Here is a 42,006-nt window from a genome sequence, read left to right as displayed (position 1 = left end):
ACATAAAGTCAAATACGTTTCAAAACTCTCCACCAATACCAGTTGACAAAGAGCCCATTAAACGTAGGCAGTCCAGCCATCTGCATGAACAAATGACTCATTTGTTGTCCGCACTAGGAATCGCCTCTTCTATGTAAAAACTGGCCATGATCATAGAGACCACCGCCAGCTTTGAACCGTCCACAATTAATGACAATCTGTGCACAAAAAAATCACCCCAACAAAAGGTGCACGGCTATGCCGCATTCAAGCTAGACTTGAAACATGTCATCATCATAACGCTTTATACCTTATGTCAGGTGTGATTCTATTGCGACCTCGCAATAGATTGTTCGGTCACGATTACTGATTAAAATGTGTTACTAGTCGACCAACTGTAAAATGACCATTTGAGCGCCATCCCCACGACGAGGCATGGTCTTCAAAATACGGGTGTAACCACCGTTACGGTCAGCATACTTAGGTGCAACTTCGCTGAATAGTTTTTGTAATGCAGTAGAGATTTGGACGTTGTCCCCATCTTCCTTAACATCAGCAACTACATCGCGAAGAAAGGCTGCGGCTTGACGACGGGCGTGCAAGTCGCCGCGCTTACCTAATGTAATCATCTTGTCGGTAGTTGAACGTACTTCTTTGGCCCGCGCTTCAGTAGTCTTGATTTGGCCATGAACCAATAATTCAGTGGTTAAATCGCGAAGCAAAGCACGACGTTGTGAACTAGTTCGTTGCAATTTACGGTAACTCATTAGTAGATACCCTCCTTTTTAAAATTAATCTTCTTTACGAAGTGAAAGTCCAAGATCAGAAAGTTTTGATTTAACTTCTTCCAGTGACTTCCGGCCCAAATTACGAACCTTCATCATATCGGCTTCAGTCTTGTTGGTCAATTCTTGAACCGTGTTGATTCCAGCACGCTTCAAACAGTTGTAAGAACGAACAGAAAGGTCCAGTTCCTCAATTGTCATTTCCAGCATCTTTTCTTTATGAGTCTCTTCCTTTTCAACCATGATCTCAGCGTTCTTAGCTTCGTCAGTTAAGTCAACAAACATAGCTAAATGTTCCGTCAAGATTTTGGCTGCCAAACTGATTGACTCACTTGGCGTAATTGAACTATCAGTCCAAACATCCAAAGTTAGCTTATCATAATCGTCTCTTTGGCCAACTCGCGTGTTTTCAACCTGATAATTAACACGTTCGATTGGGGTATAAATAGAGTCAATAGGCAGGACGCCAATTGGCATGTCTTCCTTGGCTTTGTTCCGATCTGCTGAAACATAGCCGCGACCTTTATTTGCTGTCATTCGCATATGGAAAGTAGCACCTTCTGCGACAGTTGCGATGTAAAGGTCAGGATTCAAAACTGTCACATCACTATCAGCAGTGATGTCACCAGCTGTAACTTGAGCTGGACCCTTAACGTCGATTTCCATCGATTCGATTTCGTCGTCAGGACCTTCAAGTTTTAATGAAATTTTCTTAGTGTTCAAAATGATCTGAGTAACGTCTTCCACAACACCCTCGATAGTTGAGAATTCATGTAAAACGCCATCGATCTGAATACTAGTGACAGCAGCACCAGGTAACGAAGAGAGTAAAATTCGTCGTAATGAATTACCCAACGTTGTTCCATAACCCCGTTCGAGCGGTTCAACGACAAACTTACCATAATCGTCGCTTTCTTCAATTTTGTGAATGTTAGGCTTTTCGAATTCGATCATTCTTATCTTTTACCCCTTTCAAAACGCGTTGTGCCATGATAATAAGTCCCATCATTCAGTCTCGTGTGTCCACTCAACCGAGATGAACTATACACGACGGCGCTTCGGAGGACGAGAACCATTATGAGGAACTGGTGTAACGTCTCGAATAGCTGAGACTTCAAGACCAGTAGCTTGTAAAGCACGGATTGCGGCTTCACGGCCAGAACCTGGGCCTTTAACAGCGACTTCAACAGTCTTCATACCATGTTCCATTGAGGCTTTAGCAGCAGCTTCAGCAGCCATTTGTGCAGCAAATGGTGTGCTCTTACGACTACCTTTAAAACCAAGAGAACCAGCTGATGACCAAGAAATAGCGTTTCCTTGCATGTCAGTAATCATGACTAAAGTGTTATTAAATGTTGAGTGAATGTGAGCAACACCAGACTCAATATTCTTCTTTACGCGGCGTTTGCGCGAAGTTTTTCTAGTTGCCATAAAACGTCATTACCTCCTTTTATAAATTAATTACTTCTTACGTCCGGCGATTGATACGGCTTTACCCTTACGAGTACGGGCGTTGTTCTTCGTGTGTTGGCCACGAACAGGCAAACCACGACGGTGACGCATACCACGGTATGAACCGATTTCTTGAAGGTTCTTGATGTTCATCGTTACTTCACGACGAAGATCCCCTTCAACTTTGTAGTTATCTACGGCTGCACGAATTTTATCTTCGTCGTCTGGTGTTAAATCGCGGACGCGAACGTCTGGAGAAACGCCGGTATCAGCGATGATTTTTTGGGCAGTAGTGTTACCAATTCCGAAAATATAAGTTAAGCCAATGACAATACGCTTGTCACGTGGCAAGTCAACTCCGGCAATACGAGCCATTTAGTTGCACCTCCAATTATTTTAAATTATTTACCTTGACGTTGTTTGTGCTTAGGGTTGGCAGAGCAAATAACCATAACCCGACCCTTACGCTTGATCACTTTACAGTGGTCACACATCTTTTTAACAGATGGTCTTACTTTCATTGCAATTAACCTCCTAAAAAATGACTGTGTACAGAACAAAACACATACCGGTTACTTGAACCGATACGTAATCCGCCCCTTAGTCAAATCATACGGTGACATTTCAACTGTCACACGGTCGCCAGGCAGAATCCGAATGTAATGCATCCGAATTTTACCCGAAACGTGTGCCAAAATTTCATGACCGTTTTCTAGTTCAACGCGAAACATTGCATTAGGTAATGTTTCGGTTACTTTTCCTTCAACTTCGATGACATCTTTTGCCACGAAACTACCTCCCTGAACAGATATTCGACTATGGACATCGTGACCGGATCTCGCCCCAAAAAAACTGAGGCCAACCTGAGTTAGTTTACCATACAGCACCGTTGGAAGCAAGTAAATCCAATCTAAGAGGGTTTTGGGTTATGCCAATGTTGTCAAGATGGCCTGAATGTCTTTGTAAACGGCATCGATATCACGATCACCATCAACTGTGTGGAGCACACCTTTTTGTTGATAGAAGTCAACAAGCGGCGTGTTCATCTTGACGTTCACTTCAAGCCGATTCTTAACTGTTTCGGGTTTGTCGTCTTCGCGTTGGAAGAAGTCATGACCGCCGCACACATCACAAGTCCCAGGAACCTTCGTCGGGTTGTAGATCTTGTGATAAGTTGCGCCGCAGTTTTGACAAATGTAGCGACCAGAAAGTCGTTCAATCAGAACAGCGGGTTCAACGTGAATGTTGATTACGGCATCAACCGCACGATCAAGTTCGGCACCAAATGTGTCCAGTGCTTGAGCTTGATCAATGGTACGTGGAAAGCCATCCAGCATGTACCCTTTAGCAACATCGTCTTGAGCTAAACGATCACGGACAATTCCGTTTGTTACAGAATCCGGAACTAAGTCACCCTTATCGATGTATTTCTTTGCCTCAAGTCCCATCTTGGTTTCATTTTTCATGGCATCACGGAAAATATCGCCAGTTGAGATATGCGGAATCGGAAATTCTTCGACAATTTTTTGTGCTTGTGTTCCCTTACCAGCGCCAGGCAAGCCCATTAAAATTAAATCCATTGACATGTCATTACCTCCTTGCGACCTACCAGCCAATAAAGACATAATGGTGTGCTGATCAAATCACCACACCATTACTTGTCTCATTCAGCTGGACGTGGATCTTGGATGAAGCCGACATAATGTCGTTTCATCATTAATCCTTCAATCTGTTGAATCGTTTGAATTGCGACACCAACCACGATAAGTAAGCTAGTACCACCAAGTCCAATTGATTCATCCAGATTCCAAACGTTTTGGGCAACTAACGGAATCAAAGCAACGAATCCTAAGAATAATGCACCCACTGTACTCAAACGCATGAGTAAGTTAGAAACGTAAACCTGGGTTTCATGTCCAGGCCAAACTCCTGGAATGTAACTACCCTGTTTTTGTAAGTTCTCCGATAACTTTTCAGGATTAACCTGAACAAAGGCATAGAAGAACGTGAACAAAATAATTAAAATCGTGTAGAGGGTGATCCCACCAGTTGTCTGCATACTGAAAATGTTGGACAACACTTGATACCAAGTATCTTCAGAATGGTTATTAGAGAACGCCATCAAAATGGTTTGCGGCGTTGCAATAAATGAACTAGCGAAAATAACTGGGATAACACCAGCAACGTTGACCTTTAATGGTAGATAACTACTATCAGGGTCACCTGAAACTCGGCGTGTGTATTGAATTGGAATCTTTCGATCAGCTTGGTTAACCCATGTCACAAAGACAACAATGACTAACACAAGAATCAAAATGGCAAGCGAGAATAACCCGCTCTTCCACCAACTTGACTTTGAAACATCCACGAAATAAGTCGTGTACATTTGATAAATACCAGTTGGAATTCGAGCAATAATCCCAGCAAAGATGATCATTGAGACCCCGTTACCTAACCCGTGGTCAGTAATCATATCACCCATCCAAGTGGTAAGCATGGTACCGCCGGTTAAAATAATCCCAATCATAATGTAGGTCTTAGGACCCGGATTATTCACCAAGTTCAAACTGCTTAGTGTGTTGAATCCTGCGGTAATCCCAACAGATTGGACAAACGCCAAAATGATGGTCAAATATCGCGTATGTTGGTTCAGCTTTCGCCGACCGACTTCCCCTTGCTTACTCCATTCTACATATCGTGGCACAATGTCCATTTGTAGAAGTTGGATCACGATTTGAGCAGTAATGTATGGCGAAACCCCCATCGCAAAGATGGAGTAGTTTGTTAATCCGCCACCGCTAAACATGTTTAAAATGCTAACTAATCCAGAAGACGCAACGCTTTGTAAGGCTTTTGCATTAACCCCAGGCACCGTAATGTAGGACCCAATACGAAAGACTACCAAAACAAACAGTGTAAAGAAAATCTTATTCCGAATATCTTTAACTTTGAACGCGTTTTTCATGGTAGAAAGCATTAAATCACCTCGGTTTTACCGCCTGCTGCTTCGATAGCTGCCGTTGCGCTAGCAGAAAACTTGTTAGCCTGAACAGTAAGCTTCTTTGAAATTTTGCCGTTACCAAGAATCTTGATACCGTCTTTTTCATTCTTAACGATGCCGGCTTCAACTAAAGTAGCTGGGTTGATCTCAGCACCATCATCGAAACGATCGTTTAGGGTAGATAAATTGACCAGAGCGTATTCCTTACGGTTGATGTTGGTAAAACCGCGTTTAGGAATCCGACGGTACAGTGGCATTTGGCCACCTTCGAAACCAAGACGGGTCTTGCTTCGAGCCTTTTGGCCCTTTTGACCACGACCAGATGTTTTACCGTTACCAGCAGAACGGCCGCGACCTTTACGAGTACGCAAGACACGTGAACCTTCAGCTGCTTGTAATTCGTTCAACTTCATGAAAGAAGGCACCTCCTTATTTTAAATTTTATTATTTAACTTCTTCAACTTTGATCAAGTGTGCAATTTGGAAAAGTGCACCACGAGTAGCGTCGTTGTCAGGATGAACAACAGAGCTATTCACGCGACCCAAGCCCAAAGCCTTAACAATTTTACGTTGCTTAGGCAAACGGTGAGCTGCACTGTGAATCAAAGTGATTTTTAAATCAGCCATGTTGAGATCCTCCTATTCAGCTAAGTGTTGAACTGAGACACCACGTAAGTCAGCTACAGTTTCTGCCTTCTTCAAAGCCTTTAAGCCTTCAAAAGTGGCACGAATTGAGTTGATTGGTGTGTCAGAACCAAGACGCTTACTAGTGACATCGTCAATACCAGCCAATTCCATGACGGCACGAACGGCACCACCGGCAGCAACCCCAGAACCTTCAGTAGCAGGCTTCAGCATGATTTTGCCGCCGCCAAACGTACCAAGAACTTCATGAGGAATTGTTGTACCAACGATAGGAACTTCAATTAAGTTCTTATTTGCGGCTTCAACGGCCTTACGAATAGCTTCTGGGACTTCTTGTGCCTTACCAGTACCAAAACCAACGTGACCGTGATGATCACCGACTACAACAAGTGCTGCAAAACGAAGACGACGGCCACCCTTTACAACTTTGGTGATCCGGTTGATTGCTACAACGTTGTCTTCAAGATCCAGCTTTTCAGGATCGATAAACTTTGCCATTAGTGGTTATTCCTCCTTCTCTTAAAAGTTTAAGCCGTTTTCGCGAGCTGCTTCAGCTAAAGCTTGAACCCGTCCGTGGTATAAGTAACCGCCACGATCAAAAACAACATTGACAATTTTCTTTTCGGAAGCACGTTTAGCAACTAATTCGCCAACTGCTTTAGCTTGGTCGGACTTGTTACCTGCAGCTACTTCACTATCTAATGTCGAGGCACTGACCAGCGTCACACCCGCTACGTCATCAATAATTTGAGCGTAGATGTTCTTGTTGGAACGGAATACATTTAAGCGTGGGCACTCAGCAGTACCAGAGATTTTGTTACGGACACGTAAATGACGCTTTTGGCGTGTCTTGTTCTTATCTGGTTTCGAAATCAAAATAGTCACCTCTTTAATTATTGTTAATGCGCTTAGGCGGCATTACTTACCGGTTTTACCTTCTTTAAGGCTGATGTGTTCATTTTCGTAACGAATACCTTTACCCTTGTATGGTTCAGGTGAACGAACGGCACGGATTTCAGCTGCGAAGTCACCAACTTCTTGCTTGCTGATACCGGAAATGATGATGGTGTTGTTGTCAGGAACTTCAACCTTCAAGCTTGAAGGAACGTCCATTTCAACAGGGTTGGAATAACCAACGCTCAAGATCAACTTACCCTTTAATTGGGCACGATAACCAACACCGACCAGCTTCAAGGTCTTGCCAAAGCCTTTAGTAACACCTTCAACCATGTTGTTGAAGTTAGCTCGAGTAGTACCATGCAAAGCACGGGTCTTGTTGTTGCTATCAGGACGATCAAAGTTAACTTCGCCATCCTTAACATCCATCGTGATGATTGGTGAGAAGGTCCGAGTAATAGTCCCTTTAGGACCCTTTACTGTTACTTCGTTACCGTCGCGTTTAACATCAACGCCATCAGGGATAGTAACTGTCTTATAACCAATACGACTCATTTAATGCGCACCTCCTTACTTACTTAATAATTACCAAACGTAGGCGAGAACTTCGCCACCGATTTTCTTTTCCCGAGCTTCTTTATCGGTAACAACACCGTCAGAAGTTGAGATAATAGCAATACCTAAGCCATTAAGAACCTTAGGAACAGCATCGGCTTTAACGTAACTACGCAAACCTGGCTTTGAAATCCGCTTTAAACCTGAAATGACACGTTGTTTGTCACGGCCATACTTCAGGAATACACGAATAATGCCTTGCTTGTTGTCTTCAATATATTCAACGTCGCGAATGAAACCTTCACGCTTCAAAATTTCAGCGATGTCGCGCTTCATCTTAGATGCAGGTACTTCTAATGATTCGTGATAAACCATGTTGGCGTTACGAATCCGAGTTAGGAAGTCTGCAATTGGGTCAGTCATGGACATTAACGTTTATCCTCCTTTGTAGTGATATATTACCAGCTAGCTTTCTTCATGCCAGGAATTTGGCCCTTGTGAGCAAGTTCCCGTAAGCAAAGACGGCATAAGTGGAATTTCCGATAAACTGAATGTGGACGTCCACAACGTTCGCAACGGGTATAATTTTGCGTCGAGTACTTAGCTGGGCGTTGACTCTTAACAACTAATGATTTTTTAGCCACAATAGTACCTCCTTACTTAGTAAATGGCATGCCAAGTTGTGTTAACAACTCGCGTGATTCTTCATCTGATTCAGCAGTGGTAACGAGAACGATATCCAAACCACGGACACGGTTAACATTATCAAAGTCAATTTCTGGGAAGATCAATTGTTCACGAACACCAAGGGTATAGTTACCACGGCCATCAAAGGCACGGGAGCTGATACCATGGAAATCACGAACACGTGGTAATGAAACATTGATCAACTTGTCCAAGAATTCATACATACGGTCGCCACGAAGTGTGACCTTAGCGCCGATTGCGTTACCTTCACGTAAACGGAAAGCGGCGATTGATTTCTTAGCCTTGGTAATCAATGGTTTTTGACCAGCAATCAACCCTAATTCTTCAACTGCTTCATCCAAGTTTTTAGCGTTTGAAACGGCGTCACCGACACCCATGTTCAAAACGATCTTGTCAAGCTTTGGTGCTTGCATGATTGAAGAGTAGTTAAACTTTTCAATCATTGATGGCACAATTTCTTTAGTATATCTTTCTTTTAAACGATCTGCCATTAGTAAAATTTGCCTCCTTCCGTAGACTATTTGTCGATGGTTTCGCCGCTCTTTTTAGCGAAACGAACCTTCTTGCCATCTTCTTCGCGGAAACCAACACGGGTAGGTTGGTTCGTAGAAGGATCTAGCAGCATAACGTTTGATACTTGAATAGGTGCTTCAATATCAATAATGCCGCCTTGGGGGTTGGTCTGTGAAGCTTTTTGGTGCTTTTTGATCATGTTAACGCCTTCGACGACAACACGGTTCTTAGCACTAAGCGTCTTCTTGACAGTACCTTCCTTGCCCTTATCCTTACCACTGATCACACGAACTTTATCACCAGTTTTAATGAACATCCTGTTTGGCACCTCCTTATTTTCGAACGATTAGAGCACTTCTGGTGCAAGAGAAACAATCTTCATATAATCATTGTCACGCAATTCACGCGCAACAGGTCCGAAAATATGAGTACCTTGTGGACTCTTGTCGTCACGGATCAAGACCGCAGCATTTTCATCAAACTTGATGTATGAACCATCGGCCCGACGAACACGAGAAGTAGTACGAACAACAACTGCTTTAACAACGTCACCTTTTTTGACAACGCCACCTGGTGTTGCTTGTTTAACAGTAGCAACAATAACGTCACCAATACCTGCATAACGACGCTTTGAACCGCCCAGGACTTTAATAGTTAAAATTTCACGGGCACCAGAGTTATCAGCGACTTTTAAACGAGATTCTTGTTGGATCACCGTTAGTGTCCTCCTTTCACTGTAAGTAAAACAGAATACGATAAAATGTCGAAACTAGATAATAACTGCCTTTTCAACCACATTGAGTAAGCGGAAACGAACAGTTTTTGATAATGGACGAGTCTCCATAATTTCTACAACATCACCCTGTTTGGCTTCGTTGTTTTCATCATGTGCCTTGTACTTCTTAGTGTACTTGATCCGCTTACCATAAACCGGATGATTCTTAGTAGTTTCAACCGCTACGGTAATGGTCTTGTCCATCTTGTCTGAAACGACACGACCACGATACGTTTTACGAGCATTACGTGCTTCAGCCATGTATTAAACCTCCTTTATCGTATTCTTACTTGTTTTCTAATTCTTGTTCACGGAGAACTGTTTTGATGCGTGCAATATCCTTGCGAACCTGCTTCAATCGAGCAGTGTTCTCCAGTTGACCAGTAGCCAATTGGAAACGAAGGTTGAACAATTCATCCTTGTAGCCTTTTTCTTTTTCGAGCATTTCAGCAGTGGTTAATGCTTTAATTTCGTTAGCCTTCATTTGATTCGCCACCTACTTCCTCGCGTGCGATGACCTTAGTCCGGATTGGCAGCTTAGTAGATGCCAAACGTAAAGCTTCGTGCGCAACTTCTTCAGAAACGCCACCAACTTCGAACAAGACCTTTTCGCGCTTAACTGGTGCAACCCAACCTGCAGGTGCACCTTTACCATTACCCATACGTACCCCAACACCTTTTTCAGTGTAGGATTTGTGAGGGAAAATTTTAATCCAAACTTTCCCACCACGTTTCATATAACGTGTCATGGCAACACGAGCTGCTTCAATTTGTCGGTTACTGATCCAACTTGAATCCAAAGCTTGGAGACCGTAGTCGCCAAAAGCAACTGACTTACCGCCTTTAGCGGCACCACGTAACTTACCACGGTGCTCACGACGGTGCTTTACCCGCTTAGGTACTAGCATGATTATTTCCCTCCTTTGTTAGTATTTCTGTTAGTGTTAGGCTTGTCTGGCAAAACTTCACCACGATAGATCCAAGTCTTAACACCTAATGAACCGTAAGTTGTGTGTGCTTCAACCCAGGCGTAGTCAATGTCTGCACGCAATGTGTGCAAAGGCACTGTCCCATCTGAGTAGGCTTCAACACGACTCATATCAGCACCGTTCAAACGACCGGCAACTTGGGTTTTGATACCCTTGGCGCCAGAACGCATTGTACGTTGCATTGATTGACGCATAGCACGACGGAATGCAACACGGCCTTCAAGTTGACGGGCAATGTTTTCGCCGACTAATTTTGCGTCTAAGTCAGGCTTTTTGATTTCGATGATGTTGATGTGTACACGCTTGCCAGTAAGGTTGTTTAATTCCTTACGCAAGTTTTCAACTTCAGAACCACCCTTACCAATGACCATACCAGGCTTTGCAGTATGAATTGAAACGTTAACGCGGTTAGCGGCACGTTCAATTTCAACTGTAGATACTGAGGCATCGGCAAGGCGTTTTTCGATATATTTCCGGATTTTAAGGTCTTCACCTAAGTAAGCTGCAAAATCTTTTTCTGCATACCACTTGGCTTCCCAGTCGCGAATGATTCCGACACGTAACCCGGTAGGATTAATCTTTTGACCCACGCTCTATCCCTCCTATTTTTCAGATACGACTACTGTAATGTGACTTGTCCGCTTGTTGATTGGTGAAGCAGAACCTTTGGCACGAGGACGGAACCGCTTAAGGGTTGGTCCTTCGTTGACGAAAGCTTCGCTTACAACCAAATCACTACGATCTAAATCGAAGTTGTTTTCAGCGTTTGCAATAGCAGACATCAATACTTTTTCAACGATTGGTGAAGCACCACGAGGGGTGAACTTCAAGATAGCAATCGCTTCGGCCACGCTTTTGCCTCTGATCAGATCAATGACAAGGCGGACCTTACGTGCGGCAACACGAACTGTTTTCGCAGTTGCCTTTGCTGATGTAACTTGTTCAGCCATTTGTTAATCCTCCTTATGCAGTTCCTGTCTTCTTATCGTCGCCTGAATGACCACGGAAAGTACGAGTTGGTACAAATTCACCTAACTTGTGACCAACCATATCTTCCTGGATAAATACAGGAACGTTCTTACGACCGTCATAAACGGCAATCGTATATCCGATGAAGCTTGGGAAAATTGTTGAACGACGAGACCATGTCTTGATGACAGTCTTCTTATCTTGATCTTTTTGAGCATCGATCTTCTTCAAAAGATGTGCATCTGCGAATGGTCCTTTTTTTAAACTACGACCCATTAGATTACCCTCCTTACGAGTGAGATTACTTATGCGCTAAGTTGATTACTTTCTGCCCTTACGACGAACAATAAACTTGTTTGAACGAGCTTTGGTAGAACGTGTCTTCTTACCAGCAGTCTTCTTACCCCATGGTGATAATGGTGATGGACGACCGATAGGAGCTTTACCTTCACCACCACCATGAGGGTGATCGTTAGGGTTCATAACAGACCCACGAGATTGTGGACGTTTGCCGACCCAACGGTTACGACCAGCTTTACCAACGTTGATCAGTTCGTGTTCTTCGTTACCAACAGTACCGATTGAGGCACGGTTAACAGCCAAGATCATCCGAACTTCACCAGAAGTCAAACGTACTAAGGCGTACTTGCCTTCCTTACCTAACAATTGAGCTGAAGCACCGGCTGAACGGACCAATTGGCCACCCTTACCTGGCTTTAATTCAATGTTATGAATGGTTGTCCCAACTGGGATGTTTTGAAGTGGTAAGGCGTTACCTACCTTGATATCAGCATCTGGGCCAGATTGAACCTTGTCGCCAACCTTTAAACCCTTAGGTGCTAAAATGTAGGTTTTGATACCATCCTCGTATACCAACAATGCAATGTTAGCAGTACGGTTTGGATCATATTCGATAGCTTTAACCGTTGCGGACTTGTCATCCTTGTTACGCTTAAAGTCGATCACGCGATACTTTGTCTTGTTACCACCACCACGGTGACGAACGGTCTTGTGACCGTAATTGTTACGTCCTGCGGTATGGCTTTTAGATTCTAATAATGACTTTTCTGGAGTGGTCTTAGTGATTACTTGACTGTAATCCAAACTAGTCATATTACGCCGACCATTGCTTGTTGGTTTATATACTTTAATCGCCACGTGAATTCCCTCCTATTTAATAGATTGTTATTCTTCGCCGAATAACTTGATTTCTTCTGAATCAGCAGACAGGGTAACGATAGCCTTACGACGCTTCTTAGTGTAACCTTCGTAACGACCCTGACGCTTTAACTTACCCTTAACGTTCATGATGTTAACTTTAACAACCTTCACGCCAAAGATTTCTTCGACAGCTTTTTTAACCTGAGTCTTTGTGGCACGAACATCCACATCAAACGTATAGCGCTTGTCATCCAACAAGGCAGTTGATGCTTCAGTAATGACTGGGCGTAAAATGATATCACGTGCTTCCATTATGCGAGCACCTCCTCGATCTGAGAAAGAGCGGACTTAGTAATAACCAGCTTATCGCTGTTGATGACATCAAGGACGTTGATCCCCTTTGCATCAATAACGGTAACGTTATCTAAGTTACGAGCGGCTAAAGCAGCCTTTTCGTTACCTTCCTCAAGTACCACTAATGTTTTAGTTGAAACGTTCAAACTAGCCAATGCGCTTGCAAAGTCTTTAGTCTTAGGTGCATCGAAGCTCAATGCGTCAACTGCAACCAAGTTGTTATCAAGCACTTTTTGTGAAAGTACGGACTTCAATGCTAAGCGCGTAACTTTCTTTGGTAAGTGATAACTGTATGAACGAGGTGTTGGGCCGAATACGGTACCACCGCCAACCCATTGTGGTGAACGGATAGAACCTTGACGAGCACGGCCAGTACCCTTTTGACGCCATGGCTTCTTACCACCGCCGCGAACTGCACTACGGTTTTTAACCGCATGAGTACCTTGACGGAGTGAAGCGCGTTGCATCAAAACAGTATCAAACACAACGTTGTCGTTTGGTTCGATAGCAAAGATGGCATCGTTTAAAGTAACGTCGCCGTTTTGGCTACCGTCTTGTTTATATAATGTAACACTAGTCATTTACGTTTCCTCCTTCCTTATTTCTTTGGTGCGCGAACGGCACTCTTGATTTCAACGAATGACTTGTTGGCGCCAGGAACGTTCCCTTTGATCAACAAAACATTGTTTTCTGTGTCAGCTTTAACGATTTGCAGGTTCAAAATGGTAACCGTCTTGTTACCCATGCGTCCTGGTAATTTCTTACCTGGGAAGACACGGTTAATGATGGCACCCAATGAACCTGGACGACGGTGATAACGAGACCCATGGGTTTCTGGTCCACGTGATTGGCCATCCTTGTGAACGTTACCTTGGTAACCATGACCCTTTGTCGTACCGGTAACATCAACATAATTACCTGGTTCAAAGATATCTGCCTTAACTTCGTCTGATACCTTGTAATCTCCTAGCTCAACATCTCTGATTTCACGAATGAAGCGCTTAGGAGTCGTATTTGCTTTTGCTGCATGACCTTTAGCTGGTTTGTTGCTTAAAACGTCGCGCTTGTCATCATAACCCAATTGAACAGCGTCGTAACCATCGTTCTCAACGGTCTTAACTTGTAAGACAACGTTAGGAGTGGTTTCAACTACAGTAACTGGAATTAATTCACCGTTTTCAGTGAAAACTTGCGTCATACCGACTTTTTTACCTAAGATTCCTTTTCTGGTCATGAGTACACCTCCGATATAATGTATTAATTTTGCTGTGATTTATGATTATAATTTGATTTCGATGTCCACACCTGAAGGCAAGTCGAGCTTCATTAATGAGTCAACTGTCTTTGGCGTTGGGTTTACGATATCGATTAACCGTTTGTGAGTCCGCATTTCGAATTGTTCACGAGACTTCTTGAACTTATGTGGTGAACGAAGCACCGTGTAAACTGTGCGTTCCGTAGGTAACGGAATAGGACCTGAAATTTCAGCGCCTGTACGCTTTGCAGTTTCAACGATCTTTTCTGCTGATTGATCTAGGATACGGTGCTCGTAAGCCTTCAAACGGATACGAATTTTTTGTTTTGCCATTGGATTCCCTCCTTCGTCTATTTTGAAAATAAGACTAACTCCGTAGAAATTACCGCCACACCCCGTGGCAAAGCGGCCGGGTGTGTCGCAGCCTTCCACATCATTGCTCTTCGGTGCTGAAGCCACAATAAGGCCGCAAAAGCCCCTTGGAATTCAGCACATTGTCTATAATACTAAATAAATGCCGTCATGACAAGGGTTTCTTCAAAATTCATCAAAGAAACTTCCGCCACGGCTGTTGCTTTTTTCAAAACTTACCGATGCATTGTGCCACTATTTTGATACTTAACATTCACAGACCAGTATATGATACATGAAATCGGCCGTGATTGCACCCCTTTTGACAAAATTCTTTGTCATAATTTGTTTTTTTAGAATCCGTAAACGATTTTGACTCTTTTAGCTACCAATCATTATGGGGGTCGTGCCAACATTTCTTCTTTGCAAGTACATTATAATAGTAGAAATATCTCCGAAATGTCACTTCTATAGTCTAAAAAATCCCCTCAGATCAACGTTAGCAGACTTTCTTTATAACGACTTCGCATCAAATGAACCTTGCTTATAAAGCTTACCAGAGCTTCTCACTCACCAAAGTTATGTGTCCTGTAAAAAGTGAAGGCTTGCTCACCTTGGAACGTTGATTCATCTCTCTAGTCAATTTTGAGTCATTTTGAAGTCACACTAAAAACGCTGTATTCTGACCCATTTTGCTTAACCGCGAAGACTTTCGTTTTGTGGCTCAAACACGCTGTTTAATGCAAAAAAATTAGAACAAAAAAACACCGCCCAGATGGACGATGCTTTTAAAACATCAAGCTTATTCAGCAGCAGGAGTGCCGCCGTTCTTCTTAATAATTTCTGCTTGGATAGACTTAGGAACAGCCTCGTAGTGATCAAAGGTCATGGTGAAAGTACCACGTCCTTGTGATGCTGAACGAAGTGTCGTAGCATAACCAAACATTTCTGACAATGGTACGAATGAGTGGATCAATTGTGCATTCCCACGTGCTTCCATACCATCAACACGACCACGACGAGCGGTTACTTGGCCCATGATGTCACCCATGTATTCTTCAGGGACAACAATTTCAACCTTCATGATTGGTTCCAAGATAACAGGTGCGGCAGTCTTAGCAGCGTTACGTAAAGCGATAGAAGCAGCAACCTTGAAGGCAGCTTCACTAGAATCGACTTCATGGTAACTACCATCGTATAACTTGGCTTTTAAGTCGATCAATGGGTAACCGGCAAGAACACCGTTTGCCAATGATTCTTTCAAACCTTGTTCAACTGAAGGGATGTATTCACGAGGAACAACCCCACCAACAATGGCGTCTTCGAATTCAAAGCCCTTACCTTCTTCGTTAGGGGTGAATTCGATCCAAACATCACCATATTGTCCTTTACCACCAGATTGACGAACAAACTTACCTTGAGCAGAAGTTTGCTTGGTGAAGGCTTCACGGTAGGCAACTTGTGGGGCACCAACAGTGGCTTCAACGTGGAATTCACGCTTCATCCGGTCGATGATGATGTCCAAATGCAATTCACCCATCCCAGCAATCAAAGTTTCACCAGTTTCAGGGTTCGTTTCAGCCTTGAAAGTAGGATCTTCTTCAGAAAGCTTTTGTAAAGCAGTGTTCATCTTATCTTGGTCAGCCTTGGTCTTAGGTTCAACGGCAACCTGAATAACTGGGTCAGGGAATTCCATTGATTCCAAGTGAAGTGGGTGATCAACATCGGTCAAAGAGTCACCAGTAGTGGTGTTCTTCAAACCAATAGCAGCGGCAATATCTCCAGAAAAGACTTCTGGGATTTCTTGACGGTGATTTGAATGCATTTGCAGCAAACGACCAACACGTTCACGTTTGCCCTTAGTTGCGTTCAAAACGTATGAACCAGATTCCAGGGTTCCTTGGTATACCCGGATAAATGTCAAACGACCAACGAATGGGTCGGTGGCAATCTTGAAGGCCAAAGCGGCAAAACTTGCGTCATCGTTGGCACGCAATTCAATCTTTTCACCAGTATCAGGGTTCGTAGCGTTGTATGGCTTAACATCAAGTGGTGATGGTAAGTAGTCAACAGTAGCATCCATCAACATTTGAACACCCTTGTTCTTGAAAGCAGAACCGGCAAGAACTGGGAATAATTCAAGGTTCAAAGTAGCTTTACGGATAGCAGCCTTTAATTCAGCGATTGAGATTTCTTCGCCTTCAAGGTACTTTTCCATAATGTCATCATCAACGTCAGCAATTTCTTCAATCATGGCGTCACGACGCTTTTGAGCTTCTTCTTTGTATTCGTCAGGCACGTCAACAGTGTCCCATTCAGAACCTAATTCATCTTCATCGTAGATATCGGCTTTCATTTCAAGCAAGTCGATAACCCCTTGGAAGTTGTCTTCAGCACCAATTGGCATTTGAACTGCAAGTGCGTTTGCTTGGAGACGATCCTTGATAGTCTGAACAGAGTAATCAAAGTCGGCACCGATCTTGTCCATTTTGTTAACGAACACGATACGGGGAACATCGTAGTCTGAAGCTTGACGCCAAACAGTTTCGGTTTGAGGTTCAACCCCTGCTTGGGCATCCAAGACCGCAATGGCACCATCTAACACACGAAGAGAACGTTCAACTTCAACAGTGAAGTCCACGTGTCCTGGGGTATCGATGATGTTGATCCGATGCTTCTTCCATTCCGCAGTAGTAGCGGCAGAAGTAATCGTGATCCCACGTTCTTGTTCTTGTTCCATCCAGTCCATTTGTGAAGCACCATCATGGGTTTCACCAATTTTGTGAATTTTACCAGTGTAATACAGAATCCGCTCAGTCGTAGTCGTCTTACCGGCATCAATATGTGCCATGATCCCGATATTCCGCGTCTTTTCAAGTGGAAAAGCTCGTGTATTAGCCATGTTTAATCTGTAACTCCTCTCAGTTTAATAACTGTATTCTATCTCGACAAAAAATGAGATGGCTAAAAATAAGGTCTATTTTAGCCATCCCATACTTTCACTATCAACTCTTTTGGGTTAATGACCCTCGCAGGTTACGCAACCGTCAAGCAGCTGACAGAGAACTTGTTTGCTTATTACCAGCGGTAGTGAGCAAAAGCACGGTTGGCATCGGCCATTCTGTGCGTGTCTTCACGTTTCTTAACTGATGCACCGGTATTGTTAGCAGCATCCATGATTTCACGTGCTAACCGTTCAGTCATCGTGTGTTCACCACGAGAACGTGAATAGTTAACGATCCAGCGAAGACCTAAAGTAGTCCGACGATCGGGACGAACTTCGATTGGTACTTGGTAGTTAGAACCACCAACACGACGAGCCTTAACTTCCAACACTGGCATAACGTTCTTCATTGCTTCATCAAATACTTCAACAGGATCGTTACCTGTTTCTTCCTTGATCACATCAAAGGCACCATAAAGAATCTGTGATGCAGTGCCTCGCTTACCATCTAACATCAAGTGGTTGATCAAACGTGTAACCATCTTTGAGTTGTAGATTGGATCAGGAAGGACTTCACGCTTTTGTACGTTTCCTTTTCTTGGCATTACTTAATATCCTCCTTGCTCAACTTAAAATTCGTTTTAGTTCTTAGGCTTCTTGGTACCGTACTTTGAACGACCTTGACGACGGTCTTCAACACCGGCAGTATCCAGGGCACCACGGATAATGTGATAACGAACCCCAGGTAAATCCTTTACACGGCCCCCACGGATAAGCACAACACTATGTTCTTGCAGGTTATGGCCAATACCAGGAATGTAAGCTGTAACTTCAATTAAGTTAGACAAACGAACACGCGCGTACTTACGCAAAGCAGAGTTAGGCTTCTTTGGCGTCATGGTACCAACACGAGTTGCAACACCACGTTTTTGAGGTGCTGGGTTGTTAACTTGCTTCTTCTTGTAACTGTTATACCCATAGTTCAAAGCTGGGGCATTTGATTTAGAACTTCTAGATTTACGACCTTTACGAACCAATTGGTTAATTGTAGGCATCTAAGAGTCCTCCCTTCCTTAGTCTTCTTCTTAATTTAAGTCCACACATCCAGGCGGTTCATTTTTGGGTAAAAAGAAAAGCCTGATGCTGACATATTTTCGTGCTATGTTTTCCGTCAGCATGTCTGCCTGAGCAGAAACCGGTCTACAAAAAGCACCTTTAAAAGAATACCACGCATGAAAGGTCAATGTCAACGGGTAACACGCAAACTATTGCCGAGTTTTCCACGTAGTTATCCACAGGAGGACAATATGATGACAAAATATTTGGTGTTATTCACAATTGGGAGCGTGATCGGTTCGTTTTGCCAGGTGATTGCCATTCGCGGACTAAGGGCTGCCACGCTGACAACCGAACCATCCCACTGTGATTATTGCGGCAACCGACTGGCATGGTTTGAGCTCGTGCCGCTGGTATCCTACTTAGTGTTACAAGGAAAATGCCGGCATTGCCGAAACAAAATCCCGCTCGCCGGCCTCTTCGCCGAGGTTGCGGGAGGTTGTGTTGCACTGTATTATCGGGAACCTTCAACTGATTTGCTATTACTTTTGATTGGGTTTCTTCTATTAATAATGAGTTTATGTGACTGGCGGGAATTAGCAGTACCTAATTACCTTCTGGGCGCAACGGCATTCACCATCTCTGCTTTTTTAATGGTCAACAACCTCTTTACCATCTGGCATTTACTCATTTTTATTGTATGGTTATGCTACCAAAGATGGCCGGTGTTCAACAAGTGGCTGGGCGAAGCGGACCTTGATCTCATGCTACTTTATGGTGTTCTAGCCGGTCCAACACTTACTTGCCAAGCTGTGTTAATAGGTAGCGGCCTAGCCATTATGGCATTTAAAGTCTGGCAACGGCGTCAGCTGCCATTTGTGCCCTGCCTAGCAATTGGTTATTATTGGATTTTATGGTGTCTTTTGTGAGACAAAACAAAAAGCACATTCCATTATGTCGAATGTGCTTTCTTATAGGACTAGCTGTTCAATTAGTTATTTTCATGTTTCCGCTTTTTAAGACCAATCAGGCCAATCATTGCGGTTGCTAAACTAATGAGGCCCGCTACCCACACTGTATTTTGCGATTCATTGGTTTGCGGCAACGTCCTTTGTTCCTTTGTTGCCGAATTATTAGATTGAGATTCTTTATTGTTCAGCGTTGAAGATGACGCAAAAGTTTGTATGCCCTCGTTGTGTGACACTTTCGTGAACTCATTTTGACTTTCACTCACTTCAGTAATGCTCTCGGTACCGCCACCAAAAGCATTCGTGTGCGCGCTTGTTTTGGAAGCACTTGTAGAAGGGGTTACTTCATTAAATGTCTTTACCACTTGGCTAGAAGTTTCCGCCTCACTTGTAGTGTTTAAAACATCGGTTGACGTTCCTGCGTGGGTTGGGACTAAATCATTTCCGATTGCTGTTGAGGTATTTGTCATTGCGTTGTCGTAAACACTCATTTCAGTGACGGAGGTTGGGTTATCAACCGTACTTGCAAACTGCGGATTTCCAACTGTTTCAGCACTTTTCGGTGTCGTCACAGTTACCGTGATTGGCTGGCTTGGGTCTTTCGGCTGCTCAATATCCGTCTCTCCAGGCGCGAGGACATATCCAGCCGGCACTGTGGCGGCTATCTTGGCGGTCGGATCATCGCCAATCTTATCGGCCACTGTGGCAGTCCCGATCTCCTTGCCCGTATAGTCCTTGTAAATGACGGTGATCTGTTCAATCCGCGGGGCTTCGACTAACGAATCTACGCCGCCTTCGTATGACTGTGGGTTGCTGCTTGTTTCTGCACCTTTTGGTGTGGTGATTGTAACTGTGTAGACACCATTTGGGACATCCTTCAAATCTATTTGTCCTTCAGTACCGGGTGTCCAGACGTAACCTGCAGGCGCTGTTAAGTCAATGGTGTCACCAGGGGCACCATGCTGTTGTGTAAGAGATTCAATGGTTTGACCATTGTAATTCACAAAATTAACTGTATACGTCACATTGCTTGTCGGCTGTTCCACTTCGACGGTGAATAAATTAACAGTCGTACTCTGATCAGGATTATCTTGAAATTTATCCGTCAGCAAATTCGTGGTCGCGCCATTCACCAACTGATAGTCATAATTGTTTAAGAAGTCCTTCTCCACGAGACTAATCGTATCACTATCGACATTTTTGCCGTACGTTCCCGTAATCTGCGTTGTCCCAATAACATTCCCATCGGCTGTGACGAATTGGACATACCCGACTTCCTCGGTATTAATTTTGTATCTCAGTGTAACCGAATCACTGCCGTCAAGCGCTGTCGCTTTATATGTTGTTTGATTATCATCATCAGCAACATACCCTGGAATATATTCCAAATTTTCGTCAGGGATAGTGACGGATGTATTGTAGGTCCCAGTAAAAGTAGTTGACTTTGCAATCGTATTATTTTCGTCATCTATATAATTCACCGTCACAGTTTCCGGATCTGGGTCATAAAGATAAGATATTTGTGTCGTCTGAGGCACAATATATGGATTTTTGACCAAAAATCCTGAGGTGACTTTCCCAATTAAATCTGGATTTTGAATTAACGTTAATTGAGTCGTACCAAGCGATACCGATGTTGTAGCTGAGTCTGAGGTACTGTTGCCCTCAACAACAGACGACGCCGGCGCAGCTAACTCAGTTGAACTGGCCGCAGCCTTCTCAGCATCACTAACTGAAGCCAACTGTGAATCTGTCGAATCAGTCAGTAATTGTACTTCCAACTCGGCTGCAGCCTTACTGGCTTCGGAGGCAGCAACCCAACTCTCTGGAATGTTCGAAGTAATATTAGACCCATAAGTGTAATAAACAACTGCGGTTCCAGCGGGCAGGTCGGTACCAGTTGTATCAACGAAAATATAATTGATTGTATCCTCAGTAATGCCTTCCTCAGTGTCTGCATCATAATCAGAATTGAAGTAAACAATCTTACTGAATGTACTACCTTCAACAAAAGGTGATAAATCACCCTCCTGATTCAGGGTACTCGTCCCTGAAGTTTTCAACGTATACCCTGTAATATCGGCTGGAGCAGCAGTTGTATATGCCTGTCCTGTTAATCCCGACTGTTCTTGAGAATCCGCCAATATTTGGCCATCAGTAGAAGATGTGTATGAAGTAGTTTGATTAACAACCTGTGGTAAGAACGTAGAGTCATCACTAAATACACCCAGCCCACTCCCAGTCGACCCCGTTTCTCCATTTAAACTACCATTAACATTCGTGACGACGTTAAAGGCTGTATTACTATTGGGAGTCACTAAACTCAAGGTGTCACCAGACTCATAAATAGTCAGACCAGTTGTCGGATCAACCGTCATGGTAGCAGAAAGTAAATACTGAGCGAGAATTTTATCCCTAGTGTTCGGCAACACGGTTACCAATATCGACGTCGGGTCGCTGCGATCTGCAGAAAAGGCCACATAATCACCTCCGACCCATCCGTTTGACGATTCTAGCAAATGCAATTCATAAAAGAGATAGTAATCAGTTTTTCCCTTAAAGTTCGCATTATCTTGAACAACCACAGCCGACTTAGGGTATGTTGGATCCGTCACTCCGAATGTTGTAGAAGTTGTAGCCGTGCTTTCTGTAGTGGGCAACTGAGCCGTCACAAGCTGTGCCACACCAGTCTCAGCGTACTCTTGAGCAGCAATTGCTTTAATTGATTCAATCGTCGTCTCGCTAGTAACACCAAGATCAGTTTCATTAACAGCTGTCGACACATTATCGTTGTTGAGTTCCACAGATGGTTGGTTATCGGAGTGACTGGCAATCGTGTTCACACTATCATGAACGGTCTGAGTTGAGCTAAGATCATGAGAATCAGTTCCAGAATTCACAGCATCACTTTTAACGCCAGTCGTCACATCTCCAACCGTCATCGATTCAGCACTATTCTGACTATCAGAAGACTCTGATATCGCATTAGAACTTGATGAATCCACAACCGCTGTTTTCGTGGTGTCTGTCGTTGTTTTTGAATCGTTATTTAGGGATACATTATCGCTGTCGGTGTTGCTTGTTTCTGATTTGGTTACGTGGCTCGCCCCACTGGTAGTCATTTCACTTGAACTGTCAGACAGCGGTGTAGACGTTGCGTCACTGCTCGACTGATCAGCAGTAGTATCTTCAGAACTGGTGTTATTCGAACCAGTATTGTCCAATACTACTTGAGAATTGTGAATACTTGAAGACGACTCACTACTCTCTGTCGCAGTAGTTGGTGTCGTATCATCAGCGCTCACTTGAACTGGACTGGTCATACTAACTAGTCCAAATGCCAGTGTCGTCATCCCCGCAGCAAGCCACAGACGACCTGCTTTGTATAATTTAATCCGGTACTTTTCCTCCGAAGTCGCTTGAAGCATCTTATGGTACGCTTTTTCAATTGTTGTTTTCATGGCTTTTCCCCCAGAATATAAGCCTAATGACGGATCGTTATAAACGACCCAAGAGTTCCCCACTACCTACGTACTGCTATTAAATTTTCGATCAATGAGTAATTCCCCAATTAGACATTTGTTAAACACTAATTCATTTTCCCACAATAATAATATCACTCATCGCTGTGTTCTCCAAAAACTCAGCAAATTACTGATATTCTCTTACACATGTCTATTGTATTCTTTTATTCATCAAATCACTAGATAAATGACGATTTTTTAAACAAATAGTTTATATTGTTAACAATTATCATTAAAATATCTTATTTTACTGATGTTGTATCCTATTTTTGCAAAAAACAGCAAAAGTTTGCACACGTTAGTCTCTATTTTTGATTACGTGGAAATAGCGGGTACTATTAATTGCTCGATTAGAATAACGAATTGTTGTACTTTAACCAATTTAAGCGTTCACAAGACACTGTTTAAAACACAAAACCGCATTTGACTTAAAATCAAATACATTTTCTCTTCCACCAACACCAGTTGACAATGATCTCACAAAAAAGGCGTTAAGTCTGACGACCCGAATTCGGGATCATCGAACTTAACGCCTTTTACCAGTTTTTAATTGGTTTGATTAAAATTTTACTTAGCGTCTTCTTCCTTCATACGCTTCTCCAATTCATTTATGGAGTACACGCCGTCAGTTGAAGTTGCGCCAACTTCTTTAGGCTTGATCTTACGGTAATCAGGCATCCCAGTACCAGCTGGAATGATCTTACCAATAATAACGTTTTCCTTCAAACCAATCAGTGGATCGTTCTTACCACGGATAGCAGCGTCAGTCAGGACACGAGTAGTTTCCTGGAATGAAGCGGCGGATAAGAAACTGTTGGTTTCAAGGGCAGCCTTGGTGATTCCTAAGATAACTGGACGAGCAGTTGCAGGAATCCCACCAGAGATCAGGGTATCGTAGTTATGATCCTTGAAGTCCTTGATATCCATCAAAGTACCAGGCAAGACATCAGTGTCACCTGGATCCATGATCCGAACTTTCCGGAGCATTTGACGAACCATGATTTCGATATGCTTATCCAAGACAGCCACACCTTGCATCCGGTAAGTCTTTTGAACTTCTGAAAGCAGGTAGTTCTCGGTTGAAAGCACATCACGAACACGGATCAGTTCCTTAGGATCAACAGACCCATCGTTCAAAGCAGCGCCACGGTGGATGAAGTCGCCTTCAGCAACCATGAGCTTAGCTGTGATTGGCAGCGTGTATGAACGGGTATCTGCTTCACCCTTGATAGTGATTTCCTTCGTCCGTTCTGCTGGGTTTTCTTCGATCGACTCAACAGTCCCGGTAACTTCAGTAATCTCAGCTTTACCTTTAGGGTTCCGAGATTCAAAGATTTCTTGAACACGAGGCAACCCTTGGGTAATATCATCGTTCCCAGCAACACCACCGGTATGGAAGTTACGCATTGTTAATTGCGTACCAGGTTCACCGATTGATTGTGCGGCAACGGTCCCAACTGCTTCACCGACTTCCACTTGGTCACCAGTGGCCATGTTACGGCCATAGCAACGTTCGCAGACACCGTGGGCAGTGTTACAAGTAAAGACAGAACGAATAGTGATGGCATCGATGCCAGCGTCAATAATGCGTTGGGCAATCGTTTCATCGATCATCTTGTTAGCACCAACGATAACTTCGCCGGTCTTAGGATTCTTAACCGTCTTCATCGTGTAACGACCCAACATCCGGTCGTACAGTGGTTCGATCATTTCGTTACCATTCTTAATTGCACGAATGGTCAGGCCACGATCAGTGCCACAGTCTTCTTCACGAACGATAACGTCTTGGGCAACATCGACCAAACGACGGGTCAAGTAACCTGAGTTGGCAGTCTTCAAGGCGGTATCGGTCATCCCTTTACGGGCACCATGGGTCGAAATAAACATTTCCAAAACAGAGAGACCTTCACGGAAGTTAGCGGTGATTGGCAGCTCCATAATTTCACCATTAGGCGCAGCCATCAAACCACGCATGCCGGCAAGTTGGGTAAAGTTTGAAATGTTCCCACGGGCACCGGAATCACTCATCATAAAGATTGGGTTTTGACGTTCGAAGTTGTTGGTCAGCTTATCTTGCAGATCATCCTTCGCATCGTTCCAAATCCCAATGACCCGTTCGTAACGTTCGTGGTCGGTAATCAAACCACGACGGAACTGCTTAGTGACCGTAGCCACCTGTTTGTGGGCGTCATCAATGATTTGCGGTTTTTCAGGAACTTCGGTAACGTCGACGATTCCGACAGTCAAACCTGACTGGGTTGATTCGTCGTACCCTAAGTCCTTCATCCGGTCAAGCAGTAATGACGTTTCAGTCACTTTGTACTGCTTGTAAACTTCAGCAATGATATCACTTAAGAAACCCTTCTTGAATGGCAGAACCAATTCAGCGTTCTTCAAGTGTTCATTGATGTCTTCCCCTGGTTCGAGGAAGTAACTATCCGGCACGTAGCCGTTCAAGTTTGTGTTTGTTGGTTCATTCAAGTATGGGAATGACTTTGGCAAAATGTTGTTGAAGATAATCTTCCCAACACTCGTCACCAAAATCTTTGAACGTTGTTCGTCAGTGAAAGGCTTGTCTGGCAGTGAGGTGGTCTGTAAACCAACCCGAGTGTGCCAGTGAACTAATCCGTTCCGGTAAGCCAAAACAGCTTCGTTCATGTCTTTGAAGATCATCCCTTCGCCTTCACGACCGGCTTCTTCCATGGTCAGGTAGTAGTTACCGATAACCATATCTTGAGAAGGCGTCACAACGGGCTTCCCATCCTTAGGTGCCAAAATATGGTGAGCGGCGAGCATCAGCAAACGTGCTTCAGCTTGGGCTTCATCAGATAGCGGCACATGGATGGCCATTTGGTCACCATCGAAATCGGCGTTGTAAGCTTCACAGGCCAGCGGATGCAGACGCATGGCTTTACCAGAAACTAACACGGGTTCGAAGGCTTGGATTCCCAAACGGTGAAGTGTAGGTGCCCGGTTAAGGAGCACTGGGTGTTCCTTGATCACATCGCCTAACACATCGTAAACATCATCGTCTTGACGATCGATCTTACGCTTAGCGTTCTTAATGTTTGAAGCTAATCCGCGGCTAACCAGTTCCTTCATGATAAATGGCTTGAATAATTCCATCGCCATTGGCACTGGCAGACCCATTTGGTTCATCCGCAGAGATGGCCCAACATCGATAACTGAACGACCAGAGTAGTCAACACGCTTACCAAGCAAGTTTTGACGGAAACGTCCTTGCTTACCTTTCAACATGTGTGACAGTGACTTCAGTGGACGGTTACCAGGACCAGCAACCGGACGGCCACGACGACCGTTATCGATCAAAGCATCAACGGCTTCCTGAAGCATCCGCTTTTCGTTTTGAACAATGATACCTGGCGCATGAAGATCTAACAACCGCTTGAGACGGTTGTTACGGTTAATGACCCGACGATACAGATCGTTCAAGTCAGAAGTGGCGAAACGGCCACCTTCCAATTGAACCATCGGCCGTAAGTCAGGTGGAATAACTGGAATGGTATCCATAACCATCCACTCCGGTGCGTTACCAGAAGTAACAAAAGCTTCAAGAATGTCCAAACGACGTACCGCACGGGTCCGCTTTTGGCCGGTAGCTTCCTTGAGTTGTTCCTTTAATTCGGTAACTTCTTTTTGAAGATCAACGTCGCGTAACAACTTCTTGATGGCTTCAGCGCCCATCTCAGCTGTAAAGCCGTTGCCGTATTCCTGTTTCTTATCACGGTATTCACGTTCGGAAAGTAACTGCTTCTTTTCAAGCGGTGTGTTACCTGGTTCGAGCACAACGTAAGAAGCAAAGTAGATAATTTCTTCAAGTGATCGTGGACTCATGTCGAGGACAAGACCCATCCGACTTGGGATACCTTTGAAGTACCAGATGTGGGTTACAGGGGCAGCAAGTTCAATGTGACCCATCCGTTCACGACGAACCTTAGAACGGGTAACTTCAACACCACACCGGTCACAAACAACACCCTTATAACGGATCCGCTTGTATTTCCCGCAGGCACATTCCCAGTCTTTAGTTGGGCCGAAGATTCGTTCATCGAACAACCCATCCTTTTCTGGTTTCAAAGTTCGGTAGTTAATGGTTTCTGGCTTCTTAACTTCACCGTATGACCAGCTCCGAATTTTATCAGGAGATGCGAGACCAATCTGCATACTCTCGAATTTATTAACATCGACCAAAGGACTGACGACCTCCTTTATTAATCTTTAGCGTTTGAGTTAGCTTCATCTGTTGTCTTGGCAGTCTTAGCAGCTGCAGAATCCGCTGACTTAGCCTGTGCTTCTTTTTGTTGTTCTGCGTACTTGCTCAGGGCGTCAACGTTAACGACATCATCGTCTTCATCGTCCATGTCACGCAGTTCAATTTCTTGTTTATCAGAACCAAGAACCTTCATATCAAGACCAAGTGCTTGGAGTTCTTTGACCAGCACACGGAATGATTCAGGTACACCTGGCTTTGGAATTGGTTCACCCTTAACAATGGCTTCGTACGTCTTAACACGACCCACAACGTCATCTGACTTGTAAGTCAAGATTTCTTGCAGAGTGTAAGCAGCACCGTAAGCTTCAAGGGCCCAAACTTCCATTTCACCAAAACGTTGGCCACCAAATTGGGCTTTCCCACCTAATGGTTGTTGTGTCACTAATGAGTATGGTCCGATTGAACGTGCATGAATCTTATCGTCAACCATGTGGGCCAATTTCATATAGTGCATTACACCAACAGCAACCCGCTTGTCAAATGGTTCACCGGTCCGGCCATCGTAGAGCACGGTCTTGGCATCATCAGCCATCCCGGCTTCCTTAACAGCAGCCCAGATATCTTCGTCTTGCGCCCCATCAAAGACAGGTGTTGAAACGTGGATACCGAGTTTACGAGCAGCCATCCCTAAGTGAATTTCGAGCACTTGCCCGATGTTCATCCGGGAAGGCACACCCATTGGACTCAACATAATGTCGATTGGTGTCCCATCTGGCATGTATGGCATATCTTCTTGAGGAATAACAACGGAAACGGTCCCCTTATTCCCATGACGTCCGGCCATCTTATCACCCACTTGGAGCTTACGCTTTTGAGCGATGTAAACCCGAACCATCATGTTAACACCAGGAGATAATTCGTCACCATTTTCACGCGTGAAGATACGAACGTTTTGAATGATTCCGCCGCCGCCATGAGGCACCTTCAGCGAAGTATCCCGAACTTCACGGGCCTTTTCACCAAAAATGGCATGGAGTAGACGTTCCTCGGCTGACAGTTCAGTAACACCCTTAGGCGTCACCTTACCAACCAGAATATTGCCGTCGTGCACTTCTGCACCGATACGGATAATCCCTTCTTCATCCAAGTTCTTCAAAGCGTCTTCACCGACGTTAGGAATTTCACGGGTCATTTCTTCCGGTCCAAGCTTGGTGTCACGAGCTTCTGATTCGTATTCTTCAATATTAATGGAAGTGTAAACATCATCTTTAACCAGTCGTTCGTTGATGGCGATCGCATCTTCGAAGTTGTACCCTTGCCAAGTCATGAAGGCAACTAATGGGTTTTGCCCTAAGGCTAATTCGCCATCTTCCATTGATGGCCCATCGGCTAAAATTTCATCGCTGTCAACGTGGTCGCCCACTTTAACGATTGGCCGTTGGTTGTAGTTCTTACCACCGTTAGAACGTTGGAACTTCATTAACTTGTACGTGTCTAAAGCACCGTCTTCACGACGGACCCGAATTTGGTTAGCGTCAACGTATTCCACAGTCCCCTCGTGCTTGCTGATTAAAGCAACACCAGAGTCATGGGCAGCCTTATATTCGATCCCAGTCCCAACAAGTGGTGAGTGAGGATCCAACAAAGGAACGGCTTGACGCATCATGTTCGCACCCATCAATGCACGGTTAGAATCATCGTTTTCCAAGAAAGGAATGCAGGCCGTAGCGACAGAAACAACTTGCTTAGGCGAAACATCCATGTAATCAATGTTTTCGATCCCAGTTTCAATGTTTTCTGACTTTGCACGCGCCATAACCACGTCGTTCACGAAGGATCCGTCATCAGTCAATGGTGAGTTTGCTTGCGCAACAACGAAGTTATCTTCTTCATCAGCAGTCAGGTAATCGATCTTATCGGTAACCTTGTGTGTATCCCAGCTCACACGACGGTATGGCGTTTCAATAAAGCCGTACTTGTTGATGCGGGCGTAAGAGGACAAACTGTTGATCAACCCAATGTTAGGGCCTTCAGGCGTTTCGATTGGGCACATCCGACCGTAGTGGGTATAGTGCACGTCACGAACTTCATAACCGGCACGGTCACGGGTCAAACCACCAGGTCCAAGGGCAGACAAACGACGCTTATGCGTTAATTCGCCCAGTGGGTTGGTTTGGTCCATGAATTGTGACAGTTGTGATGACCCGAAGAATTCTTTGATGGAAGCGACAACCGGTCGAATGTTGATCAGTTGTTGCGGTGTTACGGTTGCGGCGTCTTGGATCGACATCCGTTCACGAACAACACGTTCCATCCGTGATAATCCGATTCGGAATTGGTTTTGTAGAAGTTCACCAACAGAACGAATCCGACGGTTACCCAAGTGATCAATATCATCAGTGACGCCAACGCCTTCTTGCAAGTTGAAGAAGTAGTTAACGGCAGCTAAGATATCGGCTGGGCGAATATGCTTGTATTTTAAGTCAATGTGGCCGTTACCGATCACTGGTAATTCACGTTCTGGGTCATCCGGTGCTTGGACCTTGATGATCTGTAACGTAACAGGATCAGTCACAACGGCTTCATCAGAAGGTGTGTAAGTGACCGTCTTGAAGTCTTCACGATCCAAATATGGCGTCAAGTTCTTCAAAACATCTTTGTCGATGACGGTACCCTTTGCAGCCAAAACTTCACCGGTGTCAGGATCAGCCAAAGTTTCAGCTAAGGTCAAGCCCAACAGACGGTTCTTCAAAACAAGCTTCTTATTAGTTTTATAACGACCAACAGGGGCCATATCATAGCGTTTTGGATCAAAGAAACGCGCGGTCAACAGACTCCGAGATGAGTCAGCCGTCTTAGGTTCACCAGGACGTAGACGTTCGTAAATATCCTTCAATGATTCTTCAACACGGGAATCATCAGTATTCTTATGAACATCCTTTTCCAAGGTGGCCATCAGACTGTCATTATCACCGTACATCTTAATGATTTCATCATCAGAACCGAAGCCCAATGCCCGAACAAGTTCAGTCATTGGAATCTTACGGGTCCGGTCGATCCGGACATATGAGAGGCCCTTAGCGTCGGTTTCAAACTCTAACCAAGCACCTCGGTTAGGAATGACAGTGGCACCGTAAACGGTCCGACCATTCTTGTCTGTTTCTTCATTATAATAAACACCAGGGGAACGGACTAATTGTGATACAATAACCCGTTCAGCACCATTGATAATAAACGTTCCTTGTTCGGTCATCAGAGGGAAATCGCCAAAGAAAACATCCTGTGACTTAATTTCTCCTGATTCATGGTTCGTTAACCGCAGCGTAACGTGTAGTGGTGCCGAGTAGTTTGCATCATGTTCACGAGCTTCATCAACGGTATATTTGGGTTCAAGTAGTTGGTAATCAACGAACTCTAACGAAAGGTTTCCTTGGAAATCTTCGATTGGCATAATGTCATCGAACATATCACGGAGGCCTTCGTCAAGAAACCACTGGTACGAATTCTTTTGGATTTCGATCAAGTTAGGGAGATCCAAAACTTCTTTGATTCGTGCGTAGCTTCGACGGGTCCGGTGCTTGCCAAATTTAACCAAGTGTCCTGCCAAGTTGTTCACCTCTCCATTTTATTCAGCGAATTGAACCAATTGTTACAGTTTGATTACATTTTTGAAAAATGCGAATAAAAACTGATTTTTTGGCAAAAAAAATCCAAAAGAAAGATTGATTTTCTTACTTTTGGTTTTTATGAGAACCGCTACGGACAATAGATCGCACCGATTCATTTCAATTCACAGTAACATACTGCAAACAGTATACCTATTTAATTTTGTGATGTCAAGTTGTCCTACTCGGTCAACCCATGAAGAATCAGATCAATCAACAGCTGCACGTGCTGTTCGTCCGTCAACTCCCTGCCGCCGATGCGATGAAACTTGCTGAAGAGCGGACTTAAACTGGTGATGTAGAACTCACCAGCTTCCTGTGGCGTGATACCCGCCCGCAGTTTAACTTTAGGGTTGCTGAAATAGGCGGAAATCGGTCCCAAGTAATCCCGACCAAAGACCATCCCCAGCTTCTTCATGTTTTCTGGTTTCAAGTACGCAAAACTCGAATGAATGATTGTAAACACATCACGCGGGTGCACATCCGTTAAGACTTGACTCATTTTGATCAAGTGCGCCTCAGCAGAAAGTTCGGCGCCATTTTCATTAATAGCGTTCAACCGTGTCCGTATCGTCTCCCCCACAGAAGTGATCACTTCAATAAAGATGACTTCCTTATCCTCAAAGTGGTGGTACAGCGCCGGTTGGGTGATTCCGACAGCCTTGGCAATGTCACGCGTCGAGGTGTCTTGATACCCCTTCGTCAGGAAAAGACGTTGTGCTTCTGCTAAAATCGCACGGTGCGTTTTTTCTAATTGGACTTCTCGTTTCAAAGTTAAGTTCCTTTCTGGTTAAGCGCGTGCAGTTCTTCTCTCTTATGCAATTAAACGACATACGCGGTGAATGACTACGTTATATTTTACGCTGAGTGATTTCATTTGTGCAACCCTTAAGATTTAGAAGACCAAAGAAACTGTTAGGGCTGCCGTCTTTTAAACATAAAATCTGCCATGTTTTAAACGACTGGTCAAATCAGGTTAATCCTCTCTGTTCTGTTTATTGCGCTATCAAATCCAAACGGCGAACACCATTTGCCATCTAAAAAAGGATGACACCAACAATGATGTCATCCTTCATAAAGACTAATCAGTTGTCTTACTTGCTGGCAACAGGTTCCGATGTGTCTTTGGTTTCTTTAACTTTAATTTCTTTGACATTAATGGTGATCTTGCCCTGGCGTGCGCCAAGGGTCACTTGATTACCTGCCTTGATTTCACCTGAGAGCAACGATTCGCTCAACCGGTCTTCAATCTCGGTCTGCAGTGCCCGCCGAATTGGTCGCGCACCGTATTCCGGATCGAACCCAGCATCGGCAATCACATCAATCGCTGCCGGGGTGATCTTAACACGAATACCCTGGTCAGCAATTCGGTCAATGACCTGTTTTGCCATCAACTTAACAATCTGGTGCAGCTCATCCTTCTTCAATGAGTGGAAGATAACAATTTCATCGATCCGGTTCAAGAATTCTGGCCGGAAAGATTGTTTCAACGTCTCACGAATCGTGGCTGCCATTGCATCGTAGTTGTCAGACATATCTTCGGCACCGAACCCAACGGTCTTTTCATCACGCAGGGTAGTCGCACCAAGGTTAGAGGTCATGATCATAATGGTGTTTCTGAAGTCCACTTTACGACCCTTTGAGTCGGTCAGGTAACCATCATCAAGCACTTGCAGTAACAGGTTAAAGACATCCGGGTGCGCTTTTTCAACTTCATCAAAGAGAACAACTGAGTAAGGCTTTTGACGGACCTTTTCAGTCAGTTGACCCCCTTCTTCGTACCCGACATAGCCTGGCGCAGACCCAATCAAACGACTGGTGGAGTACTTCTCCATGTATTCAGACATGTCGACACGAATCATGTTGTCTTCGGAGCCAAACATTGCTTCAGCCAAAGCCTTAGCGAGTTCAGTCTTCCCAACACCGGTCGGGCCAAGGAACATGAACGACCCAATTGGCCGGTTTGGATCCTTGAGTCCAGAACGGGCACGCCGAATGGCACGTGAAACAGCTGAAACAGCTTCTTCTTGGCCAATGACCCGCTTGTGCAAAACACTCTCCAGGTTAATCAGCCGTTCTTGTTCAGTCCGTTGCAGTTGGGTAGTTGGTACCCCTGTCCATTCGGAGACCACCTCAGCGACGTCTTCGCCGGTGACGTTCAGATCATAGCGATTTTCACCCTCAGTGTCCTGAGCCTCAGCAGCCTTCTTATTTTTCTTTTCAAGCTTCTCACGCAGATCCAGTTCCTGTGTCCGCAACTGGGCAGCTTCTTCAAACCGCTGATCTAAGATAGCTGCTTCACGCTGATCAGAAAGGTCTTCAAGTTTAGCTTCTTGAGTTGATCGCTTAGATGGCTTGTCCATCCGACTGATACGAACCTTAGCAGCTGCTTCGTCCATTAGATCGATGGCCTTATCTGGTAAGAACCGGTCAGTGATGTAACGAGAAGAAAGCTTAACGGCCTGTTCCACAGCGTCGTCGGTAATGTTGGCGTGGTGGTGATCTTCGTAACGAGACCGAAGCCCCTTCAGGATTTCAATCGTTTCGTCTTCCGTTGGTTCATCAACTTGCACGGTGGCAAATCGACGTTCCAAGGCTGCGTCAGATTCAATGTACTTTTGGTATTCATCCAGCGTCGTTGCCCCGATGGTTTGCAGTTCACCACGTGCTAGTGCAGGTTTGAGGATGTTCGAAGCATCAATGGCCCCTTCAGCCCCACCGGCACCAATCAACGTGTGCAGTTCATCGATAAACAAGATAACCTGCCCATCGTTGTAAATTTCTTCGATGACCTTCTTCAAACGGTCTTCGAATTCACCACGATACTTAGTACCGGCAACCAGTGACCCCATATCAAGGGCCATCAGGCGCTTGTTTTGCATATCTTCCGGCACGTTTCCAGCAACGATCCGTTGTGCCAATCCTTCAGCAATGGCCGTTTTACCAACACCTGGTTCACCAATCAAGACAGGGTTGTTCTTGGTCCGCCGTGACAGAATCTGAATAACACGGCGCACTTCTTTGTTTCGGCCAACTGTTGGATCCATTTGATCGTCGCGAGCCAGTTGGGTCAAATCACGGGCAAGTGAATCCAGAGTAGGTGTCCCGCCCTGTTGTTTAGCACGGCCGCGTTGTGCACCGCGTCGTTTTTCTTGGGTTTCACTGACGCCAAGTTTACGCATAATGACTTTGCGTGCTTGTGCCAGGTCAATATTTAAATTCATCAGAATACGTGAGGATAGAATGGTTTCATCACTTAAGAGCGCAAGCAAGATATGCTCAGTACCAATCTTGGTTGAGCCAATCCGTTTAGCTTCATCGCCAGCAACCGACAACATATCCTTAGCCTTAGGCGAGTATGGCAAATAAGTGTCCTTATCCACGTTGCCTAAGGTCCCGTAACCTGTAAACCGTTCAATTTCTTCGCGCACATCGTCTTCGCTAATGGAGAACTGTTGTAAAACCTTGTTTGCGATCCCGTTCTTCTCAATAGTGAGTGCTAAAAGTAAGTGTTCAGTACCAACCGCTTGGTGCTTAAAATACTTGGCTTGCTCCTGTGCCAATGCCAATACGCTCTTTGCACTTGGGGTAAAAAGATTGTCCATATCAATTCCTCACTTTCTTAGCTTTCGTAGCGCAGATGTTTCAAAATGCTAACTAAAATCCGTGCTCGTAAGCCGTTTTCTTGTGCGCGGTTATCCATTTTCAAAGTGTCTTTACTAATAATCGTCAAAATGATATTCGCTTCTCGTCTACCAATGACATCACTTTCATAAAGCCCCTGTATTACAGCATAACCGTCTCGTTGACCAATTGAATCACCAATCGTTTCAATCAAAGAGTCGAGCACATCTGTATCATCCAAAAGATTCACTTTTTCGATACGGATGTAGCCGCCACCCCCGCGTTTGCTTTCCACCAAATAACCGTTAGATAATGTGAAGCGCGTCTTGATAACGTAATTAATCTGAGAAGGCACGACGTTAAAGAGATTGGCAACCTCAGATCGGCGAATTTCAACGTGCTCGGTGTCCGATAAGATCTGTTTTAAATACTTTTCGATAATATCGGAAATGTTTTGATTTTGCACGCTTCTTCCCTCCATTCACCAACTCAACAATTTACTTTGACTAATGTTGACTTTCATTATACGAATCTTTGGTAAAAAAGCAAAGCATTATACTTTAATTATAACGATAAAACGGGCAAAATACCGATTTAAATGGGATTTCTTTAAATTTTTTTCTTGCCCGGATTTGATTTGCTTGTGCTGGCGATTGGAGATTGAAGATTAAAGCGTGGACCTCATCTGTGCGGCAATAAAGAAAAGTTTTGCCATCCCGACCATATTGCGGTTGCAGGCCGCAAATAAAAATGATGTAACCCGTTCCTGAAAAATCGAGATTTAATTGAATACCGGGCAATGACCTCGGCTGCGCTTGGTGACCATAGTGTTAAAAGCCAAAAATACATAGTCCAGATAAAACGGCAAAAGGCCCATAAGCAATCCCATGAGCCAGTTTTGTCACGTTTTTCTCGCTTACATGATCCGCTGAACTCATGACCCGACTTTAATCGCCGTTAACTATCAGTAAAGAATGACCATAGAAATCGTCTTGATAGCCGAAAATTCAAACAAACTTTCTGCTTACACTTGTCAGCGGATTAACACTGATAAATGCAAGCATACAGGAACCCGGTCTGTCCTTATCGAACCAATAGCAAGCTGTTTCTTCCTATTAAAGTAAGAACCTGGAAAAATACGAAACAAAACGTCCCACCACAAATGCCTAAAAAGACAAATCATGGTGAGACGTTTACTTTTATATGTTCCTGGAAACAAATGAAGCGGAAGACGGGATTCGAACCCGCGACCCCCACCATGGCAAGGTGATGTTCTACCACTGAACTACTTCCGCACAATGCCGACTAGAGGATTCGAACCTCCGACCTCCTCATTACTAGTGAGATGCTCTGCCAACTGAGCTAAGTCGGCGAAAGTGATTATATTAAGTTAATGTTGCCCCGACTTCAGCGCCGTAATTACCCATAAAAAAGGCGCCCGACTGGTAGCCAGACGCGGTAATCACTATCGGGAAAACAAGATTTGAACTTGCGACCCCCACGTCCCGAACGTGGTGCTCTACCAAGCTGAGCTACTTCCCGATTGCTGTTAAGAAACAACAAAATGCACCCAGTAGGAGTCGAACCTACAACCTTCTGATTCGTAGTCAGACACTCTATCCAATTGCGCTATGGGTGCATAATCAAACTATTAAATTGTGAAACAATGCCGAGGACCGGGATCGAACCGGTACGGTCATCACTGACCGCAGGATTTTAAGTCCTGTGCGTCTGCCAATTCCGCCACCCCGGCAGGAAAATGACGCTCTAAAAGCGGAAGACGGGATTCGAACCCGCGACCCCCACCATGGCAAGGTGATGTTCTACCACTGAACTACTTCCGCACAATGCCGACTAGAGGATTCGAACCTCCGACCTCCTCATTACTAGTGAGATGCTCTGCCAACTGAGCTAAGTCGGCGAAAGTGAATTTGCTATTCAATTCAATGCGGGTGAAGGGACTCGAACCCCCACGTCGTAAGACACTAGAACCTAAATCTAGCGCGTCTGCCAGTTCCGCCACACCCGCGTGGTGTACCTGGATAATGAGCCGTGACAGGCTCGAACTGTCGACCCTCTGATTAAAAGTCAGATGCTCTACCAACTGAGCTAACGGCTCAAATGGAGGATACAGGGCTCGAACCTGTGACCCTCTGCTTGTAAGGCAGACGCTCTCCCAACTGAGCTAATCCTCCATAAAGATAATGGGAAGTATATCGTGATACAATTGTTGTCGACCTCGTCGAAACAACTATTTAATATTATCATCTCAAGTATTTGATGTCAACATCTTTTTTTGAGAAGGTTGAATAGTTATGCATATAAAAAAGTCCCGCTAATCAACCGCAAGAACTACTATACACTCCTTTTTTTAAAAAAGCTACCCCTTTTTCAAATTAAATCAAATTAATTGGGCGTAAGGGTGGCTCGTTTTCACCTCGGTTTCATTTACAAAAAACCAAAAAGAACTTACCCACCCAAACAGGATGAATAAGTTCTCTTGTTTATCTCATAAACATGTATTTAGACTGGCTGGATATGCAGTATCTGGCCTAATCTTCTTTCGTGATCTTAGTCTGCCCGCCCATGTATGGTTGCAAGGCTTCTGGAATATTAACAGTGCCATCCGCGTTTTGGTAATTCTCCAAAACGGCAGCGACAGTCCGGCCAACAGCCAGCCCTGAACCGTTCAACGTGTGGACATACTGCAACTTACCATTGTCATCACGGTACTGGATGTGCGCCCGTCGTGCTTGGAAATCCGTTGTGTTAGAACAGCTGGAAATCTCACGGTAACGATCTTGGAATGGTAACCAAACTTCGAGATCATGGGTCATAGCAGCTGTGAAACTCATGTCGCTAGTCGTCAAGGTGATCACATGGTATGCCAAGCCTAGTTTTTGCAGCAGTTCTTCGGCATGCTTTGTCAGTGATTCCAGTTCGGTCCATGAATCTTCCGGCTTTGTAAACTTCACCATTTCAACTTTGTTGAATTGGTGCAAACGGATTAACCCACGGGTATCACGCCCAGCACTCCCAGCTTCGGAACGGAAAGCAGGGGTCAGTGCCGTAAAGTAGACCGGCAACTTTTCAGTTGGGATCACTTCGTCACGATAGTAATTGACCAGTGGGACTTCCGCAGTCGGAATCAACGTTTCGTCAGCTTCCTTTAAGGAATAAACATCTTCTTTGAACTTTGGAAATTGACCAGTCCCATACATCGATTCGCTATTGACCATGTATGGTGGCAGTACTTCAGTAAACCCAGCCTTTTCGTTTTCATCGAGGAAGAAATTGTAGATGGCGCGTTCCAGTCGCGCCCCCTGGCCCACGTAGTATAAGAAACGGCTGCCGGAAACCTTTGCGCCGCGTTCAAAATCAAGAATACCTAAGTTCTCACCGATCTCCCAGTGTGATTTCGGCTTAAAGTCAGTAAACGTTGGCATTTCGCCCCACTTCCGGAGTTCGACGCTGCCCTCTTCGGTCAACCCAACAGGCACTTCGTCATTTGGAATATTTGGCAAGCGTGAAGTTTTATCTGAAACGTCTTCAGCGATGGCCGTCAACTGTTCATCCAACGCTTTGATATCGGCGCTGACCTGCTTCATTTGTGCAATCTTATCACTGGCATCTTCCTTATTCCGCTTCAATTGTGAAATTTCATCTGAGACTGTATTCCGGTTGGCCTTCATGGTCTCACTCTTCACGATCAGATCACGGCGTTTTTGATCCAGTGCCAACAGATCATCAATTTCTTTTGCGTCAACTCCACGGGTTGCTAACTTTTCCTTTACGAAATCTGTTTCGGTCCGGATCAACTTTAAATCAAGCATATTAATACTTCTCCCTTCGTTATTGTACCGTCAAAAAAAGCCTTCGCCCCCAAAAGATTGGGACGAAGACTTCGCGGTACCACCCAAGTTTGCAGCCTTTGCCGCACACTCTCATCGGTAACGGCGATCACCGTACAGGATTAACTGTCCGCTTTCGTGCGATGGAAGTTCGGTCAACGGCTCTCAGCTTGCACCGTTTCTCTGGATAACCTACTGAAGTCACACTGCGTTTTTATTACTGTCACTATAGTACGATACTCTGTCATTTTTCGCAAGCCGGAGACAAGAGGCCATCCTTAAAGCGCCAGTGAAGCCATCTTTTCATCCACAAGATCCAGCACTTTTTTCTGTGCGGACTTGTCCTCAACGAAATCCAATTCGTCACCATTGATCATCATCTTGGGCGACTTGTCGTAGTGCGCATACCAGTCAACGTACCGCGCATCTAATTGTTTGTAGTAGTCATATAGACTTGGATCCTGGGCGACTTGCTCGTATGACCGGCCGCGTTTCTTGATTCGGTCAAGCATCGTATCAAACGAAATGTTGATATGGATTAATAAATCCGGGTTCTTTTTATGAACTGCGTGCGGCAGTTCCTCCATCATGTTTTGAAGAAGGGAGTCATAGATGTCCACTTCAGTCTGAGTTGCCCGACCCATGTCAGCGTTCAGTTTAAAGAGTAATGAATCTTCGAAGATCGAGCGATCAAGGACCGTCTCATCATCTTTGAAGGCCTGTTTAATACTGTCCAAGCGCTTGTTTAAGAAATAAATCTGCAACAAGAACCCGTATTTCTTTGGGTCTTGGTAGAACAGCGGCAAAATTTCATTATCTTCAACTGATTCATAAAACGCCGGTTTGTTTAAATGGTCGGCAAGCAAATTTGTGAGGCTTGTCTTTCCGGCACCAATTGTTCCTGAAAGTACAATCATGGCTTTAAATTCTCCTTTTAACTCCAAAAGTCAGCACAATCAATTGTATCATCAGAAATTTTAAATGCAATATGTTGGGGTTTAATTTTTCGCTGGACAGCGTGAACCCGCAATTGAAGTCTGAAAAAAGGCCGCTATTGCCGGCAGTCCCGCACTGCAAAAGACGCTCACTTTTGGCTGCCCTTCAGCTGGCGGAAACCAGTGACATTTTTCCGCTGCCTGATCCTCTGAAATAGCAATAATCCCGACAAATGCGCATCTCATCAAAACAAGCGTTTCTCAAAAAATTCAACTGAATTTTTTGAGAAACGCTTGTTTTCTGGAAACGTAAACGGGATGCGTCCCAGTCTTAATCAAAATAATAATTAGTCCGTGGTGTCCTCAGTCGAAGCTTCGTCGCGCTTATGCGGTTCAACATCAACTTCATCAAGCGGAATCAGCCTCGTATGGTGCCGAATTTTATAGTAGAAGAACAGAATGATGAACAGCGGCACACTGAGGTAGGTAACCAGGATCTTTTCCCAATCAAAATGGACAAATGAACTTGGGTCTTGACCCACGATAACGATAATACACAAGATCAGTGCTAAGAGCGGCCCAACTGGGAACCACTTGGCATGGTACTTCAGTTCACTCTCCTTGTGACCCTGTTTGACGAACGCCCGCCGGAAACGGAAGTGAGAAATTGCGATCCCGACCCAGGCAATGAATCCGGTCAGCCCCGAAGCGGCAACCAGCCAAACGTAAACCTTAGGACCCGCAATGCTGGCAAAGAAGGTCAACGCACCGACAACGGTCGTTGCCACCTGTGCACGAAGCGGTACCCCATGCTTTGTTGTGTGTTCAAAATACTTCGGTGCATAACCGTCCAAAGACAGTGAATACAGCATCCGTGAAGAAGCGTACATCCCAGAGTTTGCGGCTGACATTACTGACGTCAAGATAACCGCGTTCATGACACTGGCCGCAGCTGCCAAACCGGCTCGCTTAAAGACCAATGTAAATGGACTGATTGCAATATCTGATGCGGAAGAGCCCAGAAGATCAGGACTCGTGTACGGAATAATACATGCAATGACAAAAATAGCAAAAATATAGAATAACAAGATTCGCCAGAAGACCTGGTTGATGGCCTTTGGAATACTCTTTTCAGGGGTCTTTGACTCGCCGGCCGTAATGCCGACTAATTCGGTGCCTTGGAAGGAGAATCCGGCAACAACGAACACACTTAACGTTGCTGGAATCCCACCAACAAATGGTGCCTTCTTATACGTAAAGTTTTCCAAACCCGTTGCGTGGCCGCCCATGATACCAAAAATCGTCAACACCCCGACGGCAAGGAAAACGATAACCGTAACGACTTTGATCATGGCCATCCAGTATTCCGTTTCACCAAAGGCTTTAACCGTTAACGCGTTGATCAAGAAAATGATGATCAATACAGACACACTCCAGATCCAGCTTGGAATGTTTGGCAACCAGTATTTCATCACCAGGGCTGCCGTACTAATATCAACGGCCAGCGTAATGGCCCAGTTAAACCAATAATTCCAGCCCATCGCAAACCCGAGGGCGGGATCAACATACTTTGTTGAGTACGTGGCAAACGAGCCGGAAACAGGCATGTTTGTGGCCATTTCCCCAAGACTCGTCATCAGGAAGTACACCATGGCCCCCATGGCGACGTACGCAATCAGGGCCCCTCCTGGACCGGCAGTGGAAATTGCGGACCCGCTCGCAACAAAGAGCCCCGTCCCAATACTACCGCCAAGCGCGATCATCGAAAGGTGCCGGGTTTTGAGTTCCCGTTTCACCTGATGATCGTTTTCATTATCTGCCATGCTAAATTCCTCTCACTTTCCTAACAGTTAAACCTCATTAGTTTTAACCGGAATTTCATTTTGCAAATAGAAAAACGGCCCGCCCGCAGTTTACCCGCGAGAAGACCGATTAATAGGTTCATCGTCATCATCGTAGGAAGCTCTCCGCGGTAAGCGACAGTGCCAGCCCTGTTAAGACTGACCCCAGCACGGTAACGGATCAGGGTCACCACACTTCGGCAAAACTTCCTTTAACCACGGCTCACGGGCACTGATCTGCCTAACCGTGGCGACTCCTAAGTTCTGCGCCTCTTCTATTCGATAGATACATACTATACCGATTGCACCTCGTTTGCAATCAGTATTCGGTGTGAGTTGATTTACTCATCAAACATTAATCAAGCACCCTTGCGTAAATCAGTTCCAGCTGACCCGGTTGATAAAAGGCGTGGTCTGAATGCTGATACTGGTCAACTAAAGCAAAACCCAATTTGATCAACACACGTTGCGAGCGTTCATTTTCTTTGAGCGAACTCGCCCATATTTTTTGAAACAGCCGCTCCTTGGTGACATAATCAATTAAGCCCGCCCCCGCTTCGGGCATGTAGCCTCGTCCCCAAAACGCCTGGTTCAAAACGTACCCGAGTTCACTTTCATCGTAGATTGGACTGCCATCTTTGCCCATTTTTTCATAGAGGCCGATGCTGCCAATCACTTTTTCGGTGCGTTTTTCAACCAGTGCATAGACCATCTCCGTTGACATCGCCCGTCGCAACATAAACTGGGCGTCCTCGAGAGTTCGTGCTGTTTGAAAACCGGCGGCCAAGGCGCTATTAGGATTACCAACAATTTCATAGTAATCAGCTAAATCAGATTCTAAAAATGGCCGTAGCAGCAGGCGGTCAGTTTGCAGTAGCAACGTCATAATTCTTCGTCCTTTAAGTAAGATGCGTTAAAATCCCCGATTTAAAATTGAAGTGCAACACTTGATAACTAGACCAATTAGACTAGCTT

The 42,006-nt window shown here is 44.7% G+C and carries 43 protein-coding genes, 10 tRNA genes and 1 riboswitch; of the genes, 1 reads left to right on the top strand and 52 read right to left on the bottom strand.

Going from position 1 to position 42,006, the window contains the following annotated elements; translation table 11 throughout:
* Positions 1 to 362: 362 nt before the first annotated feature.
* The 32 genes from rplQ to rpsL form a co-directional block, all read right to left on the bottom strand.
* Entirely contained in the window at positions 363 to 746 is a 384-nt protein-coding gene (gene rplQ / locus FC82_RS15595) for a 50S ribosomal protein L17 (protein ID WP_054709076.1), read from the bottom strand.
* Between the two features lie 24 nt (positions 747 to 770).
* On the bottom strand, positions 771 to 1,718 hold the full coding sequence (locus tag FC82_RS15590; protein WP_054761478.1) for a DNA-directed RNA polymerase subunit alpha: 948 nt from the start codon (positions 1,716 to 1,718) through the stop codon (positions 771 to 773).
* Positions 1,719 to 1,805: 87 nt separating this feature from the next.
* Positions 1,806 to 2,195, bottom strand: coding sequence for a 30S ribosomal protein S11 (rpsK, locus tag FC82_RS15585; RefSeq protein ID WP_054709082.1), 390 nt, complete (start codon positions 2,193 to 2,195; stop codon positions 1,806 to 1,808).
* 30 nt (positions 2,196 to 2,225) lie between these two features.
* Positions 2,226 to 2,591 (bottom strand): 30S ribosomal protein S13, encoded by a 366-nt coding sequence (gene rpsM, locus FC82_RS15580; protein WP_056997451.1) that lies wholly within the window; start codon positions 2,589 to 2,591, stop codon positions 2,226 to 2,228.
* Between the two features lie 26 nt (positions 2,592 to 2,617).
* Positions 2,618 to 2,737 (bottom strand): 50S ribosomal protein L36, encoded by a 120-nt coding sequence (gene rpmJ / locus FC82_RS15575; RefSeq protein ID WP_054709090.1) that lies wholly within the window; start codon positions 2,735 to 2,737, stop codon positions 2,618 to 2,620.
* Between the two features lie 51 nt (positions 2,738 to 2,788).
* Positions 2,789 to 3,004, bottom strand: a complete 216-nt coding sequence (infA, locus tag FC82_RS15570) for a translation initiation factor IF-1 (RefSeq protein WP_010619611.1) — start codon at positions 3,002 to 3,004, stop codon at positions 2,789 to 2,791.
* 138 nt (positions 3,005 to 3,142) lie between these two features.
* Complete coding sequence (locus FC82_RS15565; RefSeq protein ID WP_056997450.1) at positions 3,143 to 3,802, bottom strand: adenylate kinase; 660 nt, start codon at positions 3,800 to 3,802, stop codon at positions 3,143 to 3,145.
* Between the two features lie 77 nt (positions 3,803 to 3,879).
* Positions 3,880 to 5,193, bottom strand: a complete 1,314-nt coding sequence (secY, locus tag FC82_RS15560) for a preprotein translocase subunit SecY (protein ID WP_054761481.1) — start codon at positions 5,191 to 5,193, stop codon at positions 3,880 to 3,882.
* Positions 5,193 to 5,630 carry a 50S ribosomal protein L15 gene (gene rplO, locus FC82_RS15555; RefSeq protein ID WP_054761483.1) on the bottom strand — a complete coding sequence of 146 codons (438 nt, stop codon included), beginning with the start codon at positions 5,628 to 5,630 and terminating at the stop codon, positions 5,193 to 5,195. The genes secY and rplO overlap by 1 nt, the downstream gene beginning before the upstream one ends.
* Before the next feature lie 31 nt (positions 5,631 to 5,661).
* A complete protein-coding gene (rpmD, locus tag FC82_RS15550) occupies positions 5,662 to 5,844 on the bottom strand; it encodes a 50S ribosomal protein L30 (protein WP_054709099.1) in 183 nt (60 codons plus the stop codon).
* A gap of 12 nt (positions 5,845 to 5,856) precedes the next feature.
* Positions 5,857 to 6,360 (bottom strand): 30S ribosomal protein S5, encoded by a 504-nt coding sequence (rpsE, locus tag FC82_RS15545; protein WP_054761485.1) that lies wholly within the window; start codon positions 6,358 to 6,360, stop codon positions 5,857 to 5,859.
* A 21-nt stretch (positions 6,361 to 6,381) separates the two neighbouring features.
* Complete coding sequence (gene rplR, locus FC82_RS15540) at positions 6,382 to 6,738, bottom strand: 50S ribosomal protein L18 (RefSeq protein WP_082620402.1); 357 nt, start codon at positions 6,736 to 6,738, stop codon at positions 6,382 to 6,384.
* A gap of 42 nt (positions 6,739 to 6,780) precedes the next feature.
* On the bottom strand, positions 6,781 to 7,314 hold the full coding sequence (gene rplF / locus FC82_RS15535) for a 50S ribosomal protein L6 (protein WP_054761489.1): 534 nt from the start codon (positions 7,312 to 7,314) through the stop codon (positions 6,781 to 6,783).
* A gap of 30 nt (positions 7,315 to 7,344) precedes the next feature.
* Complete coding sequence (rpsH, locus tag FC82_RS15530; RefSeq protein WP_054761491.1) at positions 7,345 to 7,743, bottom strand: 30S ribosomal protein S8; 399 nt, start codon at positions 7,741 to 7,743, stop codon at positions 7,345 to 7,347.
* A gap of 29 nt (positions 7,744 to 7,772) precedes the next feature.
* The gene (locus FC82_RS16625; RefSeq protein ID WP_082409188.1) at positions 7,773 to 7,958 is read right to left on the bottom strand and encodes a type Z 30S ribosomal protein S14; all 186 of its coding nucleotides are present in this window, start codon (positions 7,956 to 7,958) and stop codon (positions 7,773 to 7,775) included.
* A gap of 12 nt (positions 7,959 to 7,970) precedes the next feature.
* Entirely contained in the window at positions 7,971 to 8,513 is a 543-nt protein-coding gene (gene rplE / locus FC82_RS15525) for a 50S ribosomal protein L5 (RefSeq protein ID WP_054761493.1), read from the bottom strand.
* Between the two features lie 26 nt (positions 8,514 to 8,539).
* Positions 8,540 to 8,851 carry a 50S ribosomal protein L24 gene (gene rplX, locus FC82_RS15520; RefSeq protein ID WP_054761495.1) on the bottom strand — a complete coding sequence of 104 codons (312 nt, stop codon included), beginning with the start codon at positions 8,849 to 8,851 and terminating at the stop codon, positions 8,540 to 8,542.
* 30 nt (positions 8,852 to 8,881) lie between these two features.
* Positions 8,882 to 9,250: a 50S ribosomal protein L14 gene (rplN, locus tag FC82_RS15515; protein WP_054761497.1), complete on the bottom strand. Its 369-nt coding sequence runs from the start codon at positions 9,248 to 9,250 to the stop codon at positions 8,882 to 8,884.
* 54 nt (positions 9,251 to 9,304) lie between these two features.
* On the bottom strand, positions 9,305 to 9,571 hold the full coding sequence (gene rpsQ / locus FC82_RS15510) for a 30S ribosomal protein S17 (protein WP_054761499.1): 267 nt from the start codon (positions 9,569 to 9,571) through the stop codon (positions 9,305 to 9,307).
* 25 nt (positions 9,572 to 9,596) lie between these two features.
* Positions 9,597 to 9,794: a 50S ribosomal protein L29 gene (gene rpmC / locus FC82_RS15505; protein WP_054709127.1), complete on the bottom strand. Its 198-nt coding sequence runs from the start codon at positions 9,792 to 9,794 to the stop codon at positions 9,597 to 9,599.
* A complete protein-coding gene (rplP, locus tag FC82_RS15500; protein WP_054761501.1) occupies positions 9,784 to 10,218 on the bottom strand; it encodes a 50S ribosomal protein L16 in 435 nt (144 codons plus the stop codon). The genes rpmC and rplP overlap by 11 nt, the downstream gene beginning before the upstream one ends.
* Before the next feature lie 2 nt (positions 10,219 to 10,220).
* On the bottom strand, positions 10,221 to 10,889 hold the full coding sequence (gene rpsC / locus FC82_RS15495; RefSeq protein WP_054761503.1) for a 30S ribosomal protein S3: 669 nt from the start codon (positions 10,887 to 10,889) through the stop codon (positions 10,221 to 10,223).
* A 12-nt stretch (positions 10,890 to 10,901) separates the two neighbouring features.
* A complete protein-coding gene (gene rplV / locus FC82_RS15490) occupies positions 10,902 to 11,249 on the bottom strand; it encodes a 50S ribosomal protein L22 (RefSeq protein ID WP_054761505.1) in 348 nt (115 codons plus the stop codon).
* A gap of 13 nt (positions 11,250 to 11,262) precedes the next feature.
* Positions 11,263 to 11,544, bottom strand: coding sequence for a 30S ribosomal protein S19 (gene rpsS, locus FC82_RS15485; protein ID WP_054761507.1), 282 nt, complete (start codon positions 11,542 to 11,544; stop codon positions 11,263 to 11,265).
* A 45-nt stretch (positions 11,545 to 11,589) separates the two neighbouring features.
* A complete protein-coding gene (gene rplB / locus FC82_RS15480) occupies positions 11,590 to 12,426 on the bottom strand; it encodes a 50S ribosomal protein L2 (protein WP_056997449.1) in 837 nt (278 codons plus the stop codon).
* 27 nt (positions 12,427 to 12,453) lie between these two features.
* Entirely contained in the window at positions 12,454 to 12,741 is a 288-nt protein-coding gene (gene rplW, locus FC82_RS15475; RefSeq protein ID WP_056997448.1) for a 50S ribosomal protein L23, read from the bottom strand.
* Positions 12,741 to 13,364: a 50S ribosomal protein L4 gene (gene rplD / locus FC82_RS15470; RefSeq protein WP_054761511.1), complete on the bottom strand. Its 624-nt coding sequence runs from the start codon at positions 13,362 to 13,364 to the stop codon at positions 12,741 to 12,743. Before rplD ends, rplW begins: the two co-directional genes overlap by 1 nt.
* A 17-nt stretch (positions 13,365 to 13,381) precedes the next feature.
* The gene (gene rplC, locus FC82_RS15465; protein ID WP_056997447.1) at positions 13,382 to 14,017 is read right to left on the bottom strand and encodes a 50S ribosomal protein L3; all 636 of its coding nucleotides are present in this window, start codon (positions 14,015 to 14,017) and stop codon (positions 13,382 to 13,384) included.
* Between the two features lie 45 nt (positions 14,018 to 14,062).
* A complete protein-coding gene (gene rpsJ / locus FC82_RS15460) occupies positions 14,063 to 14,371 on the bottom strand; it encodes a 30S ribosomal protein S10 (RefSeq protein ID WP_054761514.1) in 309 nt (102 codons plus the stop codon).
* An 820-nt stretch (positions 14,372 to 15,191) separates the two neighbouring features.
* Positions 15,192 to 17,291, bottom strand: coding sequence for an elongation factor G (fusA, locus tag FC82_RS15455; RefSeq protein WP_054761515.1), 2,100 nt, complete (start codon positions 17,289 to 17,291; stop codon positions 15,192 to 15,194).
* Positions 17,292 to 17,467: 176 nt separating this feature from the next.
* Positions 17,468 to 17,938: a 30S ribosomal protein S7 gene (gene rpsG, locus FC82_RS15450; protein WP_054761517.1), complete on the bottom strand. Its 471-nt coding sequence runs from the start codon at positions 17,936 to 17,938 to the stop codon at positions 17,468 to 17,470.
* A 36-nt stretch (positions 17,939 to 17,974) separates the two neighbouring features.
* Entirely contained in the window at positions 17,975 to 18,388 is a 414-nt protein-coding gene (rpsL, locus tag FC82_RS15445; RefSeq protein WP_054761518.1) for a 30S ribosomal protein S12, read from the bottom strand.
* Positions 18,389 to 18,643: 255 nt separating this feature from the next.
* Between rpsL and FC82_RS15440 the strand changes: the two genes are divergently transcribed.
* Positions 18,644 to 19,318 carry a prepilin peptidase gene (locus FC82_RS15440; protein WP_056997446.1) on the top strand — a complete coding sequence of 225 codons (675 nt, stop codon included), beginning with the start codon at positions 18,644 to 18,646 and terminating at the stop codon, positions 19,316 to 19,318.
* Between the two features lie 62 nt (positions 19,319 to 19,380).
* Here FC82_RS15440 and FC82_RS15435 read toward each other — a convergent pair whose 3' ends face one another.
* From FC82_RS15435 to FC82_RS15340, 20 genes are all read right to left on the bottom strand, one after another.
* A complete protein-coding gene (locus FC82_RS15435) occupies positions 19,381 to 22,818 on the bottom strand; it encodes a MucBP domain-containing protein (protein WP_056997445.1) in 3,438 nt (1,145 codons plus the stop codon).
* A 630-nt stretch (positions 22,819 to 23,448) separates the two neighbouring features.
* Entirely contained in the window at positions 23,449 to 27,093 is a 3,645-nt protein-coding gene (rpoC, locus tag FC82_RS15430; RefSeq protein ID WP_056997444.1) for a DNA-directed RNA polymerase subunit beta', read from the bottom strand.
* Between the two features lie 20 nt (positions 27,094 to 27,113).
* Positions 27,114 to 30,731: a DNA-directed RNA polymerase subunit beta gene (gene rpoB / locus FC82_RS15425; RefSeq protein ID WP_056997443.1), complete on the bottom strand. Its 3,618-nt coding sequence runs from the start codon at positions 30,729 to 30,731 to the stop codon at positions 27,114 to 27,116.
* 230 nt (positions 30,732 to 30,961) lie between these two features.
* On the bottom strand, positions 30,962 to 31,552 hold the full coding sequence (locus FC82_RS15420) for a TetR/AcrR family transcriptional regulator (protein WP_056997442.1): 591 nt from the start codon (positions 31,550 to 31,552) through the stop codon (positions 30,962 to 30,964).
* 322 nt (positions 31,553 to 31,874) lie between these two features.
* Entirely contained in the window at positions 31,875 to 34,385 is a 2,511-nt protein-coding gene (locus FC82_RS15415; protein WP_056997441.1) for an ATP-dependent Clp protease ATP-binding subunit, read from the bottom strand.
* A 17-nt stretch (positions 34,386 to 34,402) separates the two neighbouring features.
* The gene (locus FC82_RS15410) at positions 34,403 to 34,870 is read right to left on the bottom strand and encodes a CtsR family transcriptional regulator (protein ID WP_054761529.1); all 468 of its coding nucleotides are present in this window, start codon (positions 34,868 to 34,870) and stop codon (positions 34,403 to 34,405) included.
* A 757-nt stretch (positions 34,871 to 35,627) separates the two neighbouring features.
* Positions 35,628 to 35,699 (bottom strand) — tRNA-Gly (locus FC82_RS15405).
* Positions 35,700 to 35,703: 4 nt separating this feature from the next.
* A tRNA-Thr gene (locus tag FC82_RS15400) sits at positions 35,704 to 35,776 on the bottom strand.
* A 96-nt stretch (positions 35,777 to 35,872) separates the two neighbouring features.
* Positions 35,873 to 35,946 (bottom strand) — tRNA-Pro (locus tag FC82_RS15395).
* A 23-nt stretch (positions 35,947 to 35,969) separates the two neighbouring features.
* Positions 35,970 to 36,043 (bottom strand) — tRNA-Arg (locus FC82_RS15390).
* A gap of 28 nt (positions 36,044 to 36,071) precedes the next feature.
* Positions 36,072 to 36,157 (bottom strand) — tRNA-Leu (locus tag FC82_RS15385).
* 19 nt (positions 36,158 to 36,176) lie between these two features.
* Positions 36,177 to 36,248 (bottom strand) — tRNA-Gly (locus FC82_RS15380).
* Between the two features lie 4 nt (positions 36,249 to 36,252).
* Positions 36,253 to 36,325 (bottom strand) — tRNA-Thr (locus FC82_RS15375).
* Between the two features lie 26 nt (positions 36,326 to 36,351).
* Positions 36,352 to 36,433: transfer RNA gene (locus tag FC82_RS15370), tRNA-Leu, on the bottom strand.
* Between the two features lie 17 nt (positions 36,434 to 36,450).
* Positions 36,451 to 36,523: transfer RNA gene (locus FC82_RS15365), tRNA-Lys, on the bottom strand.
* Positions 36,524 to 36,526: 3 nt separating this feature from the next.
* Positions 36,527 to 36,599: transfer RNA gene (locus FC82_RS15360), tRNA-Val, on the bottom strand.
* A gap of 357 nt (positions 36,600 to 36,956) precedes the next feature.
* On the bottom strand, positions 36,957 to 38,237 hold the full coding sequence (serS, locus tag FC82_RS15355) for a serine--tRNA ligase (RefSeq protein WP_054761531.1): 1,281 nt from the start codon (positions 38,235 to 38,237) through the stop codon (positions 36,957 to 36,959).
* Between the two features lie 296 nt (positions 38,238 to 38,533).
* Complete coding sequence (locus FC82_RS15350; RefSeq protein WP_056997440.1) at positions 38,534 to 39,172, bottom strand: deoxynucleoside kinase; 639 nt, start codon at positions 39,170 to 39,172, stop codon at positions 38,534 to 38,536.
* A 365-nt stretch (positions 39,173 to 39,537) separates the two neighbouring features.
* Positions 39,538 to 41,013 (bottom strand): amino acid permease, encoded by a 1,476-nt coding sequence (locus tag FC82_RS15345; RefSeq protein WP_054762930.1) that lies wholly within the window; start codon positions 41,011 to 41,013, stop codon positions 39,538 to 39,540.
* 129 nt (positions 41,014 to 41,142) lie between these two features.
* Positions 41,143 to 41,314: riboswitch (Lysine riboswitch) on the bottom strand.
* 72 nt (positions 41,315 to 41,386) lie between these two features.
* Positions 41,387 to 41,917: a GNAT family N-acetyltransferase gene (locus tag FC82_RS15340; protein ID WP_056997439.1), complete on the bottom strand. Its 531-nt coding sequence runs from the start codon at positions 41,915 to 41,917 to the stop codon at positions 41,387 to 41,389.
* Positions 41,918 to 42,006 lie beyond the last annotated feature (89 nt).

This window comes from Secundilactobacillus collinoides DSM 20515 = JCM 1123, from assembly GCF_001435975.1.
Lineage (GTDB): Bacteria > Bacillota > Bacilli > Lactobacillales > Lactobacillaceae > Secundilactobacillus > Secundilactobacillus collinoides.
Note: the sequence above shows the minus strand (reverse complement) of the source record. Positions and strands in the feature narration are given on the sequence as shown.

Bases quoted from the DNA above. Each gene is read 5' to 3' on its own strand.
- rpmJ (WP_054709090.1), bottom strand. From the start codon at position 2,737: ATGAAAGTAAGACCATCTGTTAAAAAGATGTGTGACCACTGTAAAGTG.
- rplD (WP_054761511.1), bottom strand. From the start codon at position 13,364: ATGACTAGTGTTACATTATATAAACAAGACGGTAGCCAAAACGGCGAC.
- rplP (WP_054761501.1), bottom strand. From the start codon at position 10,218: ATGCTAGTACCTAAGCGGGTAAAGCACCGTCGTGAGCACCGTGGTAAG.
- rplO (WP_054761483.1), bottom strand. From the start codon at position 5,630: ATGAAGTTGAACGAATTACAAGCAGCTGAAGGTTCACGTGTCTTGCGT.
- rpsM (WP_056997451.1), bottom strand. From the start codon at position 2,591: ATGGCTCGTATTGCCGGAGTTGACTTGCCACGTGACAAGCGTATTGTC.
- rpsH (WP_054761491.1), bottom strand. From the start codon at position 7,743: ATGTCCATGACTGACCCAATTGCAGACTTCCTAACTCGGATTCGTAAC.
- rpsG (WP_054761517.1), bottom strand. From the start codon at position 17,938: ATGCCAAGAAAAGGAAACGTACAAAAGCGTGAAGTCCTTCCTGATCCA.
- FC82_RS15350 (WP_056997440.1), bottom strand. From the start codon at position 39,172: ATGATTGTACTTTCAGGAACAATTGGTGCCGGAAAGACAAGCCTCACA.
- FC82_RS15415 (WP_056997441.1), bottom strand. From the start codon at position 34,385: ATGGACAATCTTTTTACCCCAAGTGCAAAGAGCGTATTGGCATTGGCA.
- FC82_RS15340 (WP_056997439.1), bottom strand. From the start codon at position 41,917: ATGACGTTGCTACTGCAAACTGACCGCCTGCTGCTACGGCCATTTTTA.
- rpsL (WP_054761518.1), bottom strand. From the start codon at position 18,388: ATGCCTACAATTAACCAATTGGTTCGTAAAGGTCGTAAATCTAGAAGT.
- rpsJ (WP_054761514.1), bottom strand. From the start codon at position 14,371: ATGGCAAAACAAAAAATTCGTATCCGTTTGAAGGCTTACGAGCACCGT.
- secY (WP_054761481.1), bottom strand. From the start codon at position 5,193: ATGCTTTCTACCATGAAAAACGCGTTCAAAGTTAAAGATATTCGGAAT.
- rplV (WP_054761505.1), bottom strand. From the start codon at position 11,249: ATGGCTGAACAAGTTACATCAGCAAAGGCAACTGCGAAAACAGTTCGT.
- rpsQ (WP_054761499.1), bottom strand. From the start codon at position 9,571: ATGGCTGAAGCACGTAATGCTCGTAAAACGTATCGTGGTCGTGTCGTT.
- rpsS (WP_054761507.1), bottom strand. From the start codon at position 11,544: ATGGGTCGTAGTTTAAAAAAAGGACCATTCGCAGATGCACATCTTTTG.
- rpmC (WP_054709127.1), bottom strand. From the start codon at position 9,794: ATGAAGGCTAACGAAATTAAAGCATTAACCACTGCTGAAATGCTCGAA.
- FC82_RS15345 (WP_054762930.1), bottom strand. From the start codon at position 41,013: ATGGCAGATAATGAAAACGATCATCAGGTGAAACGGGAACTCAAAACC.
- rplW (WP_056997448.1), bottom strand. From the start codon at position 12,741: ATGGAAGCACGTGATATCATTTTACGCCCAGTCATTACTGAAGCATCA.
- rplE (WP_054761493.1), bottom strand. From the start codon at position 8,513: ATGGCAGATCGTTTAAAAGAAAGATATACTAAAGAAATTGTGCCATCA.
- FC82_RS15440 (WP_056997446.1), top strand. From the start codon at position 18,644: ATGACAAAATATTTGGTGTTATTCACAATTGGGAGCGTGATCGGTTCG.
- FC82_RS15590 (WP_054761478.1), bottom strand. From the start codon at position 1,718: ATGATCGAATTCGAAAAGCCTAACATTCACAAAATTGAAGAAAGCGAC.
- rplX (WP_054761495.1), bottom strand. From the start codon at position 8,851: ATGTTCATTAAAACTGGTGATAAAGTTCGTGTGATCAGTGGTAAGGAT.
- rplF (WP_054761489.1), bottom strand. From the start codon at position 7,314: ATGAGTCGTATTGGTTATAAGACAGTTACTATCCCTGATGGCGTTGAT.
- rpsK (WP_054709082.1), bottom strand. From the start codon at position 2,195: ATGGCAACTAGAAAAACTTCGCGCAAACGCCGCGTAAAGAAGAATATT.
- FC82_RS15565 (WP_056997450.1), bottom strand. From the start codon at position 3,802: ATGTCAATGGATTTAATTTTAATGGGCTTGCCTGGCGCTGGTAAGGGA.
- rpsE (WP_054761485.1), bottom strand. From the start codon at position 6,360: ATGGCAAAGTTTATCGATCCTGAAAAGCTGGATCTTGAAGACAACGTT.
- FC82_RS15435 (WP_056997445.1), bottom strand. From the start codon at position 22,818: ATGAAAACAACAATTGAAAAAGCGTACCATAAGATGCTTCAAGCGACT.
- rplC (WP_056997447.1), bottom strand. From the start codon at position 14,017: ATGACCAGAAAAGGAATCTTAGGTAAAAAAGTCGGTATGACGCAAGTT.
- fusA (WP_054761515.1), bottom strand. From the start codon at position 17,291: ATGGCTAATACACGAGCTTTTCCACTTGAAAAGACGCGGAATATCGGG.
- rplQ (WP_054709076.1), bottom strand. From the start codon at position 746: ATGAGTTACCGTAAATTGCAACGAACTAGTTCACAACGTCGTGCTTTG.
- serS (WP_054761531.1), bottom strand. From the start codon at position 38,237: ATGCTTGATTTAAAGTTGATCCGGACCGAAACAGATTTCGTAAAGGAA.
- rpmD (WP_054709099.1), bottom strand. From the start codon at position 5,844: ATGGCTGATTTAAAAATCACTTTGATTCACAGTGCAGCTCACCGTTTG.